Source organism: Arthrobacter vasquezii, assembly GCF_029455255.1.
GTDB lineage: Bacteria > Actinomycetota > Actinomycetes > Actinomycetales > Micrococcaceae > Arthrobacter_D > Arthrobacter_D parietis.
Genome location: NZ_JAROKN010000019.1, coordinates 1 through 52,652, shown reverse-complemented (window position 1 = coordinate 52,652; position 52,652 = coordinate 1). Strand labels below are relative to the sequence as shown.

Here is a 52,652-nt window from a genome sequence, read left to right as displayed (position 1 = left end):
GTTCGCCGCCGTCACCGCAGCCGCCGTAGCGGTGGCTAACAACATTCCGCGGTCAGCTGCGGCCACCACGATGGCTGCTGGCCCCGAACGGGTAGACGCGGCCGTGACCTCCGACCGGGGCGGCCAGCACGCACCCGAGACGCCGGTTGGGTTCGGTCATTGAACGAACTCGCGCAACGGCAGCTCTCCGAACTTGCCGAAATCAGCGACGGTGCTATCCAGCTGTTGGGAACTGTTAGTGAAAACGGCCTGACCACCTTCACGGTCTCGCTCGACACGTCAGGGATCGATACCGCCAATGACGGAATCCGGTTGCGCGCACGGGAACGGTTCGAAGTCGTAGTCGGCCCGTCCTTCCCCTACTTGCACCCGGACGTCAACGTCGCGCATCGACGATGGGCAGGAACACCCCACGTCCAATGGGGACGCCACCTCTGCCTATACGCGGCACCTTCCGTGGAATGGAACCCGGCTGACGGAATGCGCGGGTTGATCGCTCGACTAAATCTTTGGCTACAACGCGCGGCGGCCGGCGAACTAGACCCGGCCGGACAGCCGCTGCACCCACCGGTCGCATACCACTCATACAAGAACGGCTGGGTCGTTGTCCGCCCGGACCTGGGCGATCTCGTGCCCTGGGCACACACCGGGCCAGAACGAGTGAAGCTCCTGTACGCATGGTGCGCGAAACGCGACAAGCGGATCGACGTCCTCGAATGGCTTACTGGCCAACAGGTCATTGACCGGCTCGTTGCCGACGAACTACCCGCACAGGGCGAGAACGGCATAGCGCACTTCGCTGCGCCGCTCGTGTTGATCAGCGACACCCTCGAAATGGAGTACCCAACCACAACTGCACTCCTCGCAGGCGCCCTCGACACTTACGGCCTCAACCGCGACGAACTCCTCAGGGCGCTCGTTAACGCCCGCACGATCAACAAAGCCATCGGCGTGACACTTGAAGGTGATGGTGCCGTGCCTGCGATGATGCTGCTGGGGACCCCCGCGCGCCGCCTCGAACCAGGAATACTCCTCGCCCACATCACGGCCTGGCACCTCGATGATCTCGGCACGGGTATCACCGACCTTCTCGAAGATGTCAGTCCTGAGCACGTCGAGCTCGCCGCGCGGGTACGAAAATTGGCCCATGACTGGCTCGGCTTCGCCAAACTGCAGTGGATGGTCATCCATGAAGCCCGCCCAGAAGTGACGCGTCGCCGAGATACCGGCTCACCTGTCCAGTGGCTCGCCGGCAAAAGAGTGCTGGTGCTAGGTTGCGGAGCCCTCGGAGCACCGATCGCTGAACACTGCGTCCGGGCAGGGGTCGCGCAGCTCCATGTGATTGACAAAGGAGAAGTCACACCGGGAATCCTCCTTCGGCAGCCATATGAAGACGCGGACATCGGCTACAACAAGGCCGAACGCCTGGCACCGCGATTGTCCCGAATCCGGCAAGACCTAGCCGTGACAAGCTCGCGTGCAAACATCGTGACAGGGATACTCACCGACCCTCCAAGCCTGCTTCAGTACGATCTCATCGTCGACGCAACAGCTGACATCGGTGTTCGCGTCGGGATAGAACGAGCCCGCGCAGCCAACCGCGCCCAGTGGCCCGCGACCATCAGCGCGCTGTTCGGGCACACAGCACAACGTGGTGTGGCCACGATCTCCTTCCCGGGAGCCACCGGAAGTGGGCACGACATCCTCCGCCGACTCGCAATCGACACTGCTACCACCGCACCCGCTGGGTGGACGGCGATCGCCGACGATCTTTTCCCAAACCCGCCACGAACGGAGCGATTCTTTCCCGAGCCCGGCTGCTCCGCCCCCACATTCACGGGTTCCGCAGCAGAAGCAGTAGCACTTGCCTCCGCGCTGTTCGTCTCCGCAGTCACAGTCCTTTCCAACAATGATGCTGAACCCATGACCGCGATAGGCTGCGACCTCTCGCCGCATGCCAGGGGCCCGCGACCCGTGCACCTAGGGTGGAGGAACGATTTGGTCCTTTCCGATCAGACCGAAGAATACGAGGTACGTGTCAGCGCCCGCGCCCTCGCCGAGTTGCGTACCGAGACCCGTCGTGGGCGCAGAGTCCGCAGCCCGCGGATCGAAACTGGCGGGATGCTGTTAGGGAGTTTCGACGAAGCGACACACACGGTCCTCATAGACACGGTCGCAGGTCCTTCGCCGGACAGCCGCCTGTCGGCCAGATACTTCGATCACGGAACAGAAGGAACACAAGAAATCGTGACATCGCTTAGCACCGCCACTGCGAATCGTGTCGGGTTTGTGGGCATGTGGCACACGCATCCTTACGGAGTCGCCTCACCCAGCGACACGGACGAAGAAGGCATGGCCGACATCGTCGCGCCGGATGGTGGCAGCCGCCGTGCGCTCATGCTCATCCTCGGAGGCGACGCTCCCGTTTGGGAAGGCTGGCTCGATAGTGGGACCCTGCCCGACATTTACGCTCGGGTGGTCAAGCGGAACACTGTCAGCCGACCGGAGCGGGCGGACGCGCTATATCTCACCTCTACAGGCACTTGGTTCCCTGGGGGATACGCCCATCCGGGGCAATCTTCCGGGGGCCACGGAGAACGCACACGCATCGGCCGGAATCAATGAGCCCGAGAATCGGACTTGCGTTGTCCGGCGGGGGCTTTCGGGCAACCGCCTTTGGCCTCGGAAGCTTACGAGCCCTACACGATCGCAATCTTCTCCACCAGGTGACCGTCGTCTCGGGTATTAGCGGTGGCAGTCTCCTCGCGGCGATGTGGGCCTACGGACCGGAACGTTTCGATGAGTTCGACGACTCCATCACTACGCTGCTGCGCGCGGGGCTCCAAACCGAACTTGCTCGACGTGCTTTCGCACCACCCGCAGCGGGGCGAGCAATCGCCAGCGCTGTGAGGGCACTTAGCTCGAAGGACGGTCGCTCCTATTCCCGTACTGATGCACTCGTCGATGCACTTGCGTCGCGCGATTTCGGAGCCAAGCTCATCACTGATGTCACCCACGCCGGCACTGAGACCGTAATTTCGTCAACAGACATGAGGACCGGAAATGCAGTGCGATTCGGCAGCGCTCTCAGCGCATGTTCACCGTACGGGACGATCCTCAATGAGGTGTCTGTTGCGGAAGCAGTAGCTGCCTCGGCGGCGTTCCCTGTTTTGCTTCCTGCCTTGCGCCGAAATTACGACTTTTTTGATAGAGACGGTTACCGACGTACCGCGCGATTGGCTATGACCGACGGGGGTGTATACGACAACCTTGGCCTTGCTCCCCTACTCCCTGGCCGCTCAACGAAATACAGTTCCCACGTATTCGATCTTGATTACATAGTCGCCGTCGACGCTGGACGAGGAAGTACTGAGCGTTCCGCCGCCCGATTCATGGCCCGCAGGCTTGCCCAAAGCTTTGACATCACCCACACAAAATCACAAGACGCTGCCCGGAGCCGCATTCACTTGGCTCGCGAGAGCGCGGAGGTGAAGGGCTTTATTCACGTCTACCTCGGCATGCGAGATGAGAGGCTGCCGGTGCCCTTGGCGGACCTTGTCCCTCGCGCAAGAGTCCAAAATTATCCGACGAACTTTGCTCCAATGAGAGCTGCCGATCTGGACGCCATCGCGATCCGCGGCGAACAGCTCACTCGGACGCTGCTCAACAACTATGCTCCTGACCTCGGAGGGTAGGTCGCTGACCCCTCCGAGCAGCCTCGACTGCGGATGAACTCAGGCTTCCCGTGATGCATCCGATCAGATTCATAGACTAAGACTGCAGCAACGCCAGAGCGAAAAACGCACGCGAGCCATCCCTGCTTGCGACGCCACGCACGGCGAATCATGGCGGCTGGCATAGGGCTTGAACGGATGAGGATAGATGCGGATCAATGTTGTAAATGTGGGCGACGGCGCGTGCACCGTGCTCAGACACCAGAGCGAAACCATGGTGATGGATTGCGGGAGCTGGCACTCTTCGGACGGAAAGGACCCAGCGATGCTGCTGAGGGCCACTCTGGGCGCGGTGGCCTCCATGCCCTCCACGGTCGTCGTAACGCATTTCGATCTAGATCACTGGCTCGGCCTTAAGGCGTTTGCTGATGCATCACCAAGCGGTTCGGAACACGTACGACTGATACATCCCCGGCTTCCCAGCCTTGTTCGACCCGTTCAGGCTTCACTCCTCGCCTATCAAACGCTCCATTTCACCGCACCCGAACGGTCTTCGTTGGATCTTTTCCAGGCATGGGAGAGCAAATCGGCCGTGCTTTCGCGCACCTCTGCCTGCGCAGGAAATATCTTTACCGCGGTTGGGACCCGCTGGAAAGTTCTCTGGCCGCCCCGCGAGCTCGAAGCACGGGTCAGCAACGCTTTCGCTCGAGTTGCGAAAGAGGCTGAGGACCTCGCGAAAGAGTATGAGCCGCTCCGTCGGGCGCTCGACTGGGCCAACAACTCGCCGTTCTTTATGGACGACGATGAAGAGCAAGCGAACGACCTGCTCGACGAATTCAACCCTGTTGTCGACGAGGATGTGGCCCTCCCGGGGGACTACGATTTGTTCGACTCGTATGCGGTCGACGGCTTCGCCGATGCCCCTGATGGACTGCGAGAAAGACTCCAGAAAAACCGACGGGATGTGCAGAGAATCAACAACGAACTGAGCCTCGTCGTCGAGGAGGTGCATGGCCGCTTTCTAAACCTGGGCGACATCCAGAAGTGGGGTCTCAACGAACTAATCCGACGTCGTGCGATGCAAGAATGCTATGACACGATTTTGGCTCCCCATCACGGCACCCAGGCTCCGGGGGTGCGCACTGCTTCCGACTTTCCGTGGTCTCGCCTAGTCATCGCCCAGAACGGCGCAGGTCACCACCCTCGACTTCGCAAAGAACTTAGTGCTCACACGCATAAACTCATCAGCACGGCGGATAGCGGATCCGTGACTATCCGCGGCAGGTACCATTGTCCAACGGCCTACTGCTCGTGCCGGCATCCGTAGGTCGGCGGATCAATGAACGCTGGCAGAAGCGATGCAAAAACGCCCCGGACGATCGCGACTAATGTGTCGAATTACGCTTTCCTACCCCGGTTCAGCGAATCACTGGGATAAGTGATCCCATCGGAACTGTCGGGATGGGATCTTAGATTTCCTCCGACGAGCGTCCAGAAATGCCCCCGGAAGCCCTATCCTGACGGTCATTCACACCCCAACCTGACGTCAGGTTGGGGTGTGCCCCAACTGGATGGTCCTGCGGCCCGTGCGCAGAGGTCGTCCGAAACTCGTTGAGCCTGCATGTGACTCCTGAATTGACTGCACTAAGAGGGCGGTTGGGAGGTGTCCCACTTATATGCAATCCAGACGGAAAAACCATCGGTGCGTTGAAACATCCTGCGTGGCTCGGAACCTTGGGCAGTAATCCAAAGGATTTGGTCGTCGGCTGTTGCCGCATCGACGATGCCTGTTCTTACGGTTTTGGTGTCAAACCGAATTGCGACTTCTTGTCCGACGAGTGGCAACCATTGGCGCTGGTAATGCATCTTGTTTTTCACGGAGTTATTCCTAGGGAACTAGGTGGACCAGTCTGCCGTGGGCCCTCCCGGTCTGATGTGGACACCGAAGATGCGGGCATCGGCCAAGGGCAACCCCGATGTTGGCGCCGCCACGATTACCGGGTCATTCACCTGCACCCCGCCATCTCCCTAGTCTAGGGAGGCGGGCGACTTGATGGCAGCGGCCTTGATCAGCTCGGCCTCGCTGCCGGGCACCAGGCCCTGTTCCGTTGCGGTCGGCGCAGCAGCTGGGGGGAATGCCTCCAGCATGGACTGCGGAAGTTCCCGGTTCCGGTACTGGTCGTTGGCGCCCAGTTCGGGGGTCCATCGGTTCGGCTGCCAGTCCGGGACGTAATTGCGGTAGCCGCCCGTATTGACCTCGATGCGCAATCCGCTGGCCTCGCGGAAGTACAGGTAGTCCTGCTCGCCGATGCCATGGACGCCGGGGCCAAATTCCATCGGTGTCCCATTCTCGATTAGCAGGTCCGCGGCGCGAGCCAGTTCGGCTTGTGTGTCGAGCCAGAACGCGTAGTGGTGGATACGCCCCGGGCGATCTGAAGCATCGAGCAGGATTCCCAGGTCGTGGGACTTTTCGTTCGTGGTCAGAACCCCAAAGAAGGTCACCTCAGGGTTTTCAAAGTCCGCGAACGCCATGATTCGGAAGCCCAGAACCTCGTTGTACCATTTCGCGAAGCCCTTCACATCGGACGCCGCGATCGTGACGTGATCAAGTTGACGGGGCGCGATGCCCCGGTCGCTGCGCTTGGACGGACGATCAGGATAGGTTGATGCGAATTCGCCCTCCGCCTTGTACAGCTCGACGTCCCAGAACAGCTGCATGGTGTGGCCATAGGGGCCAGTAAAGAGGTAGGAGCGGCCGATGCCCTCGCCTGCATCCTTCCATGTCCCTGCGTACTCAGTGGCATCGATCCGGCGGGCTGCCTCGTCGAGTGCCTCCGCGCTGCTCGTGCGCCAGGCCATGGAGACCATGCCCGGCTCGTCGCCTTTAACCAGCACGACACTATAGGCGTAGTAGTCACCCCAGCAGCGCAGAAAGACCTTCTCGTCGGTCCGCTCTACGACCCGAAGGCCGACCTGTTCCTCGTAGTAGCGAATCGATTTTTCGAGGTCGGTGGCGTAGATCTCGATATGGGACAGGTGTGAAAGTAGCTTGATCATTGTTGGTCCTTTTCGTGTAGCTGCGGATATCTGTCGGCGGCTTTTATCCACTCTGTGTCATGACCCACATATTGGGAAGACGATATTTCCTATGACCACGTATAGCTATCGGTAATACCCTCGTGACCCTACGGAGGGCTCGGTGGGAGAGAACTATGCGCCTTCGGGCGGTAGAAGAGGCGCGCAGGCGGCCGCCAACTGCTCCCGGAGCCATCGGTGCACAGGATCGTATTCTCTGTCGCGGTGCCACCAGAACGCCTCGGAGATGGGGGACAGCAGAATAGGAGGCGGCACAATGCGGAGGCCGGTTGAGGCTCGGACAGCGTCTTCTGCCAAGCGCCTGGGGAGCAGGGCAATCCGGTTGGATCCATCGACCAGGGACGGGATGACGAAGAAATGCGGGGTGATGGTGTTGACCAGGGGGTGCAGTCCAGCGATCTGCAGCTGGCGGGCGGCTGGGGTAAGGGCACCGGGGCCCCAGATGGTGGTGATCCACGGGGAGGAGAGCAACTCGTCAGCGGTGGGGATCTCGCTTAGTGCGGGATTGTCGATGGCAACGAGGCAGGTCCATTCGTCGACCAAAACATCCACATGTGGCTGTTGGCTGAGATATCCGTGGGGCAGGAACATTCCGTCGACGTCCCGCAGCGAGTCAGGTGCTTCATCGACATGGGACGTGAGGATCTGGTCGAACCTCAACCGGACGCCGGGCGCTGTACCGGCCAGCCTGGCCAGGAGCCGTCTGCCAACCTGTGACGTGGCGTAGTCCGTGGTGAGGATACGGAATTCGCGTGTGCTCTCGGCCGGCCGGAACTCCAACTGTGCACTCGCGATTCGTTCGACCCCGTGCAGGGCGGCTGGCAGTTCGTCTCTGAGACGGGTGGCCAAGGCACTGAGGAGATATGCGTTGCCTTCGCGGATCAGCAGGGGGTCGTCGAAGTGTCGCCGCAGTTTGGCGAGGAAGCCCGAGGCCGTCGGTTGGCTCACCCTCAGCCGGGCCGCCGCGGAACTGACATTCCGCTCCTCCAGCAGGACTGCCAACGGGATCAACAGGTTGAGGTCCAGCTGGATGCTGGGTCGAGCCGGCGAGCCCACCGCTAGCCTCCCGGACCTGAAGTCGGGGATACCGGTGACGGCACAAGTCCGCGCATTGCCTCGATGACCTGCTCACCGAAGTCGTCGTCGAGCGGTCCGGCACCACGCAGCAGGCGGTGATATCTCGGCGAGTAAGGCAGGGATGCGGCGGGCCCGGCGCACTGCCGCACCACCGTGCGCAAACGGCTGCAGAGGGCAACGACAGCATCAGCCCCGGAAGCCGTGTGGGAGATGCGGTCTTCGATGAAAGCATCGAGGACCACCACACTACTGCTCGGCCACCAGCGGTAGATGGTTGCCCTGGACGCCACAGCGTCCATGCTCAGGTGCTTGGTCGTGAGTCCGTCGCCGTGGCGCGCCCCAAGAAGCTGCAGTGCTGCTGCGGGGATCGCTGGTCGACTGGTTTCACTTCGGGTGACCATGGCGCCATATTAGCCGAAACCCCAACCAGCGCGAAACGGTACGTTTCGCATCAGCGTGCGACGAGCCAAATGCTAATCGCCTTTTGAACACCAGCATTGGCAACCGCCGCAGGGGCATTCTTCTTGCGCCTGACTGCAAAGTATGGGCCGAATGGTTTGCTCCCCGTCGCGTTCAGCTTGGGGCGGTGGTGGTCAGCGTGCCTCGACGGCAAGAATCATGACCGGAACTGGTGGCTTTGATCCGTCCTTGGTTGGGGTCCAATTCAAGTTATCCACGGCTGGAAGTGGCGAGCCGTTTGACTAGCTCCCTGGCAGCAGAAGCGGTGGATAACCTAAAGAATTGTCCCCAGATGGGGGCGTCGGCAGCAACTTCTTCAGGGTGGAGCAGAGACGACTCGAATTGGAGCAGCGGCTTCTATCTGCGTTCCGAAACGCGCCATGCTAATACGGCGTCCGTACGCGTGAATAGCCGCCGCCCCGCACCATCTTGGAGTTGCAGCCAGAGGATTAGACCGTCTTCTGTAACAGCATCGATCCGACCGGATAATTCAGGCCCATCATTGTCAACGAGGAAAACCAATTCTCCCGGTGACAGCATTGTCCAGTCCCGAATATAGTCAGCATTTTGGGGAGGCAAGAACGTCTCTCGATGGGTCTTCAACTTACCGTGTGCACGTAGCAGTGGCCGCCCTCTGGCCATGTTTTCCTCCCTCTGGTGTCTCTAACCACGTCGGTATAATGGAGCGTGCATGTTGGGCAGATTTTCTAAGTACTTGTGGTGGGCCCCGTTGCATAAGACGCTGGGTTTCTCCACACAGGTCCCTACGTTCACAGCCTGGTCTAGGTCGTGTAGGGGTCGGCGATGCCGATGTACTGGGTGGTGGTGTATTCAGCAATGCCTTCGGAGCCGCCTTCGCGGCCCAGACCGGACTGCTTGACGCCGCCGAAGGGTGCCGCAGCGTTGGAGATGACGCCGGCATTGAAGCCGACCATGCCAAACTCAATCTGCTCCGCCACCCGCAGGAGCCGGTTCAAGTCGCGGCTGTAGAGGTAGGACGCAAGTCCGTATTCACTGGCGTTGGCCAGCCGGATGGCGTCTTCCTCAGTGGCGAAGGTGGTAACGGGGGCGACGGGTCCGAAGATTTCCAGGCCCAGGATCGCGGCGTTGTTTGGCACGCCGCCCAAGACGGTGGGCTGGTAGAAGTAGCCCGGCCCATCCACAGGTGCGCCGCCGGTGATAGCGGTTGCTCCGGCGCCGATGGCTGCGGTTACCAGGGCGTGGACGTCGTCGCGCGCGCCGGCGTCGATGAGCGGGCCGACCTGTGTGGTGGGGTCGGTGCCGCGGCCGGTGGCCAGGGCGCCCATGGCGGCGGCGAACTTCCGGGTGAACTCCTGTGCTACGGCCTCGTGCACGAGGAAGCGGTTCGCTGCGGTGCAGGCTTCGCCCATGTTCCGCATCTTGGCGGCCATGGCCCCTTCGACGGCTTTGTCTAGGTCGGCGTCCTCGAACACGATGAACGGCGCGTTCCCGCCCAGTTCCATCGAGGTGCGAAGCACGTTCTGCGCGGCGTCCGCCATGAGCCGCTTGCCGACGGGGGTGGAGCCGGTGAATGAGACCTTGCGCAGGCGGGAGTCCTTCAGCAGCGGACCGGAAATTCCTGAGGCTGAGGAGGAGGCAACGACGTTGAGAACTCCGGCGGGCAGGCCAGCGTCGAGCATGGTCTGGGCAAAGTACTGGGCTGTGAGCGGGGTGAGTTTGGCGGGTTTGAGGACCATGGTGCAGCTGGCGGCGACGGCGGGCGCGACCTTGCGGGTGGCCATAGCGAGCGGGAAGTTCCAGGGCGTGATGAGCAGGCATGGTCCGACGGGTTTGTGCTGGACGAGGATTTTGTTTTTGCCTTCTGGGGTGGTGAGGTAGCGGCCGTAGCCGCGGACGGTTTCTTCGGAGAACCATCGCAGGAATTCGGCCCCGTAGGTGACTTCGCCACGGGCTTCGGCCAGGGGCTTGCCCATCTCCAGGGTCATCAGCAGCGCGAAGTCCTCGGCCCGTGCGATGACCAGGTCAAAGGCCCTCCGCAGGATCTCCGCCCGCACCCGTGGGGCTGTCCGTGCCCAGGACGCCTGCGCAGCGTCAGCCGCGTCGAGCGCGGCGATGGCATCTTCGCTGGTGGCGGAGGCGAGGGTAGCGAGTACATCCCCGGTGGCGGGATCGTGAACGTCAAACGTGCCGCCGTCGGACGCCTCCCGCCACTGTCCGCCAATCAACAAACCGTTAGGAACAGAGGCAAGGAGGGACGCTTCGCGCTCGGGCGAAACGGCGGGGGAGATCTCAAAAACAGTCATGAGGAAGTCCTAAGAGGTGTTTAAGGGGAGTGGTAAGCCAGCTACTAACCACCGTTAGTAGCTGGCTGGAGTTCCGCCGCTGTCCTTCTGGATGTCGCCGGCCTTGATGTATTGGGCGGCGAGGGCTTCGGAGCCGCGGGCGAGGAGCGCGACGTCGGCGCCGACCAGGATGAAGCTGGCACCGTTGTCGAGGTAGTGGCGGGCGGTGTCGGGGTTGAACGCGTTAACGCCCGCGGGCTTCCTGGCCGTCTTGGCTGCGGTGAGGCAGTGTTCGACGGCGGCGCGCACCTCGGGGTGTTCCTGCTGGCCGAGCAGGCCCATCGAGGCAGCCAAGTCGGAGGGGCCGACGAAGATGGCATCGACGCCGTCGACTTTCAGGATGTCCGCGACGGAGTCCACGGCCGCCGTTGATTCGATCTGGACGGTGACACTGATGGTGTCCGCGGCCCGGGCCAGGTAATCCGGGACGCGGTTCCAGCGGGCGGCGCGGGCCAGCGCCGACCCGACACCGCGGACACCTTCGGGCGGGTAGCGGGTCGCCGCCACCGCGGATTCCGCTTCGGCCACGGAGTTGACCATGGGGATGAGCAGGTTCTGTACGCCGAGGTCCAGGTATTGCTTGATCAGCACGGTGTCGTTGACCGGGGGCCGGACCATCACCTGGACCGGGTAGCCGTTGACTGCCTGAAGCTGGGCGAGGATGGATTCGAGCCCGTTAGGGCTGTGTTCGGCATCCACCAGCAGCCAGTCCAGGCCGGATCCGGCGCAGAGCTCGGCGATGAGCGGGCTGCCGGAGCACACCCACATCCCGGCCAGCGGCCGGTCCGCCGCCGCGAGAGCAATCCGGAACGTGTCTTCTATTCGAAGCGGCATGTGACACTCCCCAGGGGCCCGTAATCGGCATGGACGGTGTCGCCCTTGTAGACCCAGAGCGGGCGGGTGAAGGACCCGGCCAGGATGATGTCGCCGGCCTTCAGCGAGTCGCCGTGGGCCGCGACCTTGTTGGCCAGCCAGTGCACTCCGTTGGCGGGGTGATCCAGCACGCCGGCGGCCACACCGGTTTCCTCCACGGTCTGGTTCTTGTACAGGATGGCTGAGACCCAGCGCAGGTCGACGGCGTCAGGTTTCACCGGACGGCCGCCGATCACCATGGCACCCATCGCGGCGTTGTCGGAGATGGTGTCCACGATGGTCCGGCCTTCCATCTCGATCCTTGAGTCGAGGATCTCGAGGGCCGGGACCACGTAGTCGGTGGCGTTCAGGACGTCGAAGATGGTGACGCCGGGGCCCTTCAGCCCGTCCTTGAGGACAAACGCCAGTTCCACCTCCACGCGCGGGTGGGTGTACTGGTCCCACTCCACGGAACACCCGGTTTCGAGCACCATGTCATCGAAGATGGCGCCGTAGTCGGGTTCGGTGATGCCGGTGGCGTCCTGCATTGCCTTGGACGTAAGGCCGATCTTGCGCCCCACCAGGGTGCGGCCGTCCTCCTCCTTCCGGCGCCGCCACAGCAGCTGCACCGCGTAGGAATCCTCCACGGTCATCTCGGGGTAGCGGGCCGTCAGGCGGGGAACCGGGGTGCGGCTACGCCCGGCCTCGACCAGCTCGTCCGCAATGGCCTCAATCGTCTTGGCATCCAGCATGGCTACAGCTGCGCTCCGAGCTTGAAGCCTTCAGCCCCGGCTGTTTCGCTGGGCCGGGTGTAGGAGAAGCCGTCGGCGCCGACGGTGACGGCCATTTCGGACTTTTCCTCGCGTTCGATGACGGGCTGGGGTTTTCCGTCCAGGTCCAGGACGAGGGAGGCTTCGGTGTACCAGGAGGGGACGACTGGGTTGCCCCACCAGTCGCGGCGCTGGTTGTCGTGGACGTCCCAGGTGATGGTGGGGTTGTCGGGGTCGCCGGTGTAGTAGTCCTGGGTGTAGATCTCGATGCGGTGGCCGTCGGGGTCCAGGATGTAGAGGTAGAAGGCGTTGGACACGCCGTGCCGGCCGGGGCCGCGTTCGATCCGGTCGCTGATGCGCAGGGCGCCCATCTTGTCGCAGATCTGGATGATGTTGTGCTTCTCGTGCGTGGCGAACGCGACGTGGTGCATTCGGGGTCCGTTGCCGCCGGTCAGGGCGGTGTCGTGGACGGTCTGCTTGCGGTGCATCCACGCGGCGTAGGTGACGCCGTCGGAATCCTTGATGTCCTCGGAGACGCGGAAGCCGAGGTCCTCGAGGTAAGCGCGGCCGCGTGGCACGTCGGGGGTGACCTGGTTGAAGTGGTCCAGGCGGACCAGCTCGCCGGCGGAGTAGAGGTCGTAGCGCTGGGTGAGGCGCTCCACGTGCTCCACGTCGTAGAAGAACTCGTAGGGGAAGCCCAGCGGGTCCTCGACGCGGACGGAATCGCCGATGCCCTTGGTGAAGCCGTCCTTGCGACGCTCCACCCGGCAGCCCAGTTCCTTGTAGTAGGCCTCGGCGGCGTCTACCTCGGCGGGGGACTTCACCCGGTACGCGCAAGCCGCGACGGCGGCGATGGGTCCCTTGCGGAGCACCAGGTTGTGATGGATGAACTCCTCCAGCGACCGCAGGTAGATGTTGTTTTCGTCTTCCTCGGTAACGTGCAGGCCGAGGACGTCGACGTAGAACTCGCGGGACCTGGCGAGGTCGGTGACCACAATTTCCATGTAGGCGCAGCGGACGATGTCCGGGGCCGGGACGGTGGGGGTGGGAACAAAGTTTGTCATGATGGGTCTCTCTTCTTCGAAAGGGTTGTGGAGGGGTTAGCTGTCGCTGGTTGCTGCGGCGTCTTCGACGTTGCCGAATTTGGGCGAGTGGGCTTCGTTGAGGGTGATCTGTACCGACTGCTGGGTGGTGTAGAAATCGACCGAACGGTAGCCGCCCTCGCGTCCGAGGCCGGAGGCCTTGACGCCGCCGAACGGTGTGCGCAGGTCACGGACGTTGTTTGAGTTCAGCCAGACCATGCCGGCCTCGATGGCGTGGGCAAAGTTGTGTGCGCGCTTGAGGTTCGTGGTCCAGACGTAGGCGGCGAGGCCGTACTTGGTGTTGTTGGCGAGCTCAAGCGCCTCTTCATCGGTGTCGAAGGGGGTGATCGCGACGACGGGTCCGAAGATTTCCTCCTGGAAGATCCGGGCGTCGGGCGCGACGTCGGAGAACACGGTCGGTGCAACGTAGTTGCCTGTGGGGAAGCCTTCGGCACGGCCGCCGCCAGCCAGGAGACGGCCCTCGGTCTTACCGATTTCGATGTAACTAATGACCTTATCGAAGTGGTTCGGGTGCACCAGTGAACCGACCTCGGTTGCGGGATCGCTCGGGAGGCCCACCTTGATGTTCTTCGCGCGCTCGGCGAACCGGGCTACGAAGTCGTCGTAGATATCGCGCTGCACGAGCACGCGCGACCCGGCGGTGCAACGCTCACCGTTCAGGCTGAACACACCGAAGACCGTGGCGTCGAGGGCGGCCTCGATGTCGGCGTCGGCGAAGACGACGGCTGGGCTCTTACCGCCGAGCTCGAGCGAGAGGCTCTTGAACTGCGGGGCTGCTGCGGTTGAGATGGTCGCACCGGTTGAGCTGTCCCCGGTGAAGGAGACGATCGGCACGTCGGGGTGCTTCACCAGGTAGTCGCCCGCGACGCCGCCGGATCCGAAGATCAGGTTGAAGACGCCGTCGGGCAGGCCTGCCTCGCGGAAGATCTCGGGCCACAGCACAGCGGAGAGCGGGGTATAGCTGGCCGGCTTCATAACCACGGTGTTGCCGGTCGCGATGGCCGGGGCGAGCTTCCATGACTCCTGCATGAAGGGGACGTTCCACGGTGTGATGAGCGCGGCAACGCCGATCGGCTTGCGGTTCACGTAGTTGATCTGGCGACCGGGCACCTTGAACGCGTTGTCCTCCTGCCCGACGATCAGGTCGGCAAAGAAGCGGAAGTTCTCCGCAGCGCGGCGCGCCTGGCCCTTGGCCTGAGTAATGGGAAGGCCGGAGTCGTAGCTTTCAAGGAGGGCCAGTTCGTCGTCGCGCGATTCGACGATATCGGCGATCTTGTGCAGCACCCGGGAGCGTTCGCGGGGCAACATCGTCGACCACGGACCGTCCTTGAAGGCGCGCTTGGCGGCGGCGACGGCAAGGTCGACGTCTTCCGGCTGGGCTGACGCGACAGTCGCGTAGTTCTCGTTGGAGACCGGCTCCTGCACGTCGAAGGTCTTGCCGCCAACAGAGTCAACAAACTTGCCGTCGATGAAGTGCTGGAGATGCGTTGGCAGATTGTCCGGAATGTGGTGCTGGATGGTTTCTACTGAGGTCGTCATCGTTGAGGTCCTAGCTGTTTATAGGGGTGCTAATTGGATTGGGCGAGGTAGGCGTCGAGCGTGGCGGAACGGTGGAGCCTGGCCGCCTTTTCAATGGCATCGGCGTCCGCTCCGGATTCGATGAGCTGGAGCAGTGCTTCGTGTTCGTCCACGGAATCGTGGGCCCGGCCGGGAACGAAGCGGAAGGTGGAGGACCGGAGGGATGCCAGCCGGTTCCAGCCGCGGTGGACGAGGTCCAGGATGTGCGGGTTGGGGCAGTACTCAAAGAGGACGCTGTGGAAGTCCTGGTTCAGCTGCGTGAACCGGACGGGATCGAAATGCTGCAGGCAGTGGCGCATCTCCTCGTTCACCGCCCGTGCCCGGGCAATCGCCACCGAATCGATCAACGGCGCGGACAACGCGGTTGCGGCGCCCTCCACGATGCTCAGCGTCTGCATCGTGTAGAGGTACTCCGTGGGATCGATCCCGGCGACCGTGGCGCCGACGTTGCGTTCGAACGTCACCAGGCCTTCGGCTTCGAGCCGGCGGATGGCCTCGCGGACCGGGACCACGCTGAACCCGAGGTCCTTGGCAATGGCAGCCAGGACCAGACGGTACCCGGGCGAGTAGGCGCCTTCTACAATCCGCGCTTTCACGGCCTGGTACGCCTGCTCAGACTTGCTCCCGGTGACGCTTGAACCTGGCAGGTCGGTAACGGCTGTTTCACTCATCTGCGTTGCCTGTTTTCCGGTCCTGGTACCGGGCCTGCCACTCGGCGTTCATCGGGTAGAGGCCGTCCACGCTGTTGCGCTGTTTGACCATTTCGAAGATGAAGGCTTCTTCCTGTTCCTGGGCGATGCAGTCCTCTACCAGTTCTTCGGCGATGGCCGGCGGGATCACCAGGATGCCGTCGGAGTCCGCAACGATGATGTCACCGGGCTGGACGGTGGCCCCGCCGCAGGCGATGGTGATGTCGGTATCCCACGGGATGTGGCGGCGGCCCAGCACTGCGGGGTGCGGGTTGGCGAAATACGTGGGCATCTCCAGGCCTGCCACGGCGGTGTAGTCGCGGACGCCGCCGTCGGTAATGATCGCCGCGGCCCCACGCACCTGGGCGCGCAGGGCCAGGATGTCACCCACCGTGCCGGTGCCCTTCTCACCGCGCGCCTCCATGACCAGGACTTCGCCCTCGTTCACGGAGTCGATGGCGCGCTTTTGGGCGTTGAAACCCCCGCCGTGGGTCTTGAACAGGTCCTCACGGTTGGGCACGTAACGCAGCGTACGGGCCAGGCCCACAATGCGGCGGTCCGGCCGGGTTGCCTGCAGGCCGTCGATGCTGACGTTGTTGAGGCCGCGCTTCCGCAGCTGAGATGAGAGGGTGGCCGTGGCGACGCTTTCGAGTTTGGCCTTTAGCTCGGGGGAGAGTGCGGGGGAGGGAAGTCCGGCGGCCTCGCGGGAACCCCACGCTTCCTCGCGCTGCAGGTCATCAACCTTGGGGCCGGCACCGAAATCAGCGAACGGCGTCGTCCCTTCCTCCACCCGCGTGACCAGGCGACCTGTGGTCAGGCTGCCGTCAACGCTGGACACTTCCACCTCGAGCACGTCCCCGGGATTGGCCACGGACGCCCCCGCCGGCGTGCCGGTGAGGATGATGTCCCCTTCTTCGAGGGTGAGCAGCTGGGAGAGGTCCGCCACCAGCCGGGCGAACGGGAAGAGCAGGTCCTCCGTGGTGTCGTCCTGGACCAGCTGGCCGTTGTGCCAGGTGCGGACGCGCAGTTGGGCGGGGTCGACGGCGTCTGCCGGGATCAGTGCCGGGCCCACCGGAGTGTAACCGTCGCCACCTTTGGACCGGAGGTTCGAGCCCTTGTCCGCCCAGCGCAAGTCGTAGACGCCAAGGTCATTGCTGGCAGTCACCGCTGCCACATGGCTCCAGGCATCGTTGATGCCTACCCGGCGGGCGGCCTTGCCGATGACCAGCGCGATCTCGCCCTCGTAGCCGAGCAGCTCACAACCCGCGGGGCGTTCCACTGCACTGCCGCTGAGGGAGAGCGACGAGGACGGCTTAAGGAAGTAGGACGGCTGGGCCGGCGTCCGGCCCCGCTGCGAAGCCCTGCTGGGGTAGTTGATGTGTACCGCAATCACCTTGCGTGCCACCCCTAGGGTGTGCTCGTTGACCTGCTCCAAAACGTTCTCCTCATCAAGTACGAAATCGTATACGATCACTATCAGGGATGGCGGCGTCTCCGTCAATTCATCCTCCCGCGCGGAGTCCATCAGCTGACGCTCGACTTGTCCCCCGTGTCGAGCGGCGGGTACAGTGACATACTAAACGTATCGTTTCGGATGTCGAAATGCGACTTCGCAGAGTGAACAACCCGAGATTGAAGCCCACAGTGAAGTGAGGAAAACCCGTGCAGTTTCACCACTACGGTTATGTATCCGGAGACCCCCGGGTCCAGCCCGCCGCTGGCGCCGGCCTCAATCGCCCTCAGGAACTGCCGGACGAAGTCGATGTGCTGATTGTGGGAACCGGCCCAGCTGGCATGCTGGCAGCGGCCCAGCTCTCCCAGTTCCCGAACGTCACCACACGGATCATTGAGCGCCGCCCTGGGCGGCTTGCCATCGGCCAGGCCGACGGCATCCAGGCCCGCAGTGTCGAAACGTTCCAGGCATTCGGGTTCGCAGAACGCATCATTGCAGAGGCTTACGCGATCACCGAGATGGCGTTCTGGAAGCCTGACATTAGCGACCCGTCGCGAATCGTCCGCACCGCCCGGACCCCGGATGACCCCGCAGGCATCAGCGAATTCCCGCACCTCATTGTGAACCAGGCCCGCGTTCTGGACTACTTCGCCGAGTACATGGCGAACGCGCCCACACGCATGGTTCCGGACTACGGCTACGAGTTCCAGGGTCTTGAGGTTGCCGACGAGGGGGAGTATCCGGTCACCGTTACGCTGCTGCGTACTGCCGGGCCGAACGAAGGCCAAGAGCGCATCGTTCGCGCCAAGTATGTCGTGGGTGCCGACGGCGCACGTAGCAAAGTGCGTCAGGCAATTGGTTGCACCCTTGCTGGTGATGCGGCCAACCACGCCTGGGGCGTCATGGACGCACTCGCCGTCACCGACTTCCCCGACATCCGCACCAAGTGCGCCATTCAATCAGGCACCGGTGGCAGCATTTTGCTGATCCCGCGCGAAGGCGGTCACCTCTTCCGGATGTACGTTGACCTCGGCGAGGTGGACCCTGGAGACAAGGGTGCAGTCCGCAACACCACCATCGAGGAAATTATTGCCAAGGCCAATGAGATCCTCCACCCTTACACCCTGGACGTCCGCGACGTGGCGTGGCACAGCGTCTATGAAGTGGGGCACCGGCTCACGGACCGGTTCGATGACGTCCTGCCGGAGGACCGCGGCATCCAGACTCCGCGCGTGTTTATCAGCGGGGATGCCTGCCACACGCACAGTGCAAAGGCGGGTCAGGGCATGAACGTCTCCATGCAGGACGGGTTAAACATCGCTTGGAAACTCGGCCACGTGCTCGAGGGCCGCAGCCCCGAGAGCCTTCTCTCCACCTACTCCGAAGAGCGGCAGGTGGTGGCCAAGAACCTGATCGATTTCGACAAGGAATGGTCAACCATGATGGCCAAGAAGCCCGAAGAGTTCGCAAACCCCTCGGAGCTGGAGGACTTCTACGTGAGCACCGCAGAGTTCCCCGCTGGTTTTATGACCCAGTACGCCCATTCGATGCTGGTCGGCACTGCTGACCACCAAGCTCTGGCCTCAGGCTTCCCCGTGGGCAAACGCTTCAAGTCGGCACCCGTTGTGCGTGTTGCCGATACCAATCCAGTGCACTTGGGCCACCACGCTACAGCAGATGGCCGCTGGCGCATCTACGTGTTCGCCGACGCCGCCGTCCCACAGGCCGGACAGGAAAGAGACTACGGCGCTTCCTCGCCCGCTGAACTTTTCGCTAAGTGGATTGCCAATTCGCCTGAGTCACCGCTGGCCGCAACGCCGTCGGACGCTGATCCGGACGCCTGGTTCGATGTGAAGGTGGTCTACCAGCAGCCGCACACCGATGTGGACATTGGAAAGGTTCCCGCCGTGTTCAAGCCGCAGGTAGGCCCCTTCAAGCTCACGGACTACGAGAAGGTCTATGCCGCCGATCCAGCCGCGGACATCTTCGAACTCCGCGGCCTAAACCGCTGCGGTGTCGTCGTAGTAGTGCGCCCAGACCAGTACGTGGCAAACGTCCTGCCACTGACGGCCCACACTGAGCTAGGAGCGTTCTTCGCACCCCTCCTGCATCACCAGGTGCAAGCGGCAGTTCCGTCGGCATAGTTGCAACGTGCTCCTGCTAAGCCCTCGGCACCTCATGTAACAGCGGTGAGTCCAATGCCAGCCGCGAACCCCGAGGGTACCGACCGCACCGACAATGAACCCCTGTGATGCGATGAAGGTCGCCGGACTCAAGGGGCGGCATCGTTTGGCCTGCGGAACGCGGTGCCAATGGTTTGCCTGTGTGGGCGAGGGAGCCCTCCAGGGAGCGCTGCTTGTTGATCTCGATGAGGAGATGAGATGTTCAAGTTTAGATCCGGAGCTGTTCAGGGTGGTGGACCGAGCGTCCAAAAGATATGCCTGTTGCAGTGCTGCAATCGTTCGCACGCGGTGAAGTCAATGCTGACCCTCGGCATACGATCCCAAATGGCGAGATCTGTCATATCAGCTCTCGGTCGAGGCCTGCAGCACGGGGTGGTGTAGCTCATAACCTGTTGGCCAGTAACACCCAGAACGTCGGCATCAGCGCTGGACTTTTCGAATCCAGAGCATATTCGCGCGCAGAGCGCGTGACCCCGATAGTAGGCGAACCTGCCGGCAAATACTGAAGAAGGCCGTACTTGAGCGACGCGACTCGGACCCCGACATCGTTCTTGATGCGGACAGCAACTCGATGCCGGGATCGCCATGGGAAGTCACTCGCCGCGTAGCTGGAGAAGGGCCCCCGGTACAGTCGAACGGTTTCAACGTGGAGCCCAGGATTGGTCGCCAGAGCGGTCTTGTGGCTTCGGGGGAAGTGGTGTCAGTCGCGCTTAGAGGCCTTGATAAATGGGGCGCAAATCACGCCGATCGTTGCGAAGGTCCCACCGACGATAAAGGCTATATGGGCGCCGCGGAACAGGCCGTCGACCAGGGCCGATCCAGAGCCGGTCTCGGCAACCGCGATGGCGCTCATGACGGTCACGAAGATCGTGGTGCCGATGGCACCGCCTAGCTGCTGGCCGGTGTTGAAGATGGCCGAGCCGTGGCCGTAGAGCTTGTGCGGGACGCCAGTCAGTGCCGCGGAGAGCAGGCCTGTCATCAGCATGGCCAGGCCGATGGAGAAGATCGTGTGGTAAGTGACGATTAGCCAGAGCGCGGTGCCCGGATTGATGGTAGTGAAGAGCCATTGGCCCATCGCCAGCATGAGAGCGCCCGGGATCAGCACCGGGCGGGGGCCATGGCGGTCGAAGACGCGGCCGAAGATCGGGCCCACGGGAATCTGCACCAAGCCGCCGGGCAACAACATCATGCCGATGGTCAGGGTGTCCAGGCCGCTGCCGTTCTGGAGGAAGATAGGCAAGATAACCACGGTACCCAAAAGCGTGCCCATGGCAATCATGATCATGACGACACTGAGGGTGAAGGTGCGGTTCTTGAACGGCTGCAGGTTCAGCAACTCGCGGCCGGGTCCGGTCAGGCGGACCTGGCGAATGATGAACAGTGCTAGGGCGGCCAGGCCGATCACCCCACTGACGAGGGGAACGAAGGGGTTCTCCATCGCGCCGCCGATGGTGGAAATGGCGTACACCAGGCCGCCGAAGCCGAATGCCGAAAGGATGACGGAAAAGATGTCGACAGACAGCTTGCGGACGGCGGAGGGCACCCTTATGAAAATGATGCCCAGCACCAGGATGATGATGGCTAGCGGCGCCATGACGCCAAAGATCCAGCGCCAGGACAAGGAGTTGACCATGACACCAGAAACGGTGGGCCCGATGGCCGGGCCGACCGAGATCACGATCGAGTTCAGCCCCATGACCATGCCGCGGTGCTGGGATGGAACCAGCGTCAGCGTGGTGTTCATCAGCAGGGGCAGCACTACGGCGGTGCCGACGGCTTGGATGATGCGGGCGACCAACAGGACGGCAAAGGTGGGCGCGATTACCGCCAACCCAGTGCCGACGAGGAAGCTGCACAGCGCAAAAATGAACAGGCCCCTCATGGTGTAGCGCTGCAGCAGGTAGCCGGTCATGGGGATGACCACGGCCATAGTGAGCAGGAATCCGGTGGTGAGCCACTGGCCAGCTGCAGCGGATACCCCATAGCCCGCCATGATGGACGGCAACGCGACAGTCAGCACGGTTTCGTTAAGGATCATCAAAAACGCGGCAAGAGCCAGTGCACCAATGATTCCGGTGAGTTGTTTGTTTGACAACGTGGGCGCGGCCTGCGAAAGCGGAAAAGCGGCGGGGGGAACCGTGTCTTGTGCGGACTTAGCCACAAATAACCTCTTCTATAGAACTGAACGAAGCAATGGTGTCATACCCTGACAGCTTTAGGGTACAAAGGCGTCAGAGCGTGACAGGATGTAGCAAAGGGTCTAGGGCCGCCCGGCCCCACTTCAAGAAAAGAGCAAAGCCTTGGGTATCCGAGAAGAACACCGCGCCCGGATGCTGCACGAGATCCAGGACGCCACGCTGGACCTGGTGGAGGAGCAGGGACTGGATGCCACGACGATCGGCGACATTGCCACGCGCTTGGGCATCTCCGAGCGCACCATATTCCGCTATTACCCCTCGAAGGAACACGCTCTCATGCCCGGCCAAGAGGGACTGATCGATGCCCTGGTGGCCTGCGAAAGCACCCACACCGGCGTCTCAGGGATTCTGGATGACTTGTTGGCCGTGTGCCGAAAGCTCTTTGCCCAGGAGGTGGAGCAGAGGGATTTCCGCAGGATTTCCCGCCTGCTGATCCAAGAACCTGAACTGCTGCGGGCAGTCGCCCGCCGGGAGCGGGATCTTGTCGAGGCGCTTAGCGCAGTACTGGTTCAACGAGGCACCCTCGGGTTTCTCCAGGCGCTCCTGGTGGCCGAGGTCGTGACTGCAGCCTGGCGTGTTACCTGGCAAACTTTCGCTCGCGACGAGTTCGACGGCGTTGACTCCGATCCGGTGTACCTCTTCGACCAGACCGTGAGTGAATTGGGCAAGCTGTTTTAGGGCAGGTGTAGCAAGGGTTCTAAACCTTCCGTCTTGAAGGTGGCCTATCGCGGAAAATAGGAGGTTAACGTCTGGTGGCGCGACTCCGCCGACCGCCCTACGAATCCGATGCCGCTGGACCCCGAAAACCTCTTCTTCTCCCGCGACATCTCAGATGCTCGCGTTTCTGGTGTGCAAGCCGCCCAAGCGCTGCCGTAGAGAATTAGTTGTTGGATCCTTTTTAGACCACCTTCAGCACTCTGCTGGTCCAAATCCCGCTGGCTTCCATACACTGCGCTGTCCCTTGCTGCTTCAGGACTTAGCCGTCTCGTTGCCGCTGCGGGCGACGACCAATTTGCTAGTGAACAAGGGCGGTTTAAGAGGATTTTCGGCTCCTCGTCCTAAAGGCCATGGAGGGACTTTGTAAGGCCTTTGCCCCCTCTGCCGCCTCAATTCCTAGACTGCAGGTTCTCGCAGACTGCGAAGGCCGTGGCCGTATGCGTACAGCGGATCCGGTGTGCCTCCCGGGACATCGCTGTCCGTCTGGAGGACCGCTTCAGTTGACCGAGGCAACTCAAAGGGAAGTCGGCCTTCCGGGACCTCAGTTCCGGTGAGGACGCGGGTGAGGGCTTCGTCGGACACTCCGAACGTGGCCAGAATTGCGGAGCAGTACGGTTCGAGAGGTGTGAGGATGGCCGGGCGGTCCAGGTTGATTACCAGAACCACAGGGACGTGGCTTGAGAGTTCCTGCAGGCGGGAGGTGACGGTGTCATCAAATTCAAGGCTTCCGGCGTGGAAACTGGCCTCGAGGAACAGATCGTTTCGGGGCTCGTAGGGGGCGTCCAAGCGGACAATAGCGAGGTCCGCCTCCAATGGCGTCTTTGCAATAGTGACGCTGGACTGGATGGCAGCGGGGGACATGCCCTCCAGATATACCCGCGTCGATGATGTGATGGGAAGGACATCGTCGGAAGTATTGAGGACGACGACGGACCGGCTTTGTGCCTTGAGGCCCTCCTCGCGGAACTGGGGGTTACCCACAAGAGCTGCTGCGGCATCCTCATCTACATGCCTGTTCTCGAAGAGCCCCAGCTCAAACTTGACCCTCAGTAGACGCCGCACTGACTCGTCGATGCGCTTCGGGGAAATGCGGCCCGTCTTGACGAGCTCCACGACGAGTTCGGGACAGGATTCGCCACCGAACTGGTCACAGCCGGCTTCGATCACCTTTACTACCCGATCTTCGACGGAGATGTGCTCAACCCCCCAGGCTCGGGCAGGCAAGTCCATGCCGAAGACGTTGAGATCGTGCAGGAGACCCCAGTCGGTGCATACCACTCCGTCGTAGCCGAGTTCGTTGCGCAGCAGTCCAGTGATGATCTGGCGGTTGAATCCGAAGCCCACTTCCTCGATGGCTTCGCCGTTCCTGCTGAGTCCGACGGGCATTCCGTAGTACGGCATGATGGCGCTGGTCCCGGCTGCGAGGGCGTCACGGAAGGGAAGGAGATGGTCTTCGAATCTTCCGCCGGTATAGACCTGCTCGCGCCCGTAGGGGAAGTGGGGGTCTTCGCCGTCTTTTTGCGGGCCGCCGCCAGGAAAGTGCTTGGTCATGCACGCGACGCTCCTGCTACCGACCAAGTGCCCTTGGAACCCATCGAGGTAGGCTGCGGCCAGTTTGCCCGTCAGCTCAGGATCCTGGCCGAAGCCGCTGTACTGCCGGGCCCAGCGGGGTTCGGTGGCCAGGTCCACGGTGGGGTGCAGCGCTGCGCGGAGGCCGACGGCCAGGTACTCCTGACGTGCGGTGTCAGCGAACCGACGCACGGTTTCCGGATCCCGGAGTGCGGCCATGCCCAAGGGCTCAGGCCAGGCGGAGAAAAAGCCGGCCGCAAATGATGCGCCCTGGTTTTCCGCAAAGGCGTGCCGGGGGTCCGTGGACAGGGTGATGGGGATGCCGAGCCTGGTCCCGGCCGCCAGTTCCTGAATTTTGTTGTGCCAGCGCGCTGCGGTGCGGGCGTCCGGCAGCTGGTGCACGTTGAAGTGGCTCAGAAGGCCATCTGTTACGAGCCTCTGTGTCTTGTGATCGACGTCTGCGCCGCCGAGGGAGACAGCGTGGAACATCTGTCCGGCTTTCTCCTCCAGCGTCATGCGTCCCAGCAGATCTTCCACGCGTTCAGCTACGGTGCGCGTGGCATCTTCGTAGGCGGGGCCAGTGATGGTTGTGTGCTTCATTTGGGGTCTCCTGCCGGGACGAGGCCGGTAGTGGTGAATGTGTGTGTGCCTGCCTCTACGGTCTGCCTAGGTGTGGACGGCAGATCGATTTCTGCAGCTACACCATCGGGGACCGTGAGCGTGTACTTGAATTCCCCATCCGTGGTCAGGTGCCATTCGCTTGCCACCAGCCCGTGTGGGGTGGCAAGGCTGGTTTTGGCCCAGTCGATCCCCTGGCCTGGCCTCGGGGCGTAAAGGACTTTGGCGTAACCGGGTTCCAGGGGCCGGATGCCGCCGACAACTTTATGGAGCCAGTCGGCGACTGCGCCCAGGGCGTAGTGGTTGAAGCTGGTCATTTCACCCGGATTGATTGTGCCGTCGGGAAGCATCGAGTCCCAGCGTTCCCAGACGGTTGTTGCTCCCATTGTCACCGGATAGAGCCAGGACGGGCATTGCTCTTCGAGGAGCAGCCGATAAGCGTCTGCGACGTGTCCGGATTCGGAGAGTGCCCAGGTTACGAAAGGAGTGCCGGCGAACCCAGTGGACACTCGGTAATCGTTTTTAGCCACAAGTTCGGACAGACGGTTCCCTGCGAAGATCCGCTTTTCCTCGCTGTCCAGGACGTTGAAGGCAAGGGCCAAGGCATACACAGTGGTGCAGTCGCTGGCGATCGTGCCGTCGGTTCCGATGTAGTGGATGTTGAAGGCGGCACGTACCCGTTGCGCGAGGCTGGCAAAGTGTTGGGCGTCCTGATCGTAACCAAGGAGCGAAGCCGTTTCTGCCGTGATGCGGGCGGTCCGGTAGAGGCAGGCAGTGGCCACGACGCCATTGTCGGCTTTGGAGTTCCAGGGCTGGTCGGGGGCAGCGTCTGGGTCCAGCCAGTCACCGAACTGGAAGCCCTGATCCCACAGGCCATTTTCCGAAAGCAGTCCCTCTACGCGCCGGGTGTGCGCCGACATTGACCCGTATTGCCGGCTGAGTACTGCCGGGTCTCCATGGGCTTCCCAGAGGGCCCACGGAACCCATACCGCGGCTTCGCTCCACAGGGCAGTGGATTCGGGGGCCGGAAATTCCTTAGGATGCTCCTCGTATTTGAGGATGTCCGGCACGGTGAAAGGCACCAGCCCGTCGGCTGCTGTCTGCTCAGCCGCTAGGTCCAGGAGCCAATCCTGCAGGAAGTCTTTGACGTCATACAAGTAGGCGGCGGTTGGTGCGAAGACAGCGATGTCGCCGGTCCAGCCGAGCCGTTCGTTCCGCTGTGGGCAGTCGGTGGGCAGGTCGAGGAAATTTCCTTTCAGTCCCCAGACAATATTTTTGTGGAGTTGGTTCACCAGCTCGTTGGAGCATTCGAAGTGACCGGTGCGTTCTAAGGCTGAATGGACGACGACGGCCTCAACAGCGTCTGCTGTGAGGTCATCCGGCCAGCCGGTAACTTCGGCGTAGCGGAAACCATGGAAGGTGAAGGTGGGTTCAAAGAAGTCCTGCCCCCCGGAAAGGATAAGGGTGTCGGTAGCCTGTGCTGTCCGCAGCGGTCGGACGCCCAGTTCGCCGTCCTCCAGGACTTCGGCGTGGCGCAGGATGATGACCGCGCCGCGTTGGCCCTGCACCGTGAACCGGACCCAACCGACGAGGTTCTGGCCAAAATCAACGATGGTCTTGCCGCTAGGAGACGTGAATACGTGGACGGGCTTGATGACCTCATTGCGGACGACTGGCGGGCCAATGGGCTCGGCCAAACGTGCCGTGTCGAACTCCAGCGCGTGGACTCCTCTCCACTCCGTCGGATCCCAATCGAGCCCTGCCCATGTGTCCCCTGCACTGCGGGCATCGATGGTTTGCCCGTTGTACAGGTCGTTTTTGATTGTCGCCGCAGGCCCGGACTGCCAGGACAAGTCGCTACTGACGGTCTGTACGAAGCCGTCCGCGTACTCGATTTCGAGCTGCCCGAAGAATCCAAGTTCCTTTCCGTAGAACGCGGAGTTGCCGTTCCAGGAGAGGTTGCCGCGGTACCAGCCATTTCCAAGGGCGGCACCAAGGACGTTATCGGGCTGTAGCAGTCCCGTTACGTCATAGCTCCGATAGCGCAGCCGCCATTCATAGGAGCTCCAGCCCGGGGCCAGCACTTCATCTCCTACCCGGCTGCCGTTGAGGAAGGCTTCAAAGATGCCAAAGGAAGTCGCATGGAGGGTCGCCGTAACCGCGTCGCCATGGTCGTCAGCCAGGGAGAATTCCTTTCGGAGCAGCGGCGCACCACCGAATTCCTCGTCGGGCGCGATCATCGTCGCGGACCATGGCAGTGCTGTCATGTGCTTCTTTCCGAGTGTATGAAGTGAACTTCGCTGAGTAGCGGCCGGGCTGCGGCCTAATCAGTCGTCTAGCCCGCGGCCGTTAGTGGTTATCGACTTGGCGAGCCTGTCGAGATAGTTGCGGATTGTGTCGTGCAGTGAAATGGGCGGTTTGGCGAGGGCCCACTGGATGGTGAATCCGTCCACGACGGCGAGCATCTCGCTGGCGACTTGGCGGACATCGGTTCCCGGCAAGAGCGTCCCGGCAGCGACCATCTTGTCCAGGAGAGCAGACGTATGTTCGATGATGTTCGCGTATCTTTGCCGGAAGAACTCGTGGGCCGGATGTTCCTCGTTCGATGATTCGGCAGCCAGGATGGTGAACATTTGCGTAAGTCCGGGCTGGCTTTCGTTGAACGCGGCCTGGGCTGCCACTTGGCGGAAGTACCTTAGGGGGTCGTTCCGGAAGTCCTCCGCGAAGAAGGCGCTCACGGCGCGTTGGTCCCGCAGTTCGAGGACAGCCGACAAGAGTGCTTCCTTGCTGCCGAAGTGGTGGATCAGGCCGGCCTTGGTCAACCCGACCTCGGCGGCGATTTTGGGCATGGAGGAGTTGAAGTAGCCCCATTGGGAGAAGTGCTCGATTGCTGCCTCGAGAATAGCCTCTCTCCGTGCATCACCTGCCTTGTAGGGGCCGGTCCTCCGGACGCGTTTGGGACGTGGGGCGGTAGTTTGGCTGTCCTCTGTTTGCATCGTCATAATTTAGCCTTCTGGTAACCGCTCCGGCATGGTGGGCAGGACCGTTCGCGATGCTGCTGTCTTCAATTTTGCGTCAGCTACCCGGCGACATTTTGGGGAGCTGTCCGGGTGGCTGACAATCCGTCGTCATTCTTCAGGAATTTCCGCATACGGAAGATCCAGAAAATGCCGATGAGGTATGCCGCAGCCGAGGCAACGAACAGGAACAGGAACAGAAGAGCTGGACCGGCCGAGATGATCAGCGGCGTGACCAGTGCAGCGCCTGCAGCGACGAGCCGGGCGAATGCGATAGTGATGCCCTGAGCCGTGCTGCGGTGGCTGGTGGGGAATAGCTCTTGCGACCATATTTTGTACATGGGCTCACCGGCAACGGCACCGCCGAGGGCCCCGAACACTCCCATGAGGACCAACGTGATGGCGTTGACGCCGAACACCAGCGGGATTGCCAGTCCCACGAGGGCCAGGATGGCTGCAAAGACGAACGCGCGGTGTCGGTTCGCGCCGTCAACAATGCGCATCATGACGAACAGCCCCGCGACACTGAGGAGCAGGATGCCCAGTCCCAGCTTGGAAGCGGTGGCGACGTCCACGCCGGCCACATTTACGAAGAGATACGTAGAGAACTGGCCGTTGGTGTTAGCGGCGATGTTGACCAGTGCGTAGAAAAGGCCTGTAGCAGCAAGCGGGGGAAAGAGCTTAGGCGAGAAGAGGGCGCGCAACGAACGCAGATCGAGCCGCTCCTCATCCACAGGGTTATTCTGCGACTCATTCCAGAGTCGCGACTCCGGGATGCCCCAGCGTAAGGCAATAGCGATTAGTGCTACGGCAGCCAGATGGCCGTATATGATCTGGGCGCCGAGGGTTCCGGCGTTGCCAAAGAAGATGCTGATAACAATGACGCCCAGAATGCCCGCCATCCAAAGAACGTGGGTGAATGTCACCATCTTTCCGCGCTTGTTTTCAGGCGCAGATTCCGCGATCATCGCCATCGACACGGGCAGGTCTGCGCCGGCCGCCAGTCCGAGCACCGCCAAGCCGACAAAGAGCAGTGCAATGCTGGGGGCGACAGCAAGGGCCAAAGCTGCCAGAAAATAGATACTCAGCGTCGCCAGGAAGATCCGGCGGCGGCCAAACCTGTCGCCGAGCCGTCCACCAACCAAGGCTCCGAAGGCGATCATGACCGTCAGCAGCCCCGACAGTTGTCCGATCTGCGCGGGCGTCAGGCCAAGGGAACCCTGAAGGATCACCAGAGCCGTTCCCGTGCCTGCGATGGCTCCGGCGTCGACATAGGAGGCAAGGCCGGAGGCGAACGCGACGCGCCACCCCTGCCGATTGGCAGCCTTTTGGTCGTGACTAATCATGGGGACTCTCCTTTGAATCTCAAGCATTGTGGGAACGGCCGAATCTGAATCGTTTCGACGCTGCCAGTTGAGCGTAACAACTTAAAAACCATCCCACAAGGTGGTTTTCAAATTCTTTTTGGCCTCACGATCTGGCGTCGCGGGTACCGTGCTGGACCGTTCTTCGCCGAGAGTTCACGCCCCGGCCTGGCGGAGGTAACTGAGGTGGCAGAACACCATCTTGTACGTTTCGTATTGAATGACGGTTCACTTAGGCTTGGGCCATGGCAATCAGAAGCGAAGGAAGTCGTCGGGCCGTCCTGGAAGCAACCATGAAGTTGCTCGAAGAATCGGGGCCTACCGGGCTTACAGTGCAAAAGCTCTCGATTGAGCGTATTGCCCGCGAGGCAGGCGTCAGCAAGACCACCATCTACAGGTGGTGGTCCAGCAAGGTTGCCGTAGTTATCGACACCTTCTTGGACAATCACGTCGCTCGGACCCCGGTTCGCCAGGATGTCCCTGCCATCGACGCGCTCCGTGAGCATATGGCCTCACTTGCAGAGGTCTACGCGGGTAACGAGGGCCGGCTCGTCGCGCAGCTCATTGGTGAGTGCCAGCAGGACGAGGCAGCGATGGCTGAATTCAAGAAACATTTCTGGATCCCGCGCGCGCAGGTCGTTACGTCACTCGTTGAGCGAGCCATAGGCGAGGGCTCAATGCGCAAGGATCTCGACGCACAGGTCGTCACGGAGATGCTCTACGCCCCCGTGTACTTCCGCCTATTGTTCCAATCGGGTCCCTTGGACGCCAAGGCCACTGATGCCATCATGCAGACGGCATTAGAGGGACTCGCCGCAGGGTAGCCGCCGCCGTGTAAATCACTTGGGAGCCTGCCGTCCCGTCCGCAGGGTCGCAAACGCCAGACTCGGCCGCGATGGCCAGCTCCAGTACTTGGCGGCTCGGTGTTCCTCGTGCCCTCGGGGTCCATTTGGTTAGTTGCTTCCTCAGGCACACCAAGGCCTGGGTCTTGTATCGTACGATACGGTCCGTATAGGATAGTAGGTACCGGATGCACCTGTCCCCGAGATTACGTCGTGACAATGCATCCCCCGATCCATCGAGTCTCTCTCGGCCCGGGGAGCTCCTCGTGCCAGAGGCAACAACGAGGCGGCCACAATCAAAGGAAACATCATCGTGAAGACCGCCATGGCGCCAAATGACGCGGTTGTCGTCGCCTACCGCAGAACACCAATCGGCCGGGCCCGCAAGGGCTCCTTTTCCGGTGAACGACCCGAAGACCTGGCTCTTGCCGCCATCCGGGGAGCACTCGCTGAGGTTCCGCAGCTGGACTTCGCTGAGTTCTCGGATGCCTACGTGGGTTGCGCCGTCCCGCAGGGTGCACAAGGTGACAACATCGGACGCCGCGTCATGGTGCTTGGAGGAATGGACGGCGTCCCCGCCGTAACAGTGAACCGGTTCTGCGCCTCCTCGCTCCAGGCCACAGCGATGGCAGCCCAAGCAGTGCGTGCTGGTGATGGTGACGTGTTCCTGGTCGCCGGTGTTGAATCGACCACATCGACTCCGCCCGTCGTTGAATCACCACACCCCTCCTTCGCGAACGCAGCACGGCGTGCCAATGCTGTCTTCGAAGACGGCCAACCGTGGGTCGATCCTCGGGATCAAGGGCAGCTTCCCGATGTATATCTCTCCATGGGCAAAACAGCAGAGTTCGTTGCCCGGCAAACCGGCACCACGCGCCGTGACCAAGACGAATGGGCACTGGAGTCCCAGCTCAGGGCGGAACGGGCGATCGAGTCCGGGTACTTCGCGCGCGAGATTGTGCCGGTGACTACGGCTACCGGCACAGTGGTCTGTGCCGATGACGGCCCGCGCCCGGGCACCACCCTGGAAGCCCTCTCCGGCCTCCAGCCGGTGTTCCACGAGTCCGGAACTGTCACCGCTGGCAACGCCAGCCCGCTCAACGACGGGGCGTCGGCCCTGGTCGTGATGAGCGCCCGCCGAGCGAGCGAACTCGGGTTGAAGCCACTGGCTCGCATTCTGGGCAGTGCCGCAAGCGCCCTGTCGCCGGAAATCATGGGACTGGGTCCGCTGGACGCGTCCCGTCGCCTGCTGGACCGTTTGGGCCTGGCGATCGGGGACATCGCAATCGTCGAGCTGAACGAGGCGTTCGCCGCCCAGGTTGTTCCTGTGGTGCGCAAGTTGGGCGCGGATCCACAGCAGGTCAACCCGTTTGGAGGCGCGATTGCGCTGGGCCACCCGTTCGGTGCGACCGGTGCACGGCTGGTCGGGACCCTCATTAATGGGCTGGAGGCAAGGGACGGATCGCTCGGCCTGGCCACGCTCTGCGTGGGCGGCGGCCAAGGTATGGCGATGGTAGTGGAAAGACTGTCATGAACCAGCCGACGCTCATTGCCGACCCAGCCCGCTCGATGCTCGCCGCCGACCGGAGCCTGAAGGGCCTCGGCATCCACGTATTGCACGCAAACGAGGGACGGGCCACGGCAACCCTCCGGGTTACTCCGGAAATGGCTAACGGGCACGGGATTGCCCATGGTGGATTGGTCTTCTCCTTGGCAGACACTGCGTTCGCAATGGCCGCCAACACGTTCGGTACGGGAATAGCGACCGCAGAGGCTTCCATCTCATACATTTCCCCGGCCCGCATCTCGGAGGAGCTGGTCGCCTCCGCTGGAGTGACCTTTCACGAGGGCCGCCGGATGATTGTGGACGTGGTGGTGCAGGCGGGGGAGCGGACCGTCGCCATCTACCGTGGAACGGGCAAGGTCCTGCGCCCGGCTGACTGAGCCGCTCGAAAGACAGCCGCGCCGGAAACCCTGCCACGGGCGGGGTTCCGGCGCGGCAAGAGGGTCAGCTCCTGGATGCCTTCGGTCCGGCAGCAACCAGCTTGTCGGCGATGCCCATGAGGACCGGCGAGCCGGCCGCGGCGATCAGCAGGCCTTGGATGGGACGCTTTAACTTAACGGAGACTGGCTCCTTGGACCCCGCGAGGACCGCTTCACGTCCCATGGCAGGGTTCTTGTGGCACCTCACAGGCACGCTGAAGATCAGACGGCGAAGGCATGAGTTGTCGTGGTCGCACCACACAATCTCATCCTGTCTTTCCTGAAGGACCTTGTTCGGGAATTCCGGATCGGCCAGCATCTGCCGGGCCAGCATGATTCCGTCCGCGAACCCCGCGGTGATGGCTTCTGCACACTGTTGCGGGTCGTAGGTGCTGCTGAGGAGCAACGGGACCTCGGGCATGGCGGCGCGGAACGCCTGCGGCTCTCCGTGCTCCAGGATTGCGCCAGATTCGGAGGCTACGTTTTGGTCCATCGATTCGTAGTTCGCATCACTCAGGGCGATATATCCCAACCCCTCCTTCTCAATGATCGCTGCGACCTCAGCGAATCCGGCAGGGCCCTGGCCATCGGGAAGGTGGTCGTTCGTGCTCATCCTGAGGCCCACGGGATAGTGAGCACCGACGTCGGCGCGAATCGCGCGAAGTGTGTCGACCATGATGCGGGCGCGGTTTTCGGCGCTGCCACCGTACTCATCGGTCCTCCAGTTCGTGCGCGGCGACAGGAATGAGGAGTAGAGGTAGCGCATGTGCGCGCCCAGCTCGACGCCGTCGAAACCTGCCGACTTGGCGCGCCGCACCGCAGCGACAGTCTGCCCCCGGACCTCGAGGATTTCCTCTTTGGTGATCTCCGCAGGTGTTGGGTTCGTTCTGCCCCCGGGAATGTAGAAGCCGTGGGGCAGGCGAGGTGCAGCCATTCGGGCGGGCTTCGGGCTCGCGGCCCTTGTGGGGCGGCCGACGGCTCGCACGCCCATGGCGCCGAAACTCGGGAAGATCTGGGCGAAGATGGGTACTTCGTGCTCGTGTACGGCATCTACCATACGCCGAAGACCCGGTATAAATTCGTCATGGTCGAAGCGCATCAGGGGCTGGAACGGTGCCTCTTGGTTTCCGCGCTCAGTTGCCACGCCTCCACCGATGATCAGCAGCCCTGCGCCACCGCGTGCCTGCGTGGTGAGGAATGCGATCGTCTGATCGCTGGGGTGGCCGTCCTCCGTCGGCTGAAGGACGGCCATAGGGCTGAGCACATAGCGGTTTTTAATTGTCAGGCCGTTGATCTTCCAGGGGCTGGAGAGGACCTCCGCAACTGTGGCGGACTCAGGGGGGCATGTGTTCTCCTTGGTAGGCGTTTTCCTTATGAATGCCGGAATTACCGTAGCCCAGGCCCAGCCTTAAAACCTGTTGCGGACGTGGCGTTCCCGACCGTAGAGGGAGACCACGGTGAGGATGATGACTCCGAAGACGATGCGGCTTTGGGCTTCTGTCAGCCCATTGCTGACGATAATCGTTGACAAGAGAGTGAGTATCAGTGCGCCCAGCAGCGTCCGGGTGTAGCTGCCGCGGATCGAGCCGAAGATTGAGCCGCCGACAAGGACCGCGGCCAGGCCAGAGAAGAGATAGGGTTCCCCGATGGTCTGCGACCATCCCGAGCCGAAGGATGCGATGAAGGTACCGGCAACCCCGGCCAGTGCCCCGGAAGCCGCAAAGACAATTGTCCACACGGCAGAAGTCCGGATTCTTGCCAACCGCGCGGCCCTGAAATTGATTCCGGTCGCATAGAACCGACGTCCAGCAGCGGTGCGGTTGAGGAAAAGCCACATGCCAACCCCGCAGAGGAACACGATCAGGATGATCGGCGGGAACGGTAGGCCAAAGGTGGTCCCCCGCAGACTGGCCAAGGAACGCAGGGCGTCAGGCGGAGCGGAGGAATAGTCGCCGTCGGCAAGGAACAGCGTGGCGCCCGTGATGGCGGCGCCGATGCCCAGCGTGACGACCAGTGGCTGGACCGTCAACCGGTGGCATATCCAGCCAATCAGGGCGCCGATGCCGCCGCAGACCACCACTGTGATCAAAAGGGCCACGACCGACGGGACAGCGAGTTTGCCGGCGACGTTTGCCGCCATGAAGGCACCGAACAGGATGTAGCCGGGCGCGGCCAGGTCCAATCCACCCAAAATCACCACGAGCGTTTGGCCCATGGCCGCCAAGGCCAGGAGGGATGTAATGACCAGTATTGAGGTGATGGACCTGGGGTTTGCGATGGCCGGCATGGTGATCACCAGCCAGGCCGCCAACGCCACCACCACGAGTATTTGGAGGGCCGGCACCTCGATGGTCCGCGCTCGGAACCTGGCCCAGGCCGTCGCCCGGGCCGCTGGTGCCTTGGGTGATTGGGTACGGGGAAGAGTCATGTTGCATTCCTTTTCAAGCGTGGCGCCAACAGCGTTGCGCCCAGCACGACGCCGACGACGAGAACGGCGCCGTAAGCGAATTGGATGAGGCTGGGTGCCACGCCCGAGGCCGTAAGTAACTGCTGCAGAAGATAGATGGCGACCGCCCCGAAAAGGGCCCCCAACAGCCCGCCGCGGCCCCCGGCCAGGCTCGTCCCGCCCAGCACGGCCGCGGCAAGCCCCAGGAGGGCATAGGTGGCGGCGAGCGATGACTGCGATGACTGCACGATGGCCGTCAGTGCGAGACCCGCTATACCCGCGAACAGACCACCGAGGGTGTACGCCAGGATCCGGATTACCTTGATGTTCACGCCGGATCCGTAGGCGGAAATATCACTTTCGCCGGTGGCCAGGAGGTTGCTGACGAAGGCCGTGCGGCGCAAAGCGAACCAGATCAACCCGGCGACGCCGATGCTCAGGAACGCGCCCGGGACGAACCCGATGCCCCCGGCTAATACCTCCGTCCAATTGTCCGGGGCGGCCACCGGATTCTGGGCGATGGTCAGCGACAGGCCAACAAGCAGGAACAGCATCCCCGTGGTTGCGACCACCGGGTGCAGGCGCACTACGGCGACCAGGACTCCGTTCAGGGCTCCGATCCCTGCAGCCACCACCAGGATGATGGGTGCAGCAAGATGCCAGCTGCCCAGCCCCGCGGGCAGAAGGACTGCGACGAACAGGCAGTTTATGAAGGTGGCGAGCGGGCCCACCGAGATGTCAATGCCACCGGCGAGGATCGAAGGTGTGGACGCAAATCCCACGAGCACGAACGGCGCGAGGGTGGCCAGGGTGCCGGGGAGCCGCGCGGGTGAAAGGAATGACGGTGAAACGATCAGGTTCAGCACCAGCAGCACCAGTGCGAGGAGCAAGGCAAAGGCGAAGGGCCAGCGATGGAACAGGGGGAGGACGCGGTTCATGTGTGCACCTCTGATTTTTGGCCGAAATATGCGGCGACGATAGATTCGGTGGAGAGGTTGGAATGGTCGATCTGCGCAAACACTGCCTGGTCCCGGAAGACCAGCACACGGTCGACCAGTTCGACGAGCTCGTCGATCTCGCTGGAGAGGATCACTACGCTCATGCCTTCGGCACTGAGCCGGTGCAGAATTGCGTAGATCTCCCGCTTGGTTCCGATGTCGACCCCTCGGGTGGGGTCGTTAAGCAGCAGGACCTTGGGGTCCGTGGCGAGCCAGCGCGCCAGCAGCACCTTCTGCTGGTTCCCACCGGACAGGGTTGAAATTGCATCCTGCCCCGCACCGAAGCGCAGGGACAAGGACTGTGCGAAGGCTTCGAACCGCCGGGCGGTGTTGCGGGTGTCCAGAAGCCCTCCGCGACGGTCCTTCGCCAGGGTCGGGAGTGCGAAGTTCTCCCGGATCGACATGGATTCGAACAGTGACTCGCCACGGCGTTCCCGGGGCAGGTACGCCACGCCCAAGTCATCCCCGTTCCGTTCGGTGAGCCCTTTGTCGCCCTCGGGCAGGATGCGATCAACGCTGCCTGGCCCGGCAGCCACGCCGGCCAGACGCTTGATGAATTGGTCCTGTCCGTGGCCTTCCAACCCTGCAAGGCCCACGACCTCGCCTGCGCGCAGCTCGAAATCGATGGGTGCCGAAGCAGGGGACAGACGGAGCGCGGTTCCCCGCAGGATGATGTCCCCGGGGTCGTGCGGTAGCCGCCGGGTTTGATCGTGGCCGGAGTTTCCGGTCATGTCCGTGATCAACCGGTCAATCGACAGATCCGAACGGTCCACGGTCGACACACTCCGGCCGGACCTCAGCACGGTGACCCGGTCCGAGATCTCCTCGACCTCGTCCATACGGTGTGAGATAAACAGGATGGCAGTCCCCTCGGCCTTGAGGCGGCGCAGCTCGACGAACAGCAGATCCCGGGACTTGACGTCCAGGGAAGCTGTCGACTCGTCAAGGATGAGCACCTTGGGCCTGCGGACGAGAGCCCGCGCAATGCAGATGGACTGCCGCTCGGAGAGCGAGAGTTGCCCTGCAGGAAGATCAAGGGGCACCTCGCCTGCGATACGCGAGAGCACGTCCCTAGTGATCGACCGCTGCCCGGCGCGGCCTAGCCGACGGCGGAACATCCCGTGGGACCCGAGCCAGACATTCTCGAGGACCGACTGGTTTCCGGCAGTGAGGACTTCCTGGAACACCACCGCGATCCCCAGGTCCATGGCCGCTCGAGGCGACCGGCTGTTGACGGGGACACCGTCCAGGGTGATAGAGCCGGCGTCAGAACGGTGCACCCCTCCCAAGATCTTTACAAGCGTGCTCTTCCCCGAGCCGTTTTCGCCCAGAAGCGTGTGGACCTCGCCGGGCCGCAAATGGAGGTGGCCGTCGATGAGTGCGTGGGTGGCGCCGAAGCGCTTGCTCACTCCGGCAAGCATCAGGCCGGATGGTTGGTTGTTCACGGCGAATCTCCTTTGAAGAGCCGATGAATGTGTCGCAGGTCATACGAAACTAGACGAATCGTACCGCATGTGAGACCCTAATGCCATACGATACGAATCGTTCATTTGGCAAGGAGATACATCAATGACGAAGACCTCTTTCCCCCGATTCTCAACCGAAGGCGCCGCGATCCTGGGGGTCAGCGCCCTCGTTCTGACCGGCTGCTCCGCCTCCGCCCCAGCAGCCCCTGACTCTTCCGCAGGAGCTGCACCCGCACAGGTGTCACCCGCGGCCGCAGGGACCTGCGGGTCAGTGCCGACGGATGCAGCAAACGACCCGAACGGCCTCCTGGCCGATTTCCCCGAGGAAATCGCCGAGGGCTACAACCTCTACCCCTACGAGATCCGCAAGTCGGCATGGGCAGGCTACAAGTCGCCGAAGGAAGGCGGCTTCACGGCCGCGATCGTAGGCATGCCACCCGCCAGCCCCTTCATTGCCTCCATGTCAGAGGCCATCCGCACGAGCCTGCAGGACAATGGCGTCAAGATCGTCGGCGACTTCGCCCCGGATGACCCGTCGAATGTTCCCCTTCAACTCCAGCAATTCAACGAGGCACTCTCACTCAAGCCGGACGTGATCATCTACACCGCCATTGCACCGCAGCCGTCCGTGGGCTTGGCCAAAGCCGCCCACGACGCCGGCATACCGCTGGTCGCCGCCCAGATTCCGATCGATTCCGAATTCGCCGTGAGCGTCACGAGGAATACCCCTCTGGCCGTCGCCCAGGTCACCGCAGGGACGGTGGGAGCACTCGGGGGCAAAGGCACGGTCCTGCGCGTCGAGGGCATCCCGGGAATCCCTGCCTCAACCTTCGCGAACATGGGCATCGATGCCGTCCTGAAAAACTGCCCGGAGATCAAAGTCGCCGGGTCGGTCACCGGCTTCTTCCAGCCGGCAACGGCCCAGGTGGAGGTCCAGAAGTTCCTCGCGACCAACCCTGCCGGGGTTGACGGCGTTTTGCAGGCCGGAACCATGGGCGTAGGCATCCGCAACGCCTTTGAGGAGTCTGGCATGGAGGTTCCGCCGATCGCAGACGACGGATCGAGCCACGGCTTCTCCTCCTGGGCGCTGGCGAACCCGGACTACCCATTCTTCGGCACCACGACCCCGTCCGTGCGCACCGGCGAGGCAGTGGTCGATGTGGCCTTACGCATTTTGAAGGGCGACGGACCGAAAATCAACCAAATCGTTCAACCCTCAGTAATCGTCTCCCGGGAGAACCTCGCCACAATGGCGGACCGTTCATGGAACCACAACGACCTGACCGACCTCGCCGGCGCCCCGGAGGACTACCTGCCCATTGATCGCCTCAATGAGTTCTTCACACAGTCTGATAAGTAGGGATGGCACGGGGCTTGAATAAGAGAGATGAACACGCCAAGCAGTCTTCCGGCAGGTCGAGCACTGAACGCCTGACCCCCAGGCACTGGATCTACTTCACCCTGATCACGCTCGTCCTGCTCTCCGATGGCATGGACGTCACCATCGTCAGCCATGTTTTTCCCACACTCATCAAAAGCTGGGGCGTCTCGGTAGGGGGAGGCATCGCCTTCGTGGTCGCCGTTGGCTTCCTGTCCATGGGCCTTGGTGCCGTGGTCGCGGGCGGTTTGTCTGACAGGTGGGGACGCAAGTCTGTCCTCATTGGCAGCGTGGTCGTCTTCGGAGGGGCCACCGCTTTGGGCGGAACGGCCGGCGACTTTACCGCATTCGCCGCTTGGCGGATTCTGGCCTGCTTGGGGATGGGTGCTGCGATGGCATCCGGAAACACGCTACTGGCTGACCTCATCCCGGAACGACGGCGCGCTGCACTGCTCGCAACGGCCTACGCCGGTGTGGGCTTGGGGACAACGGTCGGCGCGGCTCTCGCGGGGACCTTGCTCCCGACCTCCGGGTGGCGGGTGCTCCTCGTGGTCGGCGGCCTGATTCCGCTGGCTATCATCGCAGTGCTTGCGGCAGTGGTCCCTGAATCCCCTGCCTTCGTCTCGGCCAAACGCCGGACGGGCGGCGCAGCGTTCCCTGCGAGCCAGGGACAGGAAAGGCGCGCTCACGGATCATCGGTTCTGCGTCCAGGGTTCGAGGCACCAGTCAGTAGTACCATCCTGGCACCTCCTCTGACGCCCACGACGGTCCTGCTATGGCTTTTCGGCTTCTTCTCCCTGGGCACCCAGTTGCTGATCGCCCAGTACTTGCCGACCTTGCTGCAGCTTCCCGTCCCGGGGCTCGATACCCTGCAGAGCAGCACCATCGTCGGGGTCTACGGCTTTGCGAGTGTCCTGGGCGGGGTAATACTTGGCGCCATCCTGGCCAGGGCGTCACGTTTTCTGATCATCGGGATTGTTCTCGGGTTGGCTGCCGTCATGTCTGTCGTGGTCTACCTCCTGCCCGATCCGGAATTCGGTTCACTGATCGTGGTCTTGGGGATCACCGGGTTCATTCTGCCAACTGCCTTCGGTCCCACGCGGAGCGTGCTGGCCGCCATGGCCTACCCGGCCCACGTACGGGGCGCAGGAATCGGCGTGGCAGAATTCGGCGGACGGCTGGGAGCGGCTGCTGGCGGCGTTGCCGGTGGCACGCTCATCGCCGCCGGAACGGGACTCTCTGGCCTGTTCTTGATCCTACTGTTGCCCATCGGCGTCCTTCTTGGTTCGCTGGCCGGGCTTCGCCGGCAGGCGCGGCGAACCCGGCTGCCCGAACCAACGGGGGTCAGCCCGACTGGCCCCGCCCCTGCAGAAGGTGCCACCGCCCGCGCGACCGCCGCGGAGTGAACTTCGGAATACCCATACGCCCAGTGCCGAAGCGGGGGAGTCTTACCCCAGGACCTCTTCCGCGCCTTGGATGCCGACCGGCGCGGAACCGGGACATACAAGGGGAGGGGCTCATCGAAAATGAGCCCCTCCGGATCACGGCCAAATCTGGTTCAATCCTTCAACTGCAGGCTGGTCGGCCGATGCCGAAAGACTTCTCCGCGGGCACCACTGACGGCGGCCGCAGGCTTTCCGGCGGACGCCATTGGGAGTTCTGCCGTATCAGGACCAGTTGGAAGGCCCGGGAAGCGGAGTTCCATGGGCGGTGGGCATCCAGAGCTTGTCCGATTGAGTGAGCGGTGTTACATTTATACGAAACGATACGTACTGCACACGAAGGAGTGAGATGGCAAACGTCGTTGATGTTGACGTGGTTGTGATTGGGGGAGGACCCGTGGGTGTCACCGCCCTGGCGTTGCTGGCACGCGCGGGCCTGAGTGCCATCGGGGTGGAACGCGAGGTCCAAGCTTGGCCCACCGCCCGTGCGGTCCATTTCGACGGGGAGACCTTCCGCACCCTCCAGTCGCTGGGAGTGGCCGACCGCTTTGCCGAGGCCACATTGCCGATGGCCTCATTTCACATAGAGAACGAGGAGCGCGAAGTCCTGGTGTCTGTGGCGACCGGTCAGCTCGGGTCCCAGGGGTGGCACGATGACCTTACCTTCCACCAACCGGACATCGAAGCCCTGCTTCAGGAACTCGTCCAGGAGTTTCCCGGCGTCGAACTCCGTCGCGGCACCACCGTGCGCTCCGTGCGCAATGCGGGGCAGTGCGTAGAGGTCGCCGTGCGTGACGCTGACGGCGGAGATTCCCTCATCCGGGCCCGCTGGGCCATCGCGGCGGACGGGGCACGCTCGCAGAGCCGCCAAACGCTGGGTATCGAGTGCGAGCAGCTGGGCGAGGATGCCCAGTGGCTGGTCGCGGACGGATTCCTGGAAAACAGCCCGGGTCTATCCTCCGACATGATCTTTCTAGGTCACCACACGCGGCCCGCCCTGTGGATTCGACTCCCCGGCAAACGGGTGCGGATGGAGTTCATGTTGATGCCGGGGGATGACCCCGAGGAAATTGCAACTCCTGCAGGGGTTGCAAGGATCAGCCACGGCGTGCTGCCGGCAGACAAGTTCACTGCGGACCGGCTGGCAATATATACCTTCCGGGGGCGCATCGCGCGGCAGTGGCGGGCCGGGAACATTTTCCTGGCCGGGGACGCCGCCCATCAGGCTCCGCCGCTGTTTGGGCAGGGGCTATGCGCCGGAATTCGTGATGTCGCCAACCTGGTGTGGAAGCTCGATGCTGTTAAACGCGGTGCGGCCGACGAAAGCCTCCTAGACACGTACGAGAGCGAGCGCATGCCGCACGCACGTTTCTGGGTCGAGCAGGCAACCCGTGCCGCGGGCTTTATGCAAACCACCGATGCTGACGTTGCCAAGCAGCGCGATGCCTTCATCCGCTCAAACCCCGCAGCTTCGGGACCGCCGGACCCCCCTGCTTTGGGACCGGGCCTGCACGAGGGCGGCACCGACCAACGTGCCGGCCGGCTCGGTATGCAACCGGTCCTCAGCGACGGAGTTCGCCTGGATGACATGGTGGGAAGCCGCTTTCTGGTGGCAACAACCCGTGAGCTCTACAAAGCGGTCCCGGCCGCGCTGCGGGAGCAACTCGAGGACCATAGCGACATCGTGGTCCTCTTCGACCCCGCCAAGGTCGGCCAGATCCTTGCAGCCGCCGGTGCCCAGGCCGTCGTCGTCCGCCCGGACCGCTACATTCTGGGCCTCGGCGACACCCCCGAGGCCCTGGAGCGCCTCATCCGCAGCATTCCGCAGGTCGGCCGCAACGTGCCGGCACGCATCTGAACCCATATCCGCGTCAAACGGACAGAAACACAGGAGAACATGATGGCATTCAGCCCAATCACGCACCTGAGGCATTTCGACATCGCGGTGCCCGACTACCAAAAGCAGGTTGAGTTCTACAAAAACCACTGGGGACTCACCGAAATGGAGAACGACGGCGGTGTGACCTACTTCGCCGCCGAAGGCTCCCCTGAACAGTATTCAGTCCGCGTACGCCAGGCCGAGGAGAAGCGCCTTGACATGGTCGCGTTTGGCGCGGCAGACAAGGCTTCCGTGGACCAGCTCGCCTCGGACCTCATTGCCAAGGGTGTCAAGCTCATTGGCGAACCCGATGACGTCAGGACCCTCGGTGGCGGGTACGGCTTCCGGTTCTTCGACCTGGAAGGACGCACCATCGAGGTCTCCTCTGACGTCGAGGTCCGCAAGCACCGCAAGATCGAGGAACGCGAGGCGATCCCAGTGCGGCTCTCCCACGTGGTACTCAACTCTCCGGAACCGGAGAAGATGCGCGCCTGGTATGAGCAGCATCTGGGCTTCCGCCTCTCCGACACCCTGAACCACCCGCACATGGGCGACCTCTTCTACTTCATGCGCTGCAACGCACAACACCACTCGATAGCAATCTCCCGCGGCCCCCATGCCTCGCTGCAGCACGCGTCCTTCGAGCTGCGCGGCATCGACGAGTATATGCGCGGCAGCGGCAAGCTTTTGCGTTCGGGGTTCAAGAAGATCTGGGGCCCAGGCCGCCACAAGGCCGGGGACAACACCTTCACCTACTTCCACGATCCCAACGGGAACACCATGGAGTACACCACCGAGCTGGATTCGGTGGATGAGGACACGTGGCATCCCAGCATCTTTGACACGCGCGAGCCCGAGACTTCCGATCAGTGGGGAACCGGCGGCGACATGGACGAATTCATCGCCCGCGAAATGTTCAACGACCCCGACAAGGGCCTGTTCGTCCCACCACCGGTATAGCGCCACCCAACAATGACCAATGGAGGATTCATGGAAGAGGCACACGTGACGGGATTCATGCTCGGCACCTTCGAGGACGGCGGGGAGCAATTTCCCGGTGCCGTGTTCGGGGAAACCGTCGTTGACCTGCGCACGGTGGTGCCGGGCATCAAGCGGATCGGGGACCTTTTCGCGGACTGGGATGCACACCTGGAAACGTTCGAGTCTATCGACCCGGCAGCCGCGGGCACACGCCCTCTCGGGGGGCTGAAGGTGCTGCCGCCGGTGCAGCCGGTGGGCACCATAATCGCCGCTGGAGCGAACTACCGCGAGCACGTCCTGCAGATGAGCGTGGCCCACAAGCTCGGCAAGGAGGGCGCCGACGCGGCGCAACTGGCTGCGGACGCGGCAGCCGAAATCGATGAGCGCGGCCGCTCGGGCGACCCCTATGTCTGGACAGGGATCCCCTCGGCCGTCTGCGGCGCCTACGACGACGTGCAATTGCCCGATGTTGGCGGCAACGTCGACTGGGAACTGGAACTCGGCGTGGTCATCGGCCGCAGGGCGCACCGGGTCGCCGTCGAAGACGCTTTCGACTACGTCGCCGGGTACACGATTGTCAACGACATCACTTCGCGCACGCTTGTCCCGCGCAATGACATTGCCATGATGGGCACCGACTGGTTCCGGGCAAAGAACCAGCCGACATTCTTTCCCACCGGTCCCTACGTGGTGCCGAAGCGGTTCATCCCGGACCCGGCGAAGCTCCGGATCCGCCTGAGCCTCAACGGCACGCCGATGCAGGACGCTCTGGCCGATGACCTGCTCTTCGACATCCCGAGCCTGATTGCCTACGCCTCCTCGATGGCCGTGCTGCTGCCAGGTGATGTCCTTATTACCGGTTCCCCCGCAGGCAACGGTTCCCACTGGGGCCGTTTCCTGAGAGATGGCGACGTCATGGAGGCGGAAATTTCTGGTCTCGGCATCCAGCGTTCAACGGTCCGTGGGCCCAGCGGGCAGTTGCCTCCCTGGTATGTGGACCGCCCGGTCGCCGTGGCAGCGGTCGGCGGGGCAGCCTCATGAGCCTGCGCCAAAGCCACTTCGTTCCGCCGGTGTCCTATCTGCTGGCGGCCGAGCTGGGATTCCTGCGAGGCGCGGAAGTAGTGCCCACCCGGACCCCCTCGAGTGCCGAGCAGCTGCGTGCCCTGCTCGCCGGCGAACAAGACATGGTGGTCACTGCCATTGACAACCTGTTTGAATGGACCCGGGCAGGGGCCGACCTGCGCCTGGTGGCCCAGGTAGAAGCGACCACGCCGTTGGGAATCCATGCCCGCGGCGGCGCGGACTCCCTCACGGACCTGGCCGGGTGCCGGTTCGCAGTTGACGCCCCCGACAACGGTTTCGCGCTCATCGCAAAGCGCCTGTTGCGGGACACCGGTGTCGAGGTTGACTACGTGGTGGTCGGTGGCGTGCGCGAACGCCTTGACGCGCTGCTCGATGGACGCGTGGATGCGACCCTGCTCGGGCCGCCGTTCGACAAATTTGCCGAAGAGGCCGGCTTCGCCCGCGTGGTGGATGTCCACGCCCTGCTGCCCGACCTGCCGGGGCAGGGCTTGGTGGTCCGCGCCGAGGTTCTTGAGTCCGAGGAGCTGAAAATCTACCTGCGCGCCCTGGTGGCCGGGGTGGTTGCAGGAGAGTCCATGGCCGAGACGCAGGGCATTGAGTTGCTTGAACGGTGCGGCTACCAAGCAGCGGCCGCGAGTGCCTGGGACTCACGGGCCCGCACACTTGCGGTGAACCGCCACGGACTTCAGCTGCTCACCGAGATTCGTCGAAGCCTGGACATGCTTCCGCCGGGCATCGGCCTGGAGGAACTCTGTGATGCTCGCCCGTTGCTGAGCGCCACGCGCTCCGCCGCGGCCGGTGACCTGAGCGTCAAGGCCGAACTGCCTTAGTTGGTTGGTCCGGTCCTGCAGCCGAGGGGCCGCCAGGAAAGTGGGGCGGCGAGCCACCTGCACAGCCTTCACACCACGAAGTTATCCCTTGCAACTCCAGCCACTCGATGCGATACTGTACGTATCGTATGATCTCGAAGAGGAGTACCCATGAAACTGGGACGTATAGCAGTGCCCACACCCGACGGCGAACAGATTCGACTCGTCTCAGCACAGCCGGAACAGGGACGGGTCGTTGACCTTGCCCGCGCCTACGCCCTGACCCTGCAGCGCAAGGCTGCAGAGCCGGAACGTGCCCGTGCACTCGCCCTGGCGGTGCTTCCCGGAAGCCTGGCGGCGGGAATCGGGGGAGGCTCCATCTTCCTGGACGCCGCGCACGATGCGCTTGCTGCGGCCGACGACGCTTCGTACGCCATTGACGAGGTCTCGTGGCGCGCGGCGGTCGATGCCCCGGTCATTCGCGACGGGCTGACCTTTGAGCAGCACATCCAGAACTTCCACCGCACTGTCGCCAAGGCCCAGCCTGCGCGGTCAATCTACGAACGTCCGGGGTATTTCAAGGGCACCACGGCCATGTCCTACGGCCACAACCAGGTCCTGCCCTACCCTGACTTCACAGAAGCCCTCGATTGGGAGCTCGAGGTCGGCTACGTCGTGGGCAAGTCCGGCAGTGACCTGACCCCGGAAACGGCGCTGGACCACCTCTTTGGGATAACAATCTTCAACGACTTCAGCGCACGCGACGTGCAGGGTGCGGAAATGGCCATCGGCATGGGCCCGCAGAAGTGCAAGGACTTCGGCTACGGCATTGGCCCCTGGGTCACCACCATGGATGAAATCGATTCCATCGAGGGTTTGCGCGGCCAGGTCCGCGTCAACGGCGAGGTTCTCTCCGACACCAAGGTCGAGGACTTCGTCTACACCCCCGCCGAGCTGCTGGCCTACGTCTCGATCTCCGACCGCCTTCAGCCGGGCGACATCATTGGATCAGGCACCATGGGCTTCGGGGCCGGCGTTGAAATCGGAAAATTCCTGAAACCTGGCGACGTCATTGAACTCGAACTCGAAGGCGTCGGCACGTTGCGCACACCGATCTCCACCGAACGCCAGAAGGCCCCCTGGTGGCCCGAGCCGCGCACCTACCCACACGAAGATTGGGTGGTCTGATGACCCGCACCCCAGTACGCCGCGTCGTCACCGGGCACAACGACCAGGGACGCGCCATCATTCTCTCCGACGGTGCCGCCCCCAACCACTGGTCCTCGGAAGTGATTTCGGGATTCGGCGCCACCGTGCCCTGGCTGACTGCAGCCGGACCCATAGATCACGTCAGCGACGCGGACCCGGCCACGGCCGACGCCGAGATCCCCAGCTTCCCCGCCCCCGGCGAGACGATCCTCCGCATTGCAGACTTCCCGCCGGACGCCGTCTATCCGGACGAAGCGGGCTCGGTGATCTTCAGCGAGCTCGACGGGCACCGCGAGGCCGAAGCAGGTGCCGAGCACAGCGGCTCCAAGCATTTCTGGTTCCACCGCACTAACTCGCTTGATTACGCCGTCGTGCTCGAGGGCGAGATCACCCTGCTGGTCGATGAGGGTGAGGCGACCATGCGCGCCGGCGATGTCGCCGTGCAGCGTGCCACCAGCCACGCGTGGTCCAACCGCACAGATCGCACGGCCCGGGTCCTCTTCGTGCTGATTGGAACCGAACCCCTCACCGCAGCCCAGATCGCCGATAAGCGCCAAATGGCCTCTAGACCCCTGGAGAGCGCATGATCACCGACGCCCATGCCGCTGACGGCGAGGTGATTTGGCAACCGGAACCGGAGGGCAGTGCGGAGACCGGCGTCGGTCGCTTCGCCGCCTTCCTAGACCGGCAGGGCATTGATGTCGGTACAGGGTACAACGAGCTTTGGCAATGGTCGGTGGATGAGCCCGAGCAGTTCTGGGAACTCTTTGCCCGGTTTGCGGGAATCGAGTTCGGCGGGACCGAAGGACCTGTTTGCACCGCCGAGCCCATGCCGCACACGCGCTGGTTTCCGGGGCGCACCCTCAACTTCGCCCGTCACCTGCTGCAGGGCCACGAGGGAAACGCACTTATCGTCCTCTCCGAGGACGGCACGCGTGAGGTCATCACCTGGGATACGCTCCGGCGCGAGGTGGCGTCCCTCGCCGAGCATCTTCGTTCCCGCGGAGTGGGCCAAGGGGACCGGGTCGTGGCCATTCTCCCCAACGTCACCGAGGCCGTCATAGGGCTGCTCGCCAGTGCCTCGATAGGAGCGATCTGGTCCATCTGTGCCCCCGAGTTCGGCCCCGGTGCGATCGTTTCGCGGTTCGCCCAGCTCGGCCCTAAGGTCGTCATCGCCGCCCCGGGCTACATGCTCGGCGGGAAGGACCGGGACCGCCGCGGGGAACTGGGGGAGATCTTCGCCCAGCTTCCCACCCTCGAGCACGTGATCTGGGTGAAGCGGCACACCTCCGTGCCGAGTATCCCAACCCCGGTACCGGCTATCGACTGGGCACAGGCCGTGGTCGAACCGGCGGAGCTCGCCTTCGCGGACGTCGAGTTCAGCCACCCCCTGTGGGTCCTGTTCTCCTCCGGGACAACAGGCGTACCCAAGGGCATCGTTCATGGCCACGGCGGGGCGCTGCTTGAGGAAATGAAAATGCTCCTCATCCACTCCGACCTGCGGCCCGGGGACCGTTACCTCAACGTTGCCTCCACGAGTTGGGTGCTGTGGAACTCACTGATCTCTGCCTTAGCCGTGGGAGCGACTGCAGTGCTCGTGGACGGAAACCCCACCTTCCCATCGCTCGACCGGGTGTGGCAGATTGCCGCAGCCGAGTACGTCACCGTCCTCGGCGTTGGGGCCGGATTTGTCCACTCCTGCGCGAAGTCCGGTCTGGTGCCAAAAAACGACCATAACCTCGGTGCCCTGAAATCCCTTCAGGTCACCGGATCGCCGCTCTCGGCCGACGGCTACCGCTGGGTTTACGGCAACGTGGGTGACATCTGGTTGAGTTCGATGAGTGGTGGCACCGACATCGCCTCCATCTTCGTAGGAGGATCCCCGACGCTACCGGTCCATGTCGGTTACATTCAGGCCCCGGCCCTTGGTGTGCGGGTCGAATCGTGGGATGACGCCGGCAATCCCACCCGTGGCAAAGGCGAACTAGTGGTGACCAAGGCAATGCCCTCGATGCCGCTGAGCTTCTGGGGGGACGACGGCAGCAGGTACCACGAGAGCTACTTCGCGATGTATCCGGGAGTGTGGCGGCACGGGGACTACATCGAATTCACCCATCAGGGCATCCTCATCCACGGCCGTTCCGACTCGACTCTCAACCGCAACGGGCTACGGCTCGGCTCGGCAGACATCTACACGGTGGTTGAAGCGCTGCCCGAAGTTACCGAGGCCTTGGTTGTCGGTGCGGAACTTGGCACTGACTACTACATGCCGCTGTTCGTCCACCTGGCCGAGGGAGCTAATGCGGAGGTGGCCCAAGAGTCGATCACCAGATCTATCCGTGAAAACCTGTCCGTCCGATACTTGCCTGACGAGATCATCTTCATGCCAGGAATCCCGCACACCCGGACCGGAAAGAAGCTGGAGGTCCCCATCAAACGCCTTCTGCAAGGCGCGCAGCTGGAAACGGTCGCGGACCTCGGGTCAGTGGATGATCCTGCGCTACTGGCAGAATATGCCCGGTTTGCCCTTGAACGGCAGACGGTCTCACCCTAAGCCGCCCTCTACCGGCCCACGGCGCCGAGGATGCCGTGGGCCGTCGTCATATGACATGAGTGCAGTACTCTGTATCTGCGTTCCTCGTCGCGGACGCAGACTCAATTCAGGCCACCGGCACAGATAGCTGATTTCCATCCTAGTTACCCTGGTGAATCCAAACGGGCATCCGCTTCGGGAAAAAGCGCCCTAAACGGTCGCCGGACGCAGTCAGTTCCGCCACGCACTCTCCCACTCATTTTGAAACGCCGATAACGGATATTTTGTTACCTTAGGCGCCGGGGCCAGGGGATTACCTGCTCGAGAAGTCCTACGTTTGCCTTGATTGGACAGTGCAACCTGCGCGGGATAGTTTCAGGGCAACACCCCCTGGTGCTACCGCCGCATACCGCTGGCGGGAATCCTACGTATCGAAGGCGCCGACGTGAGTGCAACCCATTTTGATGGCTTCGTTCAGGACTCGCTCAATAGCGATCCGGGCAGTGATAAGGGGTTGGATTCTGAAGAGCTGTTCGGTCTGTACACCAGTTGGTGCCTGCCGGCGGCGGCAGATTACATCCTCTCCAGCGCACCAGACCTTGTCTGAGGATGGCAGGGAACCTCTTGACATCAGCGGTCCACTGACCGACTTTTTGTCCGGCGTAGCCCAATTGGCGAAGCTCCGGTCAAATAGCGGTTGACCGGAGCTCCGGTCCATTATGCATCCTAGAAGCTTGGAATTGACGGGGAACCAAACAGCCGGACCGGGGCTTCGTCAAAGAGGCAAGTACTAGGCCGTCACCAGGCTCCTACAGACCCCGATGGCCGGCGCCTCGTTCGGCCGGGCTTAGCAAGCAGGGGAGGGGCCATGGGCGGTTTTTGCCTGGCGATGTCCTCTGGGGCGAGGCTAGGGGATGCTTAGCTTTCGCACTCGATGCAGTACGAATGGCCGTTGCTCTCGCGCGCGACCTGGGAGCGGTGACGGACGAGGAAGCAGGAATAGCAGGTGAACTCGTCCGCGGCCTGCGGAATGACCTGAACGATGAGTTCCTCGGCGACGATCTCCCCACCAGGGGTAAGACCCTCATCGAGTGCGTCTGCTTCGTCCAGTTCATTGACAACGCTGCGGGCATCCGGGGCATTCGCAGACTGCAATGCCTCCAGGGAACGTTCCTGCAATTCCTTAACGTCGGAACGGACTTCGTCGTAATCGGCTGCCACTTCGATGACTCTCATTTCTGATGTCTTGGGCTCTTCTTTCTGACGAGACTGCAACGTGCCCTAACGCACCGTTGTTCCCGAGTCAGGGGAAACTGGATGACGTCCAAGGCGTGGCTGAGCTGTTTTGACCTCCGCGGTTTTGCCAACATGCCACGAAATGAGGGCAGGAAACGACCCCTCTTGCAGCCACTCCCCCGGGCCATTTAAAGAGCCGATAACCGCCGTTACGTCAACAAAAGGCACCTTGTGGAGGGCAAGATCGGCCCGACATCAGCAACTCGACTTCCTGCGCGATTCATTTGAAGGCTGAAGGAAGTGGAAGTCGCAGCCCTCGTTCGCCTGAGTTACCTCCTGCACGTACAGGCGCCGGTAACCACGTTCCGGGACGTCGGGTGAGGCTGGGCCGAGCTGTAACTCGCGCTGCGCCAGCTCGTCCTCTGACACCTCCAACTCCACCAGCCGTCGTCTCACACTCAGTGTGACCGTGTCTCCAGTCTGCACCAGCCGCAGCGGCCCACCCACCGCAGATTCCGGCGTCACATGCAGCACCACCGCTCCGGCCGCAGTTCCGGACATACGCCCGTCCGAAATTCGAACCATGTCTTTCACGCCCTGGGCAGCAAGCTTCTTCGGGATCGGCAGGTAGCCGGCCTCGGGCATTCCGGGGTTACCCACGGGGCCGATGTTCTTCAACACCAGGACCGAATCGGCGGTGACGTCCAGCGAAGGGTCGTCGATCCGGGCAGCAAGGTCAGCCGCGTTCTCGAACACCACGGCCGACCCCGAATGCTCGAGCAAGGCAGGAGAAACCGCCGCCTGCTTGATGATGGCCCCGCCCGGGGCCAGATTCCCACGCAGCACCGCCAGACTGCCTTGCGGGTAGATCGGATCCGACAGCGGCCGGATGATGTCCTGCGGGAAGCCCGGCCCGGCGTCGTCGATTTCTTCGCCCAGGGTCCGCCCGGTCACGGTCAGCACATCGCGGTTGATCAGCGAACCCAGCTCACGCAGCACTGCAGGAACACCGCCGGCACGGTGGAAGTCCTCCATGTAGTACTTACCCGAAGGCTTCAGGTCCACCAGCACCGGCGTCTCGGCACTCATCCGATCCAGCTCGTCCAGCGACAGCTTGATGCCAAGCCGCCCCGCCACAGCGGTCAGGTGAATGATCGCGTTCGTCGAACCACCGATCGCCAGCAGCATCCGCAGGCCATTCTCAAAAGCCTCGGGCGTCAGGATCGACGACGGCGCAACCCCAGCAGTAGCCAGAGCAACAGCCTGAGTTCCGGTAGCCTCGGCTATCCGCACCCGGTCCGCCGTCACAGCCGGCGCCGATGCGGACCCCGGCAGCGCAATCCCCATCGCCTCGGCTATGCACGCCATGGTGCTCGCCGTCCCCATCACCGAGCAGGTGCCGACGCTGCCCACCAGGCGGGAGTTCACGTCGTCGATCTCTGGTTTTGTGATCTCCTGCGCACGGAACTTGCCCCAGAACGCCCGGCAATCCGTACACGCACCAACCCGCTCGCTGCGGTACCCGCCGGTCAGCATCGACCCGGTCACTAGCGAAATCGCCGGCACACCGGCCGACGCCGCACCCATCAGCTGCGCCGGTACCGTCTTGTCGCACCCGCCGATCAGCACGACGGCGTCCATCGGCTGCGCACGGATCATCTCCTCCGTGTCCATCGACATCAGGTTCCGCAGGAACATGCTGGTGGGGGAGGAGAAGCTTTCGTGCACCGAGATGGTTGGGAACTCCACCGGTAGCCCACCGGCCAGCATCACGCCGCGCTTCACGGCCTCGACCAGCGCCGGCATGTTGCCGTGGCACGGGTTGTAGCCGCTGCCGGTGTTCACAATGCCGACGACGGTTCGGTCCAGCGCATCATCCGAATATCCGGCGCCCTTGATGAACGCCTTGCGGAGGAACAGCGAGAACTCGGCGTCGCCGTAGCTGGTGAGGCCGCGGCGGAGGCCGGTGGGTTCAGGCGTGGGGGAGGAGTCACTCATCGGAACGCAGGCGTCCCCGTGATGTGGTTGCCCAGGATCAGGGTGTGTACCTCGTCGGTGCCCTCGTACGTACGCACACTCTCCAGGTTGTTCGCGTGCCGTAGCGGGGAGTAGTCCAGCGTGACGCCGTTGCCACCAAGCATCGCCCGGGCGTCCCGGCAAATCTCGATCGCCTCGCGGCAGTTGTTCAGTTTGCCCACGGAGATCTGGTACGGCTCCAGCGTCCCGGCATCTTTCAACCGGCCCACCTGCAGCGCCAACAGCATGCCCTTGTTGATCTCGAGCGCCATGTTCACCAGCTTCTGCTGTGTCAGTTGGTACCCGGACAGCGGCTTGCCGAACTGCAGGCGCTCCTTCGAGTAGTTCAGCGCCGCCTCGTAGCTGTCCCTCGCCGCACCCATCGCACCCCAGATGATGCCGTACCGCGCCTCGTTCAGGCACTCGAACGGCCCGCGCAGCCCCTTGGCCTTCGGCAGCATCGCCGACTCAGGCAGCCTCACATCCTCGAGGGTGATATCGCACTGGATCGACGCTCGCATCGACAGCTTCTGCGTAATCGGCGTCGCGACGAACCCCGGCGTATCGGTGGGCACCACGAAGCCGCGGACGCCGTCGTCGGTCATCGCCCAGATGATGGCGACCTGCGCCACCGAAGCCAGCCCGATCCACCGCTTGGCGCCGTTCAACACCCAGTCGGAGCCGTCCTTCTTAGCGTTGGTGATCATCGACCCGGGATCGGAACCGGAACCGGGCTCGGTCAACCCGAAGCAGCCAATCACCTCGCCCTTGGCCATCCGCGGCAGCCATTCGTTCTTCTGCTCCTCGGAGCCGTGCTTGGCGATGGCGCTCATCGCCAGGGAACCCTGCACGCTCACGAACGTGCGCAGACCGGAGTCACCCGCCTCGAGCTCCAGCGCGGCAAGCCCGTACTCCACCGAACTGCGTCCCGGGCAGCCGTACCCCTTGATGTGCATACCGAGGAGCCCCAGCTCAGCCATCTTCGGCACGATCTCCAGCGGGAACACCGCGTTGTCATACCACTCGGCGATGTTCGGCTTGATTTCGGTATCCACAAAGGAACGGACTGTGGAGCGGAGGTCAATCTCCTCCTGTGACAGGAGCGAGTCGATGGACAGAAGGTCAACAGTCATGGTTCAACGTACTTTCAGTGAGAAGTGGTGGTGGTCGACAGCGCGGCGAACGTCGCATCGTTGTGTTCGCCGAGCAGCGGCGGCAGGCGCCGGTAGCTGGCAGGAGTCTCGGACAGGTGGATCGGGTTGGCGACCTGGTGGCTGGTGCGCGGGCCGGCGTCGTCGGCCATTTCGACGGCGGGATCAAGCCCCAGCTCCTGCGCCAGTTCCAGCGCCTCCACAATAGAGTTCACTTTCCCGGCCGGAACGCCCTCCTTCGACAGGACGGCGGACCACTCGGCGGCGGGCCGTTTGGCCAGCTGCTCCTCGAGGAGCGCCTTGAGTTCATCGCGGTGCGCCACGCGCTGGGTGTTGGTCTCGAACCGGGGATCCGTTGCCATCTCAGGCACGCCGAGGATCCGCACCAGGCCGGCGAACTGCCGGTCGGTCCCGACGGCGACGGCCAGCGGTCCGTCCGCGGTGGCCAGCGTCTCGTAC

The 52,652-nt window shown here is 62.9% G+C and carries 42 protein-coding genes; 18 read left to right on the top strand and 24 right to left on the bottom strand.

Translation table 11 applies throughout. The features are described 5' to 3' along the window. Positions 1-159: 159 nt before the first annotated feature. The 3 genes from P4U43_RS09120 to P4U43_RS09110 all read left to right on the top strand — a co-directional run bounded on the left by P4U43_RS09120 (position 160) and on the right by P4U43_RS09110 (position 5,001). Positions 160-2,625, top strand: coding sequence for a ThiF family adenylyltransferase (locus P4U43_RS09120; protein ID WP_277358454.1), 2,466 nt, complete (start codon positions 160-162; stop codon positions 2,623-2,625). Next, a complete protein-coding gene (locus tag P4U43_RS09115; protein ID WP_277358453.1) occupies positions 2,622-3,695 on the top strand; it encodes a patatin-like phospholipase family protein in 1,074 nt (357 codons plus the stop codon). The genes P4U43_RS09120 and P4U43_RS09115 overlap by 4 nt, the downstream gene beginning before the upstream one ends. A 187-nt stretch (positions 3,696-3,882) precedes the next feature. Further along, on the top strand, positions 3,883-5,001 hold the full coding sequence (locus tag P4U43_RS09110; protein ID WP_277358452.1) for an MBL fold metallo-hydrolase: 1,119 nt from the start codon (positions 3,883-3,885) through the stop codon (positions 4,999-5,001). Positions 5,002-5,318: 317 nt separating this feature from the next. Here P4U43_RS09110 and P4U43_RS09105 read toward each other — a convergent pair whose 3' ends face one another. The 11 genes from P4U43_RS09105 to P4U43_RS09055 all read right to left on the bottom strand — a co-directional run bounded on the left by P4U43_RS09105 (position 5,319) and on the right by P4U43_RS09055 (position 17,057). Next, positions 5,319-5,552: a hypothetical protein gene (locus P4U43_RS09105; protein ID WP_277358451.1), complete on the bottom strand. Its 234-nt coding sequence runs from the start codon at positions 5,550-5,552 to the stop codon at positions 5,319-5,321. A gap of 150 nt (positions 5,553-5,702) precedes the next feature. After that, a complete protein-coding gene (locus tag P4U43_RS09100; protein WP_277358450.1) occupies positions 5,703-6,731 on the bottom strand; it encodes a VOC family protein in 1,029 nt (342 codons plus the stop codon). 153 nt (positions 6,732-6,884) lie between these two features. Continuing rightward, positions 6,885-7,826: a LysR family transcriptional regulator gene (locus P4U43_RS09095; RefSeq protein WP_277358449.1), complete on the bottom strand. Its 942-nt coding sequence runs from the start codon at positions 7,824-7,826 to the stop codon at positions 6,885-6,887. 2 nt (positions 7,827-7,828) lie between these two features. After that, entirely contained in the window at positions 7,829-8,248 is a 420-nt protein-coding gene (locus tag P4U43_RS09090) for a hypothetical protein (RefSeq protein ID WP_277358448.1), read from the bottom strand. Between the two features lie 840 nt (positions 8,249-9,088). Then, on the bottom strand, positions 9,089-10,591 hold the full coding sequence (locus P4U43_RS09085) for an NAD-dependent succinate-semialdehyde dehydrogenase (protein WP_277358447.1): 1,503 nt from the start codon (positions 10,589-10,591) through the stop codon (positions 9,089-9,091). Positions 10,592-10,645: 54 nt separating this feature from the next. Beyond that, positions 10,646-11,464, bottom strand: coding sequence for an HpcH/HpaI aldolase family protein (locus P4U43_RS09080; RefSeq protein ID WP_277358446.1), 819 nt, complete (start codon positions 11,462-11,464; stop codon positions 10,646-10,648). Further along, positions 11,449-12,234, bottom strand: a complete 786-nt coding sequence (gene hpaH / locus P4U43_RS09075; RefSeq protein WP_277358445.1) for a 2-oxo-hept-4-ene-1,7-dioate hydratase — start codon at positions 12,232-12,234, stop codon at positions 11,449-11,451. Before hpaH ends, P4U43_RS09080 begins: the two co-directional genes overlap by 16 nt. Before the next feature lie 2 nt (positions 12,235-12,236). Continuing rightward, positions 12,237-13,316, bottom strand: a complete 1,080-nt coding sequence (gene hpaD, locus P4U43_RS09070) for a 3,4-dihydroxyphenylacetate 2,3-dioxygenase (RefSeq protein WP_277358444.1) — start codon at positions 13,314-13,316, stop codon at positions 12,237-12,239. Between the two features lie 36 nt (positions 13,317-13,352). Further along, on the bottom strand, positions 13,353-14,894 hold the full coding sequence (gene hpaE / locus P4U43_RS09065) for a 5-carboxymethyl-2-hydroxymuconate semialdehyde dehydrogenase (protein WP_277358443.1): 1,542 nt from the start codon (positions 14,892-14,894) through the stop codon (positions 13,353-13,355). Positions 14,895-14,923: 29 nt separating this feature from the next. Beyond that, the gene (locus P4U43_RS09060) at positions 14,924-15,604 is read right to left on the bottom strand and encodes a GntR family transcriptional regulator (RefSeq protein ID WP_277358442.1); all 681 of its coding nucleotides are present in this window, start codon (positions 15,602-15,604) and stop codon (positions 14,924-14,926) included. After that, a complete protein-coding gene (locus P4U43_RS09055; protein ID WP_277358458.1) occupies positions 15,597-17,057 on the bottom strand; it encodes a fumarylacetoacetate hydrolase family protein in 1,461 nt (486 codons plus the stop codon). Before P4U43_RS09055 ends, P4U43_RS09060 begins: the two co-directional genes overlap by 8 nt. 227 nt (positions 17,058-17,284) lie before the next feature. Here P4U43_RS09055 and P4U43_RS09050 point away from each other — a divergent pair, with 227 nt between their 5' ends. Beyond that, positions 17,285-19,219: an FAD-binding monooxygenase gene (locus P4U43_RS09050; protein ID WP_277358441.1), complete on the top strand. Its 1,935-nt coding sequence runs from the start codon at positions 17,285-17,287 to the stop codon at positions 19,217-19,219. Between the two features lie 739 nt (positions 19,220-19,958). Here the strand turns inward: P4U43_RS09050 and P4U43_RS09045 are convergent. Continuing rightward, a complete protein-coding gene (locus P4U43_RS09045; RefSeq protein ID WP_277358440.1) occupies positions 19,959-21,419 on the bottom strand; it encodes an MDR family MFS transporter in 1,461 nt (486 codons plus the stop codon). 139 nt (positions 21,420-21,558) lie between these two features. Here P4U43_RS09045 and P4U43_RS09040 point away from each other — a divergent pair, with 139 nt between their 5' ends. Continuing rightward, positions 21,559-22,134 (top strand): TetR/AcrR family transcriptional regulator, encoded by a 576-nt coding sequence (locus P4U43_RS09040; RefSeq protein WP_277358439.1) that lies wholly within the window; start codon positions 21,559-21,561, stop codon positions 22,132-22,134. A gap of 435 nt (positions 22,135-22,569) precedes the next feature. Here P4U43_RS09040 and P4U43_RS09035 read toward each other — a convergent pair whose 3' ends face one another. From P4U43_RS09035 to P4U43_RS09020, 4 genes are all read right to left on the bottom strand, one after another. Then, on the bottom strand, positions 22,570-24,342 hold the full coding sequence (locus P4U43_RS09035) for a glycoside hydrolase family 3 protein (RefSeq protein ID WP_277358438.1): 1,773 nt from the start codon (positions 24,340-24,342) through the stop codon (positions 22,570-22,572). Beyond that, positions 24,339-26,627, bottom strand: coding sequence for an alpha-L-rhamnosidase (locus P4U43_RS09030; protein WP_277358437.1), 2,289 nt, complete (start codon positions 26,625-26,627; stop codon positions 24,339-24,341). Before P4U43_RS09030 ends, P4U43_RS09035 begins: the two co-directional genes overlap by 4 nt. 60 nt (positions 26,628-26,687) lie before the next feature. Further along, positions 26,688-27,362: a TetR/AcrR family transcriptional regulator gene (locus tag P4U43_RS09025; protein ID WP_277358436.1), complete on the bottom strand. Its 675-nt coding sequence runs from the start codon at positions 27,360-27,362 to the stop codon at positions 26,688-26,690. A gap of 77 nt (positions 27,363-27,439) precedes the next feature. Beyond that, on the bottom strand, positions 27,440-28,723 hold the full coding sequence (locus tag P4U43_RS09020) for an MFS transporter (protein ID WP_277358435.1): 1,284 nt from the start codon (positions 28,721-28,723) through the stop codon (positions 27,440-27,442). A 263-nt stretch (positions 28,724-28,986) separates the two neighbouring features. Between P4U43_RS09020 and P4U43_RS09015 the strand changes: the two genes are divergently transcribed. From P4U43_RS09015 to P4U43_RS09005, 3 genes are all read left to right on the top strand, one after another. Next, a complete protein-coding gene (locus P4U43_RS09015; RefSeq protein ID WP_277358434.1) occupies positions 28,987-29,565 on the top strand; it encodes a TetR/AcrR family transcriptional regulator in 579 nt (192 codons plus the stop codon). Between the two features lie 331 nt (positions 29,566-29,896). Continuing rightward, positions 29,897-31,117 carry an acetyl-CoA C-acyltransferase gene (locus tag P4U43_RS09010; protein ID WP_318533019.1) on the top strand — a complete coding sequence of 407 codons (1,221 nt, stop codon included), beginning with the start codon at positions 29,897-29,899 and terminating at the stop codon, positions 31,115-31,117. After that, positions 31,114-31,527: a hotdog fold thioesterase gene (locus P4U43_RS09005; RefSeq protein WP_277358433.1), complete on the top strand. Its 414-nt coding sequence runs from the start codon at positions 31,114-31,116 to the stop codon at positions 31,525-31,527. The genes P4U43_RS09010 and P4U43_RS09005 overlap by 4 nt, the downstream gene beginning before the upstream one ends. A gap of 64 nt (positions 31,528-31,591) precedes the next feature. Here P4U43_RS09005 and P4U43_RS09000 read toward each other — a convergent pair whose 3' ends face one another. The 4 genes from P4U43_RS09000 to P4U43_RS08985 all read right to left on the bottom strand — a co-directional run bounded on the left by P4U43_RS09000 (position 31,592) and on the right by P4U43_RS08985 (position 36,455). Next, positions 31,592-32,860, bottom strand: coding sequence for an NADH:flavin oxidoreductase (locus P4U43_RS09000; RefSeq protein ID WP_277358456.1), 1,269 nt, complete (start codon positions 32,858-32,860; stop codon positions 31,592-31,594). A gap of 114 nt (positions 32,861-32,974) precedes the next feature. Next, entirely contained in the window at positions 32,975-33,994 is a 1,020-nt protein-coding gene (locus P4U43_RS08995; RefSeq protein ID WP_277358432.1) for an ABC transporter permease, read from the bottom strand. Continuing rightward, positions 33,991-34,950 (bottom strand): ABC transporter permease, encoded by a 960-nt coding sequence (locus P4U43_RS08990; protein ID WP_277358431.1) that lies wholly within the window; start codon positions 34,948-34,950, stop codon positions 33,991-33,993. Before P4U43_RS08990 ends, P4U43_RS08995 begins: the two co-directional genes overlap by 4 nt. Further along, positions 34,947-36,455, bottom strand: a complete 1,509-nt coding sequence (locus P4U43_RS08985) for a sugar ABC transporter ATP-binding protein (RefSeq protein WP_277358430.1) — start codon at positions 36,453-36,455, stop codon at positions 34,947-34,949. Before P4U43_RS08985 ends, P4U43_RS08990 begins: the two co-directional genes overlap by 4 nt. A 124-nt stretch (positions 36,456-36,579) precedes the next feature. On the opposite strand from P4U43_RS08985, the gene P4U43_RS08980 reads away from it, so the two are divergent. The 10 genes from P4U43_RS08980 (at position 36,580) to P4U43_RS08935 (ending at position 48,397) form a co-directional block, all read left to right on the top strand. Further along, entirely contained in the window at positions 36,580-37,836 is a 1,257-nt protein-coding gene (locus P4U43_RS08980; RefSeq protein ID WP_277358429.1) for a substrate-binding domain-containing protein, read from the top strand. A gap of 14 nt (positions 37,837-37,850) precedes the next feature. After that, on the top strand, positions 37,851-39,260 hold the full coding sequence (locus P4U43_RS08975) for an MFS transporter (protein ID WP_277358428.1): 1,410 nt from the start codon (positions 37,851-37,853) through the stop codon (positions 39,258-39,260). Positions 39,261-39,645: 385 nt separating this feature from the next. Then, positions 39,646-41,154, top strand: a complete 1,509-nt coding sequence (locus tag P4U43_RS08970) for a bifunctional 3-(3-hydroxy-phenyl)propionate/3-hydroxycinnamic acid hydroxylase (RefSeq protein ID WP_277358427.1) — start codon at positions 39,646-39,648, stop codon at positions 41,152-41,154. A 42-nt stretch (positions 41,155-41,196) separates the two neighbouring features. Beyond that, positions 41,197-42,135, top strand: a complete 939-nt coding sequence (locus P4U43_RS08965) for a VOC family protein (protein WP_277358426.1) — start codon at positions 41,197-41,199, stop codon at positions 42,133-42,135. 30 nt (positions 42,136-42,165) lie between these two features. Further along, a complete protein-coding gene (locus P4U43_RS08960; protein ID WP_277358425.1) occupies positions 42,166-43,197 on the top strand; it encodes a fumarylacetoacetate hydrolase family protein in 1,032 nt (343 codons plus the stop codon). Next, a complete protein-coding gene (locus P4U43_RS08955; protein WP_277358424.1) occupies positions 43,194-44,069 on the top strand; it encodes an ABC transporter substrate-binding protein in 876 nt (291 codons plus the stop codon). The genes P4U43_RS08960 and P4U43_RS08955 overlap by 4 nt, the downstream gene beginning before the upstream one ends. 150 nt (positions 44,070-44,219) lie before the next feature. Next, on the top strand, positions 44,220-45,236 hold the full coding sequence (locus tag P4U43_RS08950) for a fumarylacetoacetate hydrolase family protein (RefSeq protein ID WP_277358423.1): 1,017 nt from the start codon (positions 44,220-44,222) through the stop codon (positions 45,234-45,236). Beyond that, a complete protein-coding gene (locus P4U43_RS08945) occupies positions 45,236-45,844 on the top strand; it encodes a cupin domain-containing protein (protein ID WP_277358422.1) in 609 nt (202 codons plus the stop codon). The genes P4U43_RS08950 and P4U43_RS08945 overlap by 1 nt, the downstream gene beginning before the upstream one ends. Further along, positions 45,841-47,811 (top strand): acetoacetate--CoA ligase, encoded by a 1,971-nt coding sequence (locus P4U43_RS08940; protein WP_277358421.1) that lies wholly within the window; start codon positions 45,841-45,843, stop codon positions 47,809-47,811. Before P4U43_RS08945 ends, P4U43_RS08940 begins: the two co-directional genes overlap by 4 nt. Positions 47,812-48,235: 424 nt before the next feature. Next, positions 48,236-48,397: a hypothetical protein gene (locus tag P4U43_RS08935; RefSeq protein ID WP_277358420.1), complete on the top strand. Its 162-nt coding sequence runs from the start codon at positions 48,236-48,238 to the stop codon at positions 48,395-48,397. Positions 48,398-48,708: 311 nt separating this feature from the next. On the opposite strand, the gene P4U43_RS08930 is transcribed toward P4U43_RS08935, so the two are convergent. The 4 genes from P4U43_RS08930 to P4U43_RS08915 all read right to left on the bottom strand — a co-directional run. Next, entirely contained in the window at positions 48,709-49,011 is a 303-nt protein-coding gene (locus tag P4U43_RS08930) for a DUF4193 domain-containing protein (protein WP_277358455.1), read from the bottom strand. A gap of 270 nt (positions 49,012-49,281) precedes the next feature. Continuing rightward, positions 49,282-51,024 carry an IlvD/Edd family dehydratase gene (locus P4U43_RS08925; protein WP_277358419.1) on the bottom strand — a complete coding sequence of 581 codons (1,743 nt, stop codon included), beginning with the start codon at positions 51,022-51,024 and terminating at the stop codon, positions 49,282-49,284. Continuing rightward, entirely contained in the window at positions 51,021-52,175 is a 1,155-nt protein-coding gene (locus P4U43_RS08920; RefSeq protein ID WP_277358418.1) for an acyl-CoA dehydrogenase family protein, read from the bottom strand. The genes P4U43_RS08925 and P4U43_RS08920 overlap by 4 nt, the downstream gene beginning before the upstream one ends. Before the next feature lie 14 nt (positions 52,176-52,189). Continuing rightward, positions 52,190-52,652: CoA transferase (locus P4U43_RS08915; protein WP_277358417.1), on the bottom strand; the 463-nt coding region annotated here is incomplete at its 5' end.

Excerpts from the sequence above, each read along its gene's own strand:
- P4U43_RS09115 (WP_277358453.1), top strand. The coding sequence starts at position 2,622 with ATGAGCCCGAGAATCGGACTTGCGTTGTCCGGCGGGGGCTTTCGGGCA.
- P4U43_RS09020 (WP_277358435.1), bottom strand. The coding sequence starts at position 28,723 with ATGATTAGTCACGACCAAAAGGCTGCCAATCGGCAGGGGTGGCGCGTC.
- P4U43_RS08950 (WP_277358423.1), top strand. The coding sequence starts at position 44,220 with ATGAAACTGGGACGTATAGCAGTGCCCACACCCGACGGCGAACAGATT.
- P4U43_RS09015 (WP_277358434.1), top strand. The coding sequence starts at position 28,987 with ATGGCAATCAGAAGCGAAGGAAGTCGTCGGGCCGTCCTGGAAGCAACC.
- P4U43_RS09085 (WP_277358447.1), bottom strand. The coding sequence starts at position 10,591 with ATGACTGTTTTTGAGATCTCCCCCGCCGTTTCGCCCGAGCGCGAAGCG.
- P4U43_RS09025 (WP_277358436.1), bottom strand. The coding sequence starts at position 27,362 with ATGACGATGCAAACAGAGGACAGCCAAACTACCGCCCCACGTCCCAAA.
- P4U43_RS08955 (WP_277358424.1), top strand. The coding sequence starts at position 43,194 with ATGAGCCTGCGCCAAAGCCACTTCGTTCCGCCGGTGTCCTATCTGCTG.
- P4U43_RS08920 (WP_277358418.1), bottom strand. The coding sequence starts at position 52,175 with ATGACTGTTGACCTTCTGTCCATCGACTCGCTCCTGTCACAGGAGGAG.
- P4U43_RS08925 (WP_277358419.1), bottom strand. The coding sequence starts at position 51,024 with ATGAGTGACTCCTCCCCCACGCCTGAACCCACCGGCCTCCGCCGCGGC.
- hpaE (WP_277358443.1), bottom strand. The coding sequence starts at position 14,894 with ATGACGACCTCAGTAGAAACCATCCAGCACCACATTCCGGACAATCTG.
- P4U43_RS08970 (WP_277358427.1), top strand. The coding sequence starts at position 39,646 with ATGGCAAACGTCGTTGATGTTGACGTGGTTGTGATTGGGGGAGGACCC.
- P4U43_RS09100 (WP_277358450.1), bottom strand. The coding sequence starts at position 6,731 with ATGATCAAGCTACTTTCACACCTGTCCCATATCGAGATCTACGCCACC.
- P4U43_RS09060 (WP_277358442.1), bottom strand. The coding sequence starts at position 15,604 with ATGAGTGAAACAGCCGTTACCGACCTGCCAGGTTCAAGCGTCACCGGG.
- P4U43_RS08940 (WP_277358421.1), top strand. The coding sequence starts at position 45,841 with ATGATCACCGACGCCCATGCCGCTGACGGCGAGGTGATTTGGCAACCG.
- P4U43_RS08995 (WP_277358432.1), bottom strand. The coding sequence starts at position 33,994 with ATGACTCTTCCCCGTACCCAATCACCCAAGGCACCAGCGGCCCGGGCG.
- P4U43_RS08945 (WP_277358422.1), top strand. The coding sequence starts at position 45,236 with ATGACCCGCACCCCAGTACGCCGCGTCGTCACCGGGCACAACGACCAG.
- P4U43_RS09030 (WP_277358437.1), bottom strand. The coding sequence starts at position 26,627 with ATGACAGCACTGCCATGGTCCGCGACGATGATCGCGCCCGACGAGGAA.
- P4U43_RS08990 (WP_277358431.1), bottom strand. The coding sequence starts at position 34,950 with ATGAACCGCGTCCTCCCCCTGTTCCATCGCTGGCCCTTCGCCTTTGCC.
- hpaD (WP_277358444.1), bottom strand. The coding sequence starts at position 13,316 with ATGACAAACTTTGTTCCCACCCCCACCGTCCCGGCCCCGGACATCGTC.
- P4U43_RS08960 (WP_277358425.1), top strand. The coding sequence starts at position 42,166 with ATGGAAGAGGCACACGTGACGGGATTCATGCTCGGCACCTTCGAGGAC.
- P4U43_RS09005 (WP_277358433.1), top strand. The coding sequence starts at position 31,114 with ATGAACCAGCCGACGCTCATTGCCGACCCAGCCCGCTCGATGCTCGCC.
- P4U43_RS09035 (WP_277358438.1), bottom strand. The coding sequence starts at position 24,342 with ATGAAGCACACAACCATCACTGGCCCCGCCTACGAAGATGCCACGCGC.
- P4U43_RS09090 (WP_277358448.1), bottom strand. The coding sequence starts at position 8,248 with ATGGTCACCCGAAGTGAAACCAGTCGACCAGCGATCCCCGCAGCAGCA.
- P4U43_RS08980 (WP_277358429.1), top strand. The coding sequence starts at position 36,580 with ATGACGAAGACCTCTTTCCCCCGATTCTCAACCGAAGGCGCCGCGATC.
- hpaH (WP_277358445.1), bottom strand. The coding sequence starts at position 12,234 with ATGCTGGATGCCAAGACGATTGAGGCCATTGCGGACGAGCTGGTCGAG.
- P4U43_RS09110 (WP_277358452.1), top strand. The coding sequence starts at position 3,883 with ATGCGGATCAATGTTGTAAATGTGGGCGACGGCGCGTGCACCGTGCTC.
- P4U43_RS08965 (WP_277358426.1), top strand. The coding sequence starts at position 41,197 with ATGGCATTCAGCCCAATCACGCACCTGAGGCATTTCGACATCGCGGTG.
- P4U43_RS09080 (WP_277358446.1), bottom strand. The coding sequence starts at position 11,464 with ATGCCGCTTCGAATAGAAGACACGTTCCGGATTGCTCTCGCGGCGGCG.